The sequence below is a fragment of the Nocardioides jensenii JCM 1364 = NBRC 14755 genome (assembly GCF_001552535.1).
Classification (GTDB): Bacteria; Actinomycetota; Actinomycetes; order Propionibacteriales; family Nocardioidaceae; genus Nocardioides; species Nocardioides jensenii.
In genome coordinates, this window is record NZ_BCRJ01000069.1 from 1 (window position 1) to 49,788 (window position 49,788).

Sequence of the window (49,788 nt, forward strand, 5' to 3'; positions counted from 1 at the left end):
GACTGGCGGCCGCCGATGCCCGGCACCGAGGCCGATCTCGCCACCGTGGCCGCCGACCCGTTGCGCAAGGCGGCCAACGACCAGGCCCTGGCGGCGATGCTCGGGGTCCAGGCCCTGCTGGTCGACGTGGCGCCGGCCTCGGAGGTCCTCGACCTGCACCGCGGCGAGTTCCTGCACGCCGGGCCGCCGATCGGGTGGGAAACGGCCTCCGGTCCCCTGCGCGGTGGCCTGATGGCCGGCGCCGCGCTCGAGGGCCTGGTCGACGATCCCGAGGCGGCAGTGGCGCTCTTCGAGTCCGGTGCCGGGGTCTCGCTCGAGCCGTGCCACCACCGCGGCACCGTCGGGCCGATGGCGGGCGTGGTGACGCCGTCGATGTGGATGTTCGTCCTCGAGGACCCGGCCACCGGCAAGCGGGCCCACTGCTCACTCAACGAGGGCCTGGGCAAGGTGCTGCGCTACGGCGCCTACTCGCCCGAAGTCCTCGAGCGGTTGCGCTGGATGTCGGCGGTCCTGGGGCCGGTCCTGCAGAAGGCGGTGCGCAGCAGTGGTCCGGTCGACGCGACCGGCATCCTCACCCAGATGCTCCAGATGGGCGACGAGGCACACAACCGCAACCGCGCCGGCACGCTGATGCTGCTGCGCGACCTGGCCCCGGCGATGGTCGATGCCGGGTTCCCATCCGCAGACGTCGCCGCGGCCCTGCGCTTCATCGGCGGCAACGACCACTTCTTCCTCAACGTGGCGATGCCGACCTGCAAGCTCGCCCTCGACGCGGCGCGGGGCGTCAACGGATCCACGATGGTCGTGGCGATGGCCCGCAACGGCACCGAGTTCGGCATCCAGACCTCCGGCACCGGCGACCAGTGGTTCACCGGACCGGCCCAGGTGGCCGACGGGCTCTTCCTCGGTGACTACGGCCCCGACGACGCCAACCCCGACATCGGCGACTCCGCCATCACCGAGACCGCCGGCATCGGCGGCTTCGCGATGGCGACCGCACCGGCCATCGTGCGCCTGGTCGGCGGCAGCGTGCCCGACGCCCTCGCCACCACCCGCCGGATGCACGAGATCACCCTCGGGGAGAACCCGCGCTGGTCGATCCCGGTGCTCGAGTTCCGGGGCGTGCCCAGCGGCATCGACGTCAGCCTGGTCTGCCGCACCGGCATCCTGCCGCAGATCAACACAGGCATGGCCGGCAAGGTGGCCGGCATCGGACAGGTGGGCGCCGGACTCGTGACTCCCCCGGCCGAGATCTTCCCGCAGGCACTGGCCGAGCTCGCGGCCCGAGCCCGGGCTCGCAACCCCAGCTGACGTCGACCCGTCGCGAGTTCGGGCTGACCCGTCGCGAGTTCGGGCTGACCCGTCGCCAGTTCGGGGTGACCCGTCGCCAGTTCGTCGACGAACCTCGTCCGACAGGTCACGCGGGCTGCCAGAAGGCGGCCTTCAGGTCGACCTTCCCGGAGGGGCGCATCGGGGTGTTCTCCTCCAGGTAGCACTGCCGCGCCTCGTCCTGGTGGCTCGGCGGCAGGGACCCGTCGGCGCGGACCACCCGCCACCACGGCACCGGCCCGCCGTGCAGCGCCATCACGTTGCCGACCAGCCGCGGTCCACCGATGCCCAGGATCTCGCCGACGACGTCGGCCACCGCACCGTACGTCGTCACGCGTCCGCGCGGCACGCGCTCGACGTACTGCAGCACTGCCTCGACGTACTCCTCGTTCACGTGACCAAGACTAGGGCGATGGCATCCCTCAGCTGCGCACCCAGTGGTAGTCCCAGGACTCGGCGTCCTCGTCGATGTCGAAGACCGGGACCACGCGCTGACTTCCACCGGTGAAGGTGGTGATGGTCGGCCCCTGCAGGGTCGTGGAGGCGATCAGGCCTCCCTCGGGTGCGATCGTGATCGGATTCTGCTCGTCGACGGAGACAACCCTCCCAGTCGCCGCATCGGCGAGCGCAAGCTCGGTGAAGCCGTTCTCGGTGGGGAACGGTGCCGCCCGGTAGCGCCCGCCGACGTGCTCGGCACCGTCGGCGAGGGCCGCGAGCTGAGCCAGGTCTCCCACGACCGGGTGGGCCCCGCCGGTTGCAGGGTCGACGGCCACCAGCGGTGTGCGGCTCAGCGGAGCGGTCTGCCCGGCGGTGGAGAACCACCAACCGGACGAGTCGGCCAGCTCCAGGCCCATCCCGCGGACCGCGCGCAGCTCGATCAGGTGTGTTCCGGAGAGCCGGTACCAGACCGGAGCATCGTCCTCCCCACGACGCAGCAGGCCCGACGGGTCCTGGAGCTCCAGATCCTCGACCGCTCCCTGCACCGAGCGCGCACGGCCGTTCCGTCCCAGGAGGACCAGGCCGGCCCCCGGGTCGACCAGCGCGGAGCGACCCACGACACCGAGCACCGTGCCGTCCTCCCGGCCCACGGCGTCCAGCTCAGCCGAGGTGTCCCCGAGCCAGAGGCTCCCCTCCACGGACGTCGCGGCCGTGTGACCGTCCGCCGAGAAGCCGATCTCCTCGACGTCGTCGGTCGGCAGCTCGACCGGCGTCCCGATCGGCTTGTCGAGGCGGAGGGCGAGCAGCCCGCCGCTGCCCTCCCGTTCCAGCACCATCAGGTCACCGACCCGGGCGACCACCTCGGCCGGTCCGTCGAGCAGCGACTCGGCCGTCTCGACGTCGCCGGTGAGCACGTCCTGCACCGAGACGAACTTCTCGGGACCCGGTTGGTCGGACCCAACGGACCCGTCGGACGCATCGCCCTGGGTCTCGGTGTGCACGACCAGGCGCTGGCCGTCCTCCAGCCGTGACGGGTCCCCGTCCAGCCCATCGATCGTGTCGACGGTGCCCTCGCTGAGATCGAGGTTCCAGATCGTGTCGTCCCCGAAGAAGCTGACCGTCCCCGGCACCGCCTGCCGGATCACCGCGTGCTCGGGCAGCCTCACCTCGTCGACGACCGTGCTCTCCCGGTCGACGACGTACGCCGTCCGGCCGCCGTGCACCACGGCGTACGTCGTGTGGCCGGCGCCGACTCCCTGCCCGGCCCTCACCACGGGACGGCCGGGATCACCGCACGCGCAGGCGGGCTCATCACCCGTGCACGCGACGACGCCGAGCATCGCCCCCACCAGCACCAGTCGGGTCCCGAGAAGAGTCAGAGATCTCATGCGGGTACGACGTACGACGAACGGGGGCGGTTCCGTTGGCCGGACACGACACGGCCCCCACCCGGTGCTCGCCGGGCGGGGGCCGTGACGTGGGTCAGGAGGTCAGAGCACAGGCTCGAACGGCTCGGTGCCGGGGACCAGGCGCAGCCCCGGGATCCCGGAGTGCTGCTGCGCATAGGCAAGCTCGCGGGAGAGGTCGCCGATGTTGTTCGACAACGGCAGCGGCGCCAGGCCGAGCGTGGAGAGCGTGCCGACGGCCTTGCCCTCGGCGTCCAGGAACGCGCTGCCCGAGTCACCGGGGACGCCGGGGGTCAGCGTGTAGAGCGGGTGCGACCAGCCGCCGTCCGCAGCGTCGTCGCCGAGGCTGATCCCGGTCTTGGGCGAGAGCAGGGTGATGCCGCCACGCAGGCTGGAGTTGCCGTAGGAGTAGACCTTGTCGCCGGTTGCGGTGCCGGTGGTGTTGATGCCGACCGGGCCACCCCAGAACGGAACCGACGGGTTCACCTTGGCGACGTCGGAGGCGCTCACCTTGACCAGTGCCAGGTCGTTGTAGGCGCACGTGTTGGCGTCTGTCTCACCCACGGCATGCATGGTGTTCCAGCTGCTGTAGGCAAGGGTCCCGGACCCGACCTGGGTGCCCTCGGAGAGCAGGCTGCCGCCCTCGTTGAAGGTGACCTTGGTGCCGAGCGGCAGGGTCCCGGAGTCACACCCGTTGGTGTCGGTGGCCTCTCCGGTTCCCGAGCAGTGGGCCGCCTGGCCGAGGTAGACGTTGCCGGCGTCGTCGGTGAAGACGAAGTTGGCGGTGCACTGGCCGCCCGACGTGTAGGTCTGGACGCCGGGGTGGATCGCGGCGGTCTCCGCCGGGGCCCAAGTCTGGGGGGTGACCACCGAGGTGGCCGCAGAGGTGGCCGCCTGGGCAGGCATCACGGTGACCGCCATGGCGACGGTGCTGGCTGCTGCGACTGCGCCGACGATCAGGCGAGCCGGGGTGAACTTCGGGGTGAAACGCATGAGATGCGTCCTCCAGTCGGTGTGTGGGGATATCTCCACCAACGACCCCTGGCTCGAAATGGTTACGACCCCATGGCCCGATCGGGCCATGGGGTCGCTGGGGTCAGTCAGTCAGTACGACGGCTGGCTGGGGTCGACCTGGTTGACCCAGGCCACCACGCCGCCACCGACGTGCACGGCGTTCTCGTAGCCGGCGCCCTTGACGATCGCCAGGCACTCGGCCGAGCGGACGCCGGACTTGCAGTGCAGCACGATCTGCTTGTCGGAGGGCAGCTGCTCGAGCGCGTTGCCGTTGAGGAACTCGCCCTTCGGGATCAACACGGCACCGGGGATGTTGTTGATCTCGGCCTCGTTGGGCTCACGCACGTCGACGAGCAGGAAGTCGGCGCCGCCGCTCTCCTTCTCCTTGATCATGTGCTCGAGCTGGGTCACCGAGATCGTCGAACCGACCGCAGCGTCGGCCGCCTCCTCGGAGATCGCGCCGCAGAACGCGTCGTAGTCGATCAGCTCGGTCACGGTGGCGTTCTCGCCGCAGAGCGCGCAGTTGGGGTCCTTGCGGACCTTCAGCTTGCGGTACTCCATCTCGAGTGCGTCATAGATCATCAGCTTGCCGACCAGCGGGTCGCCGATGCCGGTGAGCAGCTTGATGCCCTCGTTGACCTGGATCGAGCCGATGGCCGCGCAGAGCACACCGAGCACGCCGCCCTCGGCGCACGACGGGACCATGCCCGGCGGCGGGGGCTCGGGGTAGAGGCAGCGGTAGCAGGGTGCCTCGGCCGACGTGCCGTCCTCGGTGACCGCGTGCGGCCAGAAGACGGACGCCTGGCCGTCGAAGCGGTAGATCGAGCCCCACACGTAGGGGATCTTCAGGAAGTAGGCCGCATCGTTGACCATGTAGCGGGTGGCGAAGTTGTCGGTGCCGTCGAGGATCAGGTCGTAGCCCTCGAAGACGCCCAGGACGTTGTCGTTGTCGAGGCGACCCTCGTGGATGACCACGTTGACGTGCGGGTTGATCTCCTTGATGGAGTCACGCGCCGACTCCGACTTCGGCCGGCCGATGTCGGACTGGCCGTGGATGACCTGGCGCTGGAGGTTCGACTCGTCGACCTCGTCGAACTCCGCGATGCCGATCGTGCCGACACCGGCGGCGGCCAGGTAGAGCATCGCCGGGGAGCCGAGGCCGCCGGCGCCGATGACGAGAACCTTGGCGTTCTTGAGCCGCTTCTGCCCGGACATGCCGACGTCGGGAATGATCAGGTGCCGGCTGTAGCGGCGGACCTCGTCGATGGTCAGCTCGGCGGCTGGCTCCACGAGCGCGGGATAGGACACGGGACTCTCCTCGGACGGCAATGTGTGCTGACACCGGTGCAACGCAACGTACGGCCTCCATGTTCCCCGCGGCCGGGTCGAACACCGGTCACGTCCCGTCATCCGGACGAGGTCGGAACCAACAAAATCTTCGTCAGCCTCTTGCCTTGACCGCAAGTTCAGGACAAAAGTCCTCTCAGGACCGTTCGGTCCCGTCCACACTGCCGTCCTCGGCAGGATCGGATCTCCTCTCGGAAAGGCAGACACGTGAAGAAGTTGGCACCCGGCCTCCTGGCCGGAACCGCCGCGCTGGCGTTGAGCATGACCATGCTCCCGTCCGGCACAGCTGCACCGAGCCCCACCCCACAGGCGTCGGACTCGATCGCGAAGACCAAGCACGACAACCACAAGGGCCCCAAGACCCGGGAGCAGCAGAAGCAGCGTCAGAAGGCGCTGGCCATGCTCAGCAACGGCACCGCCACTCTCCAGAAGCAGCCGGGCGGAGGCGCCACCGTCGACCTCGGCAACGGCGAGTACGTCGAGTTCCCGATCGAGAAGGAGGACAAGATCTTCACTGTCCTCGCCGAGTTCGGCACCGAGGGATCCGGACGCTTCGGCCGCACCCCCGGCCCGCTGCACAACGCGATCCCCGAGCCCGACCGGGCCGTCGACAACTCCACGATCTGGGCCCCGGACTTCAACCAGGCTCACTACGAAGAGATGTTCAACGGCGACGGTGAGTCGTTCAAGAACTTCTACTCCCAGCTCTCCAGCGGCCGCTACACCGCGGTCAACACCGTCAGCGACTGGGTGACGGTGCCGGGCAACGCGTCCTCCTACGGCGACAACGCGATCGAGGACGACGGCGGCTCGTGGGCCTTCATCCAGGACAGCCTCAACGCCTGGTACGCCGGGCAGGTGGCGGCAGGGAAGACCACGGCGGAGATCGACGCCTACCTCGCACAGTTCGACGAGTGGGACCGTTACGACTTCGACGGCGACGGTGACTTCAACGAGCCCGACGGCTACCTCGACCACTTCCAGGCGGTGCACGCCGGTGAGGGTGAGGAAGCCGGCGCCGACCCCGATGCGATCTGGTCGCACCGCTGGTTCGTCAACGCCACCGACTACGGCGTGACCGGTCCCGAGGTTGGTGGCACCCCCAACCTGTACGGCGGCGCGAAGATCGGCGACTCGAAGTACTTCGTCGGCGACTACACCGTCGAGCCGGAGAACGGCGGCCTCGGCGTGTTCGCCCACGAGTTCGGCCACGACCTGGGTCTGCCGGACTACTACGACACCGCGGGTGGCGAGAACGGCACCGCGTTCTGGACCCTGATGTCCTCGGGCTCGTGGCTGGGCCACGGCGGCGTCGCCGACGGCATCGGCGGCACGCCCGGCCTGATGGGGCCGGAGGAGAAGCTCTACCTCGGTTGGCTGGACTACTCCGAGGTGAACGCCGGCGAGTCCGGAACCTTCGACCTCGGTCCGTCGCAGCACACCTACGAGGGCCAGGACCAGGCGATCAAGGTCAACCTGCCGGACGCATCGGTGACCAACGCCTACACCACGCCGCCCGAAGGTGCGCACGCGTGGTGGTCCGGCCGCGGCGATCAGCTGAACAACACGCTGACGCGTGAGGTCCCGGCCGCATCACGGGTGTCCGTGTCGGCCAGCTCCTGGTACCAGATCGAGGACGGCTACGACTACCTCTACGCGGAGTACTCCCTCGACAACGGCGCGACCTGGACGCAGATCGGGCGGCCGTTCACCGGGAACTCGAAGGACTGGGCCAGCCTGAAGCTGGCCTACCAGGCCGGTGGGCAGCCCTCGCTGTTCCGGTTCCGCTACCAGACCGACGGCGGCGTCAACGAGGCCGGCGCGTTCATCGACGAGGTCTCGATCAAGGCCGGCCGGGACTACGCCTTCACCGACGGCGCCGAGGCCGGCGACAACGGCTGGACGGCCAAGGGCTGGTCGGTCTCGACGGGCACGGAGACCAAGACCTCCACCCGTTACTACCTGCTCGAGAACCGTGCCTATGTCGGCTACGACGCCACCCTGCAGGTCGGTCCCTACCAGTTCTCCGAGGGTGTCACCCGCCCGAACTGGGTCGAGCACTTCCCGTTCCAGGACGGCATGCTGGTGTGGCTGGTCGACAACCGGTTCACCGACAACAACGTCTCCGCCCACCCGGGCGAGGGCTACGCGTTGCCGGTCGATGCCCGGCCCGCACCGATGACCTTCGGTGACGGGACCATGCCCACCAACCGCCGCCAGCCGTTCGACGCCACGTTCGGCCTGCAGGCCACCGACGACGTCTGCCTGCACAAGCAGGGCGCCGACGGTACGACGTACGAGGCATGCGCGCCCTCGTCGCCGGGCATCGCGACGTTCGACGACAGCGACCCCGAGGCCTACTGGAGTGCGGCCAACCCGCAGAACTCCGTGAAGGTGGCCGGGGTCGGGGTCACTGCCACCGTGACGGCACGGCAGGGCGACGTGCTGACTGTCCAGGTCGACAACCCGTGACCTGAGCTCACCCACTGTGTCGGCCCCGTCCGCCCGGAACCCACCGGGCAGGCGGGGCCGACCAGTACCTACGGGTAGGCTTCCGTCGACGGGCAGGCGACGCCATCGCACCGGAACGAGGAGCATGCATTGAGCAGTGGGCACGACGACCTGGGTGAGGTTCGCCCCCGCGGCGGGCGCATGCCGCGCAAGGCACGCCGGGCGCAGCTGCTCGGTGCGGCGCTGGAGGTGTTCGTCGCCCAGGGCTACCACGCGGCCGCGATGGACGAGATCGCCGATCGCGCCGGCGTCTCCAAGCCCGTGCTCTACCAGCACTTCCCCGGCAAGCTCGACCTCTACCTCGCGCTCCTGGACACGTCGTGCGAGACCATCATCGCCAACTGCCGCGCCGCGCTCGAGTCCACCGAGGACAACAAGCTGCGCGTGGGCGCGACCATGGCGGCCTTCTTCGAGTACGTCTCCTCCGAGACCGGTGCATTCCGTCTGGTCTTCGAGTCCGACCTGACCAACGAGCCCGCCGTCCGCGACCAGGTCGAGCGGGTGACCCGTGAGTGCGCCGAGCTGATCGCGGACGTGATCCACGAGGACACCGCGCTCCCCGGCGAGGCGTCTCACCTGCTCGCAGTGTCCTTGGTCGGCATGGCCCAGGTCAGTGCCCGCTACTGGCTCACCGACTCCTCGAGCATCGACCGCGAAGACGCCGCCAGCCTGATCGCCGGGTTGGCCTGGCGCGGCATTCGCGGCTACCCCCTTCAAGACTGAAACACCCACACGAACAGAGAGGAAGGCCCCCGCCATGGAGGTCAAGATCGGCATCCAGCAGGCTCAGCGAGAGCTCGTCGTCGACGTCGAGCTCGAGGTCGACGAGGTCGAGAAGCTGGTCAGCGAAGCGGTCACCGCCGACGGAGTCGTGGCGCTCACCGACATCAAGGGACGCCGGGTGCTCGTGCCGGCCGCCCGACTCGCCTACGTCGAGATCGGCACCGGGGCCGCGGGCCAGGTCGGGTTCCGCTCCTGAACGGACCCCCTCGAGAGGACATCAGATGGTCATCGACATGCTGTGGGCGCTGATCGGGGGCACTGTCATCGGATTCCTGGGCAAGGCAGCGGCACCCGGAGACCGGGACAACATCCCCCTCTGGCTCACTGTCATCTGCGGCATCGGTGGTGTGCTGATCGGGACCTGGGCCTACACCCAGTTCTTCGACTCCAGCACCGGTGGCGTGGACTGGTGGCGCCACATCTGGCAGATCGTGACCGCCGCGATCCTGGTGATGATCGCGGCAGGCCTCACCGGCCGGCGACGCTGAGCCAGTCGCCGCGCCGTTTCGGCAGGGAGTCCGTCAGTCGATGGCCTGCTCCAGGCCGAGCGCGTCTTCCTTCTCCTCCTTGCGCACCGTGGTGCGCAACTCGGTGACCGGCATCATCCACACCGCCACCAGCGTGATCACCGCGATGACACCTGCCACCACGAAGATGTAGCCGGTGCTGTCGCCGTAGGCGTGCCGGATGATGGTCAGGAACGGCTCCGGAACCTTGTCGAGGTCGAGGTTGCCGCCACCGGTGGCGTCGTCAGGCACCGGGAGGCCCTTGGCCTGCAGCCCGGACGCGATGTGGTCGCCGACCCGGTTGGTCAGGATCGCGCCGAGCACGGCGATGCCGACGGTGCCGCCGAGCGAGCGGAAGAAGCTGACCACGCCACTGGCCGCGCCGATGTCGCGTACGTCGACCGTGTTCTGCACGACGAGCACCAGGTTCTGCATCAGCGTGCCCTGACCGACGCCCATCAGGATCATGTAGGCGCTGAGGTGCCACACCGGGGTCGTGTGGTCGGTGGGGCCCATCAACATCAGGCCGGCGATCAGGATCACGGTGCCGGCGAGCATGTAGGGCTTCCAGATCCCGGTGCGCGTGATCAGCTGGCCCGACACGGTCGCGCCGACCATGCTGCCGAGGATCAGCGGCAGCATCAGCAAGCCGGCCTCGGTGGGCGTGAAGCCCTGGGCCACCTGGAAGAACTGGCTGAGGAAGACCGACGTACCGAACTGCGCGATGCCGACCGCGATGCTGGCCACGATGGCGAGCATGGTCGTCTTCTCGAGCAGGATCTTCGGCGGGATCAGCGGCTCCGGGTGGCTGCGCTCCACGAAGACGAGCGCGATCACCGCGAGCACGGCGGGCACCAGGAGGTAGCCCGTCTCACGCGAGGCCCAGTCGAAGTTCTTGCCGGCGAACGAGACCCAGACCAGGGGAAGGCTGGCGGCGACGGCGATCAGGCCCGCGCCCCACCAGTCGATGTGCACGTCGCGACGCACGGTGTCGAGGTGGAGGAACTTCTGCAGCATGCCGAGTCCGACCAACGAGATCGGGACCGCCGCCCAGAAGCACCAGCGCCAGCCGAGCGTGTCGACCAAGAGGCCACCGAGCAACGGTCCCGAGACCGTGGCCACGGCCATCGTGGCGGCCATGTAGCCGCTGTAGCGGCCGCGCTCACGCGGCGGGATGATCGAACCGAGGATGGACTGTGCCAGTGCCATCAGGCCTCCGACGCCGAGCCCCTGGAGGCCACGGGCGCAGAGCAGCTGCGGCACGTTGTCGGCGAAGCCCGCGGCCAGCGATCCCAGCAGGAAGATCACGCCGGAGATCTGGACCAGCAGCTTCTTGTCGAACAGGTCGGACAGCTTCGACCAGATCGGGCTGGAGACCGTCATCATCAACAGCGTGATGGTCACGACCCAGGTGTACTGGGTCTGGTTGCCGTGCAGGTCGCCGATGATCGTCGGCAGCGCGGTGCTGACGATGGTCGAGCTGACCATGGCCACGAAGAGCATCGACAGCAGGCCCGCGAGGACCTCCATGATCTCCTTCTGGCTCAGGTTCGGCTCGTCGTAGACGGGCTGGTTGCTCATGGGTGTTCCTTGTCGTTGTTCACGTGCGTGGTGCGACCTGTGTCGCGCCCCAGGGCGGGCACGATGTGGTCGGAGATCTCGTCGAGCAGTGCCGCGGCGGCGTGGACCTTGGCCTCGTCCCAGTCGGTGAAGTGCTCCTGCATGCCGGCGACGTACGCCGTCCGCATGGCGGTCAGTCGGCTGCGACCGGCCTCGGTCAGCGCGATCAGCTCGGCGCGACCGTCCTCGGGGTCCCGACGGCGTACGACGAGCTGCTGCTCGTCGAGCGCGACCAGCTGGCGACTGATCACCGAGGGCCCGACCCCGAGCGACTCGGCGATGAAACCGGGTCGGCTCTCGCCGTGCTCGGCGAGCGTGCGCAAGATCGTGACGTCGGAGCGCTTGAGGGCTCCGGGGAGCTGCACCCACAGGTTCGCCGTCGACCGGATCGTGCGGGTGAACCGGAAGAGGCTGGAGGCGAACTCCTCGAAGGCGACGGCGTGCGCGGACCTCTCCACACCCACCGAGGATTGCTTGACCATGTCAAACATTATGCAACGATTGATTTCATCAACCAAATAACTGCAGGGGTGACGTCCGCCACCAGGCGATCAGCCCGTGGATCGTCCGGGTCAGCAGGCCGCGCTCAGCCGGCCCGACTCAACGGCGCGCTCTCAGTGGGCCAGGCCGAGCTCGGCCATCCGAGCCGCGTGGCGCTCGGTGAGCCGGTTGAACATCCGACCGATCGCCGCGAGGTCCAGCCCGGGGCGGTCGACACCCCCGGCCAGCAACGCCGAGAGGGCATCGCGGTCGGCAGCGACCCGCTGCGCCTGGGAGAGCGCCTCCCCCATCAGCCGTCGACCCCACAGGGCCAGCGGGCCGCCCACACGGTGATCGGCGACGATCCCCTCGCGCACCCGCTCGACCACGAACTCACTGTGCGTGGTTCGCTCCAGCGAGGTGAGGATCAGGTCGCGGGTGTCGACGTCGACGAAGGCTGCGATCTCGGCGTAGAAGTCCCGGGCCAGGCCGTCCCCGACGTACGCCTTGACCAGGCCCTCCAGCCACGTCGAGGGCGAGGTGTGGGCGTGGAAGGAGTCCACCGCCTGACGGAACGGCGCCATCGCCTCGAACGGGTCGGCACCCAGGGACTCCAGTCGCTCCCGGAACCTCAGCACGTTGTCGAACTCGGCACTGGCCATCGTGGCCAGGGCGACCTTGTCCTGGAGGGTGGGCGCCAGCTTGGCGTCCTCGGCAAGGCGCTCGAAGGCCGAGATCTCGCCGTACGCGATCACTCCCAGCAGGTCGACGACCGCGGCACGGTAGGTCGGGTCGGAGAAGGCAACACCGTCGCCGTCGGTCGGGGATTCAGTCATGTTCGCAGCGTACCGATAGACTTGAGGTCATTGCGTGGCGCGACCAAGTTCGCGCCCCCCTCTCGGCATCGCACCGGGACCCGCCCACCAGGGCCCGTCCAGCAGACGCAGGTGCCGGCGCATGTGCGCGGCGGATCCGCCTCCGGAGTCGGCCGCACAGACCTACACACGGAAATGAATACGCACTTGACCACCTTCAGAGAACTCGGCGTGCTGCCCGAAATCGCAGACGCCCTCGAACGCGCCGGCATCGTCGAGCCGTTCCCCATCCAGGAGATGACCCTCTCCGTCGCACTGCTGGGCACCGACATGATCGGCCAGGCCCGCACCGGCACCGGCAAGACGCTGGCCTTCGGCATCCCGATCCTGCAGCGCACCGTCGCGGCCCACGACCCCGACTACGCCGAGATGGCGCAGGGCAAGCCCCAGGCCCTCATCGTCGCCCCGACCCGCGAGCTCGCGCTCCAGGTCTCCAACGACCTCCACCTGGCCGGCACCGACCGAGGCATCCGCGTGCTCACCGTGTACGGCGGCGTGGGCTACGACCCGCAGCTCGACGCCCTCAAGTCCGGCGTCGACGTGGTGGTCGGCACCCCGGGCCGCCTGATCGACCTGGCCAACCGCAGGGCCCTCGACCTCTCCCACGTGAAGTCCGTCGTGCTCGACGAGGCCGACGAGATGCTGGACCTCGGCTTCCTGCCCGACGTCGAGCGCCTGCTCAGCATGACCCCCGAGACCCGGCAGACCATGCTGTTCTCGGCCACCATGCCGGCCGCGATCATCGCCCTGGCCCGCACGCACATGCGCCACCCGATGAACATCCGCGCGGAGTCCGCCTCGGACGACCAGATGGTGCCGGCCACGGCCCAGTTCATCTACCAGGCCCACGGCCTCGACAAGCCCGAGATCATCGGCCGCGTCCTCCAGGCCGACGACGCCGACAAGGTCATCGTCTTCACCCGCACCAAGCGCCAGTCGCAGCGCATCGCCGACGACCTGACCGAACGCGGCTTCAACGCCAGCCCGCTCCACGGCGACATGCAGCAGTCCTCACGCGAGAAGGCGATGACACGCTTCCGCGAGGACAAGATCAAGGTCCTGGTCGCCACCGACGTCGCCGCCCGAGGCATCGACGTGGCCGGCGTCTCCCACGTCATCAACTACACGTGCCCCGAGGACGACAAGACCTACGTGCACCGCATCGGCCGCACGGGTCGAGCGGGTGCCACCGGCACTGCGATCACGTTCGTGGACTGGGCCGACCTGACCCGCTGGAAGGTCATCAACAAGACCCTCGGTCTGCCCTTCGAGGAGCCGCAGGAGACCTACTCCACGTCCGAGCACCTCTACCACGACCAGGGCATCCCGGTCGGCACCAAGGGCCGCATCAAGGACCCCGCGCCGGTCGAGAAGAAGCCGTCCACCCGTGACGCGGACCGCAGCCGCCGTTCCGGTGGCCACGGGGGCCAGGGTCCCGCCTCGTCCGAGGGTGGCGAGAAGTCGAGCGCCCCGCGCAAGCGCAACCGCAACCGCCGTCGTACCCGCAGCGGCGAGTCGGTCGCCGCGAACACCACCCAGGCCGACTGACCGGTCGCCAGGACTCACACCGACCCGTCGCGAGTTCCTCGCGGCGGGTCGGTGTCATTTCAGGATCAGGGGACGTCCGGCACCACGGTCGCGGGAACAACCGCACCGCAGGAGGTCACGCCGGAGCCTCACGAGGGCGTTGCGGCGTCAGACGACGACGACCTCGGTGCCGATCGGGGCGAAGTCCCACAGGGCTCGGGCGTCGTCGGTGCGCTGGCGGATGCATCCGTGGGACAGCGGCGTGCCCAGCTGCTCGAGCGTCTGGACCGGTGCACCGTCATCGACCGGGATGTCGTGGAAGCCGATGGCCGCATTGGGACCGTGCGCGAAACGGACGAACCAGCGCATGGTGCCGGAGTCGTCGATGCCCCACGCCTGTTCGGAACGCGAGAACACGGCGTACGAACCGGGCTGCAGGTTGTCGTAGACACTGCCCGAGACGAGGTAGCTGCGCTCGACCTCGTCGTCGTCGGAGATCAGCCAGACCCGCTGATCGTTCTGGCTGAACACCACGCGCCTGCCCTCACCCGAGTCGGCCGGCGCGACGTCCGGGTCGACGTCGAGGACCGGGGCCCGCGACACCGACTTCATCGGCACCCGGGCGGTGCTGCGGTTGCTCGAGAGCTGATCGGTGACGGCGGACTGGTCCTGGGACGGCGAGCTCTGCGAGGACATCGCCGATCCGACCGAGGTGGTGAGCGCGGCCGCACCGGACCCACCGGTCGGCAGCACACCCAGGCCGCCGAGCACCGCGGTCATGGTCACCATGACCGAGGCCACCACGGCGACGATCCGGCCGTAGCGCGGCCGGATCGGCTCCATGCGGTGACGGCTCACGACAGACTCACTTGCCCGACCGCAGCTTCACCAGGTTCGCGGCCACCTCGCGGTAGGCCATCGCACCCTTGTTGCTGCGGTTCGTGGACAGGATCGAGCGCCCGGCCGCAGGGGCCTCGGCGAACTTGATCGTCTTCGGGATCGGCGGCTCGATGACGGCCAGGTCGTAGGTCTCGGAAATGGTCTCGAGCACCGTTCGGGAGTGGTTGGTGCGTCCGTCGAACAGGGTCGGGAGCACGCCCCACACCTTGAGCTTGCGGTTGGTGAACTTGCGGACGTCGTGCACCGTGTCCAGCAGCTGGCCGACGCCGCGGTGCGAGAGCGTCTCGCACTGCAGCGGGATCAGCACGCCCTGGGCGGCGGTGAGGGCGGCCACCGTGAGCACCCCGAGGGACGGAGGGCAGTCCAGGAGCACCCAGTCGTAGTGCACACCGGACTCCTCGAGGTCCTCGAGGGCACCTTTGATCACGTGCTCGCGACCCGTGCGGGTCAGCAGGTCGGCCTCGGCGCGGGCCAGCTCGATCGTGGCCGGCAGGAGGTCGACGCCGTCCTCGGTGGCGATGACGATCTCGCTCGCGTCGAGCCCCTTGGTCAGCACGTGGTGCACGGAGAGCTCGAGGTCCTCGGGGTCGATGCCGAGGGAGAAGGTGAGACAGGCCTGCGGGTCGAGATCGACGAGCAGGACTCGGTGGCCGAGTTCGGCGAGTGCGGCGCCCAGCGAGGCCACGGTCGTGGTCTTGGCGACGCCGCCCTTCTGGTTGGCGATCGCGAGCGTTGTGGTGGTCATCGTGCCCCATCATGCCTGACCGCGCCAGGCGTGCGGCACAGGCATGCCGCACCGGCGCCGGCGGGGTGACTCAGCCAACTGTGCTCACGGTCGCAGCAGCTCGGGGGCGGGCCGACCCGAGTCGGCTGCAGCGGTGGCAGCCAGCTCCATGAGGCGCTGGAACTGGGCAGGGTCGGTGGTGTTGCACCCCAGACCGTGGTTCTTCTTCCCGGCTCCGTGGTAGTCACTGGATCCGGTGCGCACGAGCCCGAGGTCCTCGGCGATGACGCGCAGCTCGGCCCGGGCTCGGCTGTCGTGGTCCTGGTGGTCGACCTCCACGCCGACCAGTCCGAGGGCGGCGAGCTCCGCGATGTCGTCGCGGGTCATCCCCGACGGGTCGTGACGCCCCCAGGGGTGGGCGATCACGGTGACACCGCCCGCCTCCCCGACCAACCGGATCATCTCCGTCAGCGGCGCGGCGTAGCGGTCGACGTACGCCGGGCGCCCCGGACTCAGCAGCTCGTCGAAGGCCTGCTCGCGGTCACGCACCGCACCCATCGCGATCAACGCGTCCGCGACGTGAGGGCGGCCGGTGGCCGCGGCTTCGCCGGCCACGCGGCGTACGTCGGCGGCGGTGATCTCGTAGCCCAGGGCGTTGAGCCGATCGATGATCGCGGGGATCCGTGAGTTGCGGCCGTCGAGGATCCTCTGGAGTGCCACGACCAGCGGCTGGTAGGTCGGGTCGGGCAGGTAGCCGAGGAGGTGGACGCCCTGCCCGTTGTGCCGGGTGCTGATCTCCATGCCCCGCACCAGGGTCAGACCCACCTTCGCCGCCGCCTCAGCGGCCTCCGGCCACCCCTCGCTGGTGTCGTGGTCGGTCAGCGCCACGACGTCGAGGCCCGCTGCCGCCGCCTCATGGACCACCTCCGCCGGAGTGCGGGTGCCGTCGCTGGCACGGGAATGCGTGTGGAGGTCGATGCGCACCCCGGCAGCCTAGGCCATCCTCCCGATGCCCGGCGGTCGCCAGGGTCGTCCTGCGGTGGACCTGACCGGCCGGTCACCACCCGGGCGGCGGTCCACCGAAGGGCACGTCGAGCAGGTGCGCCCCCATGCCGGAGACGTCGGCCAGGGGCCAGTCACCGGTCAACAGGAAGACCGCCGATGCGGGACGCAGCACCAGCCACAGCCACCGCCCACCCGCCTCCCCTGCCACGACACTGCGGTCCAGGGACAGGTCGTGCTCTGCGGTGGAGACAGGCCACAGTGGCACCGGCTGGGAATCGAGCCGCACCCGCGCCGTGGGCCGGCTGGCGATGATCTCCGCCCCCGGATCGGAGTGCACGGTGCCCGCGCACCGGGCACCGAGGCCGGTCCCCGGCTCCTCACTCACCACCAGGACCTCCACCGGACCGTCGGGCTCGGTGCTTCCGGCAACCGAGACCATCGTCGCCCGGGCGCGGGCGTTGCCGCGCACGACGCCGAAGTCGGTGACCCGCCACCCTCCGGCCAACGGCCAGGGGAGGTACGTCGGGAAGTCCTCGGCGCGGCGCAGGTGGTCACCGAAGCCGTCGTAGGACGCGGCGTCGGGCGACCAGAGCGGCGGGACGTAGCCGTGGTGCTCGCAGCGCCAACCGTCCGCCGACTCGTCGAGTCGGTTGGCACACCGTGGGCAGCCGGCGATCAACGACACGCCTCAACGGTGCGGTGCAGGTGGGCGCGACGTCAAGGCTCCACCCCCGAACGGACTCAGCCGGGCTCAGGCGTTCCAGCGCAGCACCACCGCGGTCTCCCGCTCGAAGCCGAGCACCGAGACCGTGGACGTGTCGAGGCGGAGCAGCCTGCCGTCGGTGGCCGGGAGCCCCAGCCAACGCGCCGCCAGCACTCGGAGGGAGTGACCATGGGCGAACACCAGCGTGCGTCCCCGGACGGCGAGCGCCCGGCCGACAACACGGTCCAACCGGGAGCCCACCTGGTCCGCCGTCTCCCCACCGGGCACGGGATGCGTCCAGACGGTCCATCCGGGGGACGTGCGCCGGATCTCCGCCGTGGTCACGCCCTCGTAGTCGCCGTACTCCCACTCGACGAGGTCGTCGTCGAGCTCTGCGTCGGGGAACCCGGCCAGCTCCGCGGTGCATCTGGCCCGCTTGCGTGGACTGGTCAGCACCTGGTCGAACCGGGTGCCGGCCAGTCGGCCGCCGAGCCCCCGGGCCACCTCGACGCCGTGTGCGGTCAGGTCGAGATCGGTCACCGACGTGTGCCGTCCGGAGCGACTCCACTCCGTCTCGCCGTGACGGACCAACCACACCTCGCGTGCCTCGGCACTCTCCTCGGTCATGGCCTTCCTCTGCCTCTGAACGTCGCGGTGTCCATGGCGTCACTGTGCCATGGGGTCGGTGGCGAACTCGCCCAAGATCCCTCGACGGCGCCCCGTCCCGTGCGATGCTCACCGCCATGAGCACAGGTCCGGAGCCGACGCTGGCGCGTCGTGCCGTGGCGGCTGCCTTCCTGGCGCAGGGACTGGTGTTCATCAGCCTCACCACCCGGCTGCCCACGCTGCAGGATCGTTGGGATCTCGGCGAAGCCGCACTCAGCGGCCTGCTGCTGATGATGGTGCTGCTGGCCGGGGCCGGCTCGGTGGCCGCCGAGGTGGCTGCCAAGAGACGCACCAGCGCGACCGTCCTCCGGGTCGGTCTCCTGCTCGTCGCCGTGGCCGCGCCCGTGGTCGCGGTGTCCCCAACCTTTCCCTGGTTCGTCGTCGCCCTGGCGGCGTACGGCGTCGGGCTGGGCATCGTCGACGCTGCCAGCAACATGCAGGCGGTGGCCGTCGAGCACGCCTACGGGCGCCCCATCCTTCCGTCGTTCCACGGCGCATGGACCTTCGGTGGGCTCCTCGGCGCCGGCATCACTCTGGCCGTGGCCGGGACCTGGCCGGTGGTCGTGGTCGCGATAGTGCCGCTGCTGGTCATCGCCACTCCCCTGCTGCCGCGCGTCGGCGACCCGATGCCTGTCGACATCGACGTTCCGTGGCGTCCGATCGTGCTGGTCGGGCTCGGGATGGTGCTCTTCTACATGGTCGACACCGCCTCGATGACCTGGGGGCCGACGTACCTCGACAACACCTTCACCACACCCGAGCGCCTCGTGGCACTGGCCACGTTCCCCTACCTGTTGGCCACGCTGATCATGCGCCTGGCCGGCGACCCCCTGGTCGCCCGGTTCGGGCCGGTGGTGCTGCTGCGGGTCGGTGGGGTGCTGGCGGCCGCCGCCCTGGCCGTGGTCGTCTCGGCCCCGACCTGGCAGGTCGCTGTCCTGGGCTTCACCCTGGTCGGCCTCGGGGTCGCGGTGATCGCTCCCTTGAGCTTCTCGGCGGCCGCTCGGATAGCCGGGGGCGACGACGTGCCGGTGCACCTGCGCCAGGCGAGGGTGGATGCGGTGATCGGCCGGTTCAACCAGTTCAACTACGTGGGCGCGCTGCTCGGCTCGGTGCTCACCGGGCTGGTCGGGGCCGACAACCTGCGGTTCGGCTTCGCGGTGCCGATGGTGCTGGTGCTGGCCATCGTGCCGCTGGCCCGCGCCTTCCGGTGATCCTGCCTCCCGCGAGCCGGCACTTCGGTGGGCGAACGGCTCAGCGAGGAACCAACGCCCAGTAGTCGAGGTCGAGCAGGACTCCCTCGGCATACTTGCCGGCCTCGTTGCGCAGCGTCATCGACTCGTCGCGATCCTTGGTGGCCACCAGACGCAGGCGCAGGGCCCCCACACCCGGGGCCGAGGTCTCGGCCTTCTCCAGCACCTCGGACCATGCGTAGACGGTGTCGCCGGCGAACGCGGGGGCAGCGTGCGCGCCGGCGTTGATCGCCGCGATCAGCTGGGCATTGGCCAGCCCGTTGAACGACAGGGCGCGGGCCATCGAGATCACGTGGCCGCCGTAGACCAGGCGGGCACCGTCGGGACGCGCCTGCGTGTTGAAGTGCACCTTCGCGGTGTTCTGCCACAGCCTCGTGGCCACCATGTGCTCGGAGTCGGTGAGCGTGACGCCGTCGACGTGGTCGATCTTCTCCCCCACCGCGTAGTCGTCCCAACGGTGCGCCTCACCAGCGGCCGCGAAGTCGTAGTCCGAGAAGTCGAGGCCCTCGGGGATGACGAGGTCGCCCGCGGCGACCGAGTCGGCCAGCTCGGGCAACACGGTCTCGGGGGCGGGGGCGTCGTGGTCGCGCTTGTGCACCATCACCCAGCGGGCCCAGTCGAGAGCGACCTCTCCGCGCTGGTTGGTGGCCGTGGAGCGGACGTAGACCACGCCGCTCTTCCCGTTCGAGTTCTGCTTGAGCCCGATCACCTCGGACGTCGTACTCAGCGTGTCACCGGGGACGACGGGGCGGTGGAACCGGCACTCGGCGTACCCGAGGTTGGCCACCGCGTTGAGCGAGATGTCGGGAACCGTCTTCCCGAATGCGATGTGGAAGGCGATCAGCTCCTCGACCGGCGCGGGGTCGAGGCCGGAGGCCTTGGCGAACTCTGCCGAGGAGGGCACCGCGAAGCGGGTCGGGTAGAGCGCTCCGTACAGCGCCCGGTCCCCCTCGGTCACGGTGCGCGGCGTGGCGTGCCGGATCACCTGGCCGATGGAGAAGTCCTCGAAGAAGTTGCCCGGGTTGGTCTTGGTCATGGCGTCATGGTGCCGCACGCCGTAGCCACCCGGGCAACCGATCCCACGTCCCGGTCAGTCGCTGACCCTCACCACCCGCGCTCCACGCTCGGAGCCGGACCAGGCTCAGGCACCGCCCCCGCCGGCCTTGCGGCGGTGCATCTTTGGCGCGCCACCTTCGACCTCGGAGCCGTGCACCTTCTCGCGGGAGTGGGCATGGCCGTCACCCTCGGTCGGGTGCTGGGCGTTGTTCTTGCGGTCCAAGGCCTCGCGCATCTTCTCCTTGATGTCGGCGTTGGGGCCACTGGCATCGGTCATGATGTCTCCTCGCGTCGGTCGGACCACCACCTTGGCATCGATCGACGTCGGGGGCCAAGGGATTAGCCGGGCCGTCGTCCGGGTACTTTCTGCGCATGATCCGCACGAGGGCCGTCGGTGCCCTGTTCCTGCTTGCGCCGGCGTTGCTCGTCGGCGGCTGCTCGGCCGGCGACACCGGCCGCGACCTGGTCATGGGTCCGGCGGCCTCGATCGACGACTCCTCGAACGCGGCCCAGGACACGGAGACGCAGGATCCGCCGGACCCGTTGGCCACGCCGGAGCCCCCGGCGACCTCCGCGGAGCCGGCCACCGGCCGGATCATGTCCGGGAAGGGATACCAGTACTCCGCGCCGAAGAGCTGGGTGGACATCACCAAGCAGATGCGGGAGAGCGGGCAGAAGGTCGACACCGCGGTCGGTGCCGACATCACCGTCAGCACCACCGTGCGGGAGAACCTGAACGTCGTGCTGACCGACGTCCCCGGCGTGACCCTGGAGACCTACGAGCAGATCGCCCCCGAGACGCTGGCGTTCATGGTCAAGGACCTCGAGGTCTACGACCGTGCCGTCATCGCCGGCGACGAGGCCGTCCACGTGGGTGGATCGGCGACCGTCGGCGGGGTGGACTTCTTCTTCGAGCAGTTCGTCGTGGTCCGGGACGACACGATGTACGCCGTCTCCTTCGCCATCAATCTGGAGCGGTCGGACGAAGAGCGTCGCGCCGTCGTCGACTCGGTGCTGGCGTCCTGGAAATGGCCGTCCTGACCCCACCGGAAGGACATGGCACCACGAGCCGCAGAGAAAGCCTGAGAGAATTCGGACATGCATTCCATGAAACGACCCGCAGCCGCACTCGCCGCTGCTGTCCTCACCGTCACCGTGCTGGCCGGTTGCGGGGACGACGGGAAGAACTCCTCCGACGACGCCTCGGAGACCTCCACGCCCAGCCAGACACCCGGAGAGACGCCCAGTGAGTCCTCCGAGACACCCACGGCCACCGACTTCGGCACCCCGGCCAAGGGCGCGCGGATCAAGGGCAAGAGCTACACGTTCCGCGCACCGCAGTCCTGGACCGACATCACCACCAGCGCCCGCGGGGTGGAGAAGTCGATCGACAGCGCGGCCGCCGAGCCCACCAAGGCCGACGGCTTCCTCGACAGCGTCAACGTGACGTTCGACAAGGCCGCTGCGGGCACCACCCTCGACGACCTCGCCGCCTCCGTCCCCGACCAGCTGAAGGGCGTGGTGAAGAAGCTGGACGTCGCACCACGGGTCCGCATCGGCGACGTGGAGTCGTTGCACCACCGTGGCCTGCTCAGCGACGGGTCCACGAAGTACTACCTCGACCAGTTCGTGACGATCGCCGAGGACGGCACCATCACCGTCATCTCGTTCAACTTCTCCCCCGGTCTGAAGAAGGGGCCTCGCGAGGACGTCGTCAACAGCGTCCTGGCGAGCTGGAAGTGGGCCTCCTGAGCGCCCACTGACGGCGTACGACGCACGACGGCCCGGTCTCCCCGTGAGGGGAGCCGGGCCGTTTCGCGCAGGAGCTGGGTCAGCCCTTGAGCTTGTAGTCCTTGAGCAGCGACCGACCGATGATCATCTTCTGGATGTCGGAGGTGCCCTCACCGATCAGCATGAACTTGACCTCGCGCATCAGACGCTCGATCTCGTACTCCTTGGAGTACCCGTAGCCACCGTGGATCCGGAAGGAGTCCTCGACGACCTCGTTGGCGAACTCCGAGGCGACCATCTTCGCCATCCCGGCCTCGACGTCCATCCGCTGACCGGTGTCCTTCAGACGGGCGGCGCGCACCATCATCGTGTGCGCCGTCTCCACCTTGGTGGCCATGTCGGCCAACCGGAACAGCACCGCCTGGTGGTCGGCGATGATCTTGCCGAACGTCTTGCGCTGCTGGGCGTAGGCGATGCCCAGCTCGAACCCGCGCCACGCCAGGCCGCACGCCCGCGCAGCCACGTTGACCCGGCCCACCTCGACGCCGTCCATCATCTGGAAGAAGCCCTTGCCGGGCTCACCGCCAAGGATCTGCTCAGCACCGATCTGGTGACCCTCGAGGATCATCTCGGTGGTCTCGACACCCTTGTAGCCCATCTTCTCGATCTTGCCCGGCACCGTGACGCCCTGGGCCGTCTCGCCGAAGCCCGGGGTCTTCTCCACCAAGAAGGTGGTCATGTTCTTGTAGACCGACTCGGCACCCTCGTCGGTCTTGGTCAGCACCGCCACCAACGTCGACGTACCACCGTTGGTCAGCCACATCTTCTGACCCGTGATGCTGTAGGAGCCGTCCTCCTGCTTGGTGGCCTTCGTCGAGACCGCCGAGACATCGGATCCCAGACCGGGCTCGGACATCGAGAACGCGCCGCGGACCTCGCCGGTGGCCATCTTCGGGAGGTACTTCTGCTTCTGCTCATCGGTGCCGTGCGTCATCAGCAGGTAGGCCACGATGAAGTGGGTGTTGATCACACCCGACACACTCATCCAGCCGCGGGCGATCTCCTCGACCACCAGCGCGTAGGTCAGCAGCGACTCACCCAACCCACCGAACTCCTCGGGGATCGTGAGCCCGAAGATGCCCAGCTCCTTGAGCCCCTCGATGATCTCGGTCGGGTACTCATCGGCGTGCTCCAGGTCATTGGCGACCGGGATGATCTTGGCGTCGACGAACTGCCGGACAGTCTTCAGGATCTCTTCCTGGATGTCGGTCAGACCCTCGGTCTCGCAGAGGCGTCCCATCTTGCTTCCTTTCAACGTGACTCCGGTCAGGGCCACAGCGTCGTGGCCCTGACCGGGTTCATTGGTGAGTTCGGGCGACTGGTCAGTACTCCCAGTCACTCGGCGGCGTCAGCTCGGGTTCCGGCTTGGCCGCGTTCCAGGCCGTGTCGGAGCGCAGCATCGTCGAGGCGCGGTAGGGGATGTACTTGGCGAGGTACGAGTGGCTGTACCAGATCGAGTCGAAGTTGCGGTTCCAGTCCTTGAACAGGCTCGACCCCATCAGGCGCACGATGATCTCGTCGCCACGCAGCCCGGCGTTGCCCCAGTTGCTGGAGCCGGTGAACACCGCGTTGGAGTTGTTGCGCCCCGCGTAGTTGCCCGAGACCAGCAACACCTTGTGGTGTCCGTAGAGGTCGATCTCACCGTCGTAGTCGGTGTCGTACCCGGCCACGTGGACGGGGATGTAGCCGCGCGCCGTCCTGGTGGCGAAGACGTTGCGCGTCTGCCGGTCGGCCCAGCTGTACCAGATGCGGATGTCGCATCCTTGGGCGAAGAGCTGGCGGGTCTTCTTGGCCAGCCAGACACCGCGCTTGCCGGAGATCGTGTGCATGGCCACGCGCACCTTGGTGCGGCCCCGGCCGTTGCCCGTGCTGCGGGAGGCGCCGGTGCACCTGATCTTGCGCATCTCCCGCATCTGCGGGTCGTTCTTGACGTTCCAGTTCGGCAGCGGCAGCACTTCGAGCTGCCACATGCCCGCCTGCTTGATGTAGTGCTGCTTGCGGGCCGGCAGCGCACGGTCGGCCTTCAGCTGGCGATAGAGACCGAGGAAGTCGCGGTACATGTTCGGCTTGTTCCACACGGTGTACAAGTCGTTGTGCTGGTTGACCGCGGCGTTGGCGGTGAAGTTGAAGGAGCCGGTCATGACGACGTTCTTGACCGTGCCGGTGTAGCCGAACAGAACCATCTTGGTGTGCAGGTTCTCAAAGGTGGCCCGGCAGCTGCCGACGCAGATGTGGTACCAGGACGGCTTGCGACGGTTGGTGCCCAGGGCGCTCTTGAGCTTGCGCATCGCGCCGTTGATCTGGTGGTTGTTCAGGATCACCTGCACGCGCACGCCGCGCTTCTTGGCCCGGATCAGGGCGTCGGTCAGCGGCATCCGGTCGAAGGAGAAGAGTGAGATCCGGATGTAGGAGCCCTTGTGGGCATGGTTGATGCCCTGAAGGATCTGGTTCTCGATGCGCCACATGTCTGCTTTGGTGGAGCGCGCGTGGTTGAAGGTGGCCCCGTAGACCGGCCGCCAGCCTGCCGCCCGCTGCTCTTGTGATGCTGTTACGTTCGTGGCTGCCCCCGCTGCCGGTGCTGACTGAGCCGGGGCGGCAACAGCGCCGCCGCCCAGCATCACGACCAGAATCGAGAGAGCTCCAATGATGGCTCTCAACGTCTTTCCCTTCTCCAAGTGGATCTGCGCATGAACTTCGGAACGCTAACACGTGGCTCCGGGTCCGGAGCGCTTCTCTCAAGAGCCTCGCGTGCCCTGGTGAGCGATCTCACCTCGGTCATCAGATTCGCGATCGTCTGGGCCGCGACGTCGAGGACCTCTCCGTCGCTGACCTCGCCCGGATGACGCAGGCCGCCCAGGTCGCCCGGTTCGAGGAGCTCGAGGTCGCCGACCACGTCGTACTCGCCCCGGCGCAGCAGATCGATCGAGTGCCGGGCACGTCGGTGCAGCTCGTCGAGCATGGCGTCGCCGGGACGGAAGCGCTCCCCGGTCGACGGCAGGACGGTGCCCATCGCCAGGTAGCCGCGGATCCAGCGGCCCCGGTTGCCGGCGGACGAGAAGTCGACCAGGCGGCCGTTGACCCGCCGGAGCAGCTCGGCCTCGACCAGGCCCAGGGAGCGGTTCGAGGGCTTCTCGAGGATCTCCATGCCCTCGGGGTCCACGCCGACGACGGCGGCGAAGCGGTGCCACAGCTCCCCCGGCTCGGCGCGACCGACGGCGACCGGCAGCACGTGCACACGGGCAGGATCCACCACGCCGCCCCACCGTTGCAGGACGTCGGCGAGGTCGAAGGCGCCCCACCCCCACTCGTCGTGCGGGTCGTAGTCCGGGTTCGGCGGCCAGTCGTCGATGGCCAGGTCGCCGCCGTTCTTGACCCATTCCTGCCAGTACGACGTACCGAGGGTGACGAGGTCGCGCGCGGTCAGGACGACGTGGAGCTCGGCGTCGGGGAAGGAGTCCACGGCCCGCTGCACGTGCTCGGGCGCGGCAGCCCCGAAGAACTCGTGACTGATGACCACGTCGCCCTCCCAGGCCTGCGCCTCGTCGACGAGGTCCTGCCAGGGCGCGGTGACGTCACCGGAGCGCCTGGCCAGCTTGGGGTCGTCGCGAAGGTCGAGGGAGGCGAGGAGGTGACGGCGCCGATGACGCCCCGGGAGCAGCAGCCCACGCGAACCGAGCAGCTCCTTGTTGGCCCACATGACGTCCTGCAGGTAGGTCGTGCCCGTCTTGGGCAGACCGATGTGCAGGAAGACCCGACGGGTCATTGCTCAGGGTCGCTCACACTGTCGTGGTAGCGCTGGAGCGCCTCGGCGACCCGGGCCTCGTCACGCTCGGAGAGTGGGACCAGCAACTCCATCACCACGTCGGTCAGCTCGGCCAGGCGGAGGTTGATCTGACGACACTCCTGGACCTCCGCCTCGAGGGCGGAGAGCCGCCGGGCCGTGCCGGTGCGGTCGCGGTAGCGACGCGCGACGTCCTTCAGCTTGTCCACGTGATCACCAATCTGCTGATGGGAGTTCCGGCGGCAGTGGATCCTGCCGCCGCGGTGCCGCCGTCGTCGAGCTCGACCAGGTCGGCACGCTCGATCACCCTGCCTCCGGTCGCGGCGACCTGTCGGAGCAGAGCGGTGAGGTCGAGCGGCGAGACCCCGAACCGGCGGTCACCGGTCGAGGGGCCGGTCTGGACCTGGAGGTGGAGGCGCCCGCTGCGGCCGGTCACCATGCGCGCCAGCCGGAGCAGGCTGAGTCGCCCGAAGTCGTCGGTCGTGTCGGCGACGTGGCGGGCCAGCACGACCCGCGGGCCGGGCTCCCGCGAGAGCTGGGCGCCCGTCGCGAGCACCGATCTGAGCTCGGTCAGGTTGGCCCACTGGAAGGTCACCGGCAGACCCGCCTCACGGGCGCGCCGGGCTTCGCGACGGAAGCCGCGGGCCGCGTAGTCGAGGCCCCAGGTGGTGACCCCGCGACCGGCCAACCAGGCGGCGTCGCGTCCCGTGCCGCACCCGATGTCGACGGCGGTCACCATGTCGGGCTCACGCTCGGCCACCCAGTGCACGAACGCGGACTCGTTCGGGTGCTCCTCGGCGACCTTGGCCGGTCGGCCGTAGTACCGGTCCCAGACCCGCTCGCGACCGACGCGGGTGCCGCGGAACCAGCCGTTGAGCCGGCGCACCGTCGAATGCGGCGTCTCGAACTTGTACGCCGGGTCCGGGACCCGCCAGCTCGGGCCGTACATCGCCTCGAGCAGGTGATCAGGCTGGGCCGGGGCCGGGAAGGGGCGCCCCTCGAACTCGATCTCCGTGGTCGGGAAGATCCAGTCAGCCCGGAAGGGATGACCCACCTCGCCCATGAGATAGAGGAGCCCGTCCCGCAGGAAGCCGCCGAAGACGTCGAGACCACGCACGGCGCCGTCCGACTCGGTGACCAGCACCTTGAACGCCAGACCGCTGTAGCGGGTGACCGGATAGCCCATCGCGGTCAGGGCACGTTGCAGCCGGAAGCTCTCCAGAATGGCGTCGGCCGGTTGGTCGTGACGACTCACGTAGCCCAGGTCGGCGTCGGAGTCGTGGCCGATCAGACCGCCCTGCCGCACCGCCCCCAGCAGGGTGCCGTAGGCCATGAAGGCCTCCACGCCGGCCTCGGCCAGGGCGTCGACCACGGAGCGCATGGAGTCGAGCAGCGGCTGGGTGTGCTCGGCGCTGCGGCTCTCGAAGAGGCGGGAGAGCCGGTTGCTCTTGTCGAGCCCGAGGGGGTGCCCGTCGGCGTCCTCGACCCGGATCCGGCCGGAGCCGGCGCCGAGGCGGATCTCGGCGGAGAAGAGCTCCTCGTCATTGACGTGGTCGACCAGCGCCAGCGTCGTCGTACCGTCGAGGAACCGGCGCAGCGCGTCGGGCCAGCGGGCCAACAGCTCGCGACCGTCGGCGACGGTGTCGCGGCGGGACCAGAAGGACCAGACCCGGCGGCCGTCGAACTTCACGTCGATGGCGCGGTCCTGGCGCCCGCGCATGCGGATTCCGTCGTCGGACACGGTGACGTCACGGATCACGGGAGCGGTCGCCTTCACCGGCACTCCTCCCTCGACGGGGTCGTCTCTGTGTGCCCGCCCATGCTACGCATCCCAGTCGTTGGCCCGGCGGAGTCCCTGAGCTGCCTGCGCGACGAGGTCGTCCAGCTTGGAGGCGCGAGGCCCGACGTCGACGCCCGCAGCGGACTCGAGGTGGTCGAGCACCGCCGTCGTCGCTCGGCGCACCTCGTCGTCGGGGACCGAGGCCGCCTTGCGCGGCTGGTCGGAGAAGGTGGTGGGCACGGGCAGGTCGTCGAGTCTGCCGTAGAGCTCGAAGCGGGAGTCGGACATCGCCTCACGCAGCTGCTGGTTGAGCGTGGCGGCGTACTCCGCGGCGCGCCGGTCCAGCGCCGGACGGCTCTCCTCGGCGCGCAGTGGAGCCAGCACGTCGCGGGCCAGGGCGCGCATGCCGACCCGGTACGTGCGCGGGGGCACGTCGGCCAGGTGCGAGTTCACCCGGCGCAGGAAGTCGCAGGAGCCGAAGCCCAGCGAGGTGTTGTCGTGGACGTCGTCGAGGTCGACTCCGCTGCCGTCGAACCCGGCGGCGGCGCAGAACCGGTCCCACAGCTCCTCCCGGGGCGCGTCCGGCGGCGGCACGGTGACGATGTGGGTGGTCGCGATGCCGTGGGCGGTGCTCCACCGCTCCAGCATCGGCGTGATGTCCTGCGCGCGGTGGAAGGTGCGGTGGGCCCGCGAACGGGTGACCCGCCGGCTGCGTGACGGTTCGATCCGGCGCAGGTAGTCGGGCCAGGGCTCGTCACCGAAGTTGCGGGTGTAGGTCTGCCACTGGGCAGGGATGACCCGCGACTGGTCGCGCACGGTCAGGATGACCTCGATCCTGGCGCCGGAGTTGCGCAGGGGGTTGAGGAAGGGGCCCATGTGCCGGTCGGAGGCGAAGCTGAGGAACTCCATCGAGACGACCGCGGTCTGGCCGGCCTCCATCCGCGCGACGGGTTGCACCAGGGAGCGCCACTTGCGCTTGTTGCGACCGGGCTGCTTGGGCAGGTTCAGCACGTCACGAACCGCGCGGGACTGCACCCCGAAGCTGCTGCCGAGGAAGATCGCACCTCGTTCGGCCAGCATCTCCTGGTTGTTGCCGAGCACGGACTGGACGAAGCTCGTTCCTGTCTTCATGGCACCGATGTGCAACACGATCCGGCCCGTCATCGCCACCCTTCCTCTGCTCGACCTGCACCCTCCGTGCGGGTCCGCGCGCAAGGTATCACCGGCCGAACCCGGGTGGACATCCGAGGCGACACGCCCCGCCGAGGTGTCGGGAACGCCCGCGAAGAGCCGTTTTGCCTGACATGCTGACGCCTACGTGCCCAGATGAAGTCGAACTGTAAGGAGGGCACGCATGCGGCTGGCCCGGCTCTCAACGTGGCGTACCCACCCTCGCATCCTTCTCGGAGCCGGCCTTGCGCTCGTGCTGATCGCGGTTGTGCTCCACGTCGCCTCACCCTTCGGAGGCGACGACAACGACGGCGAGGCCAGTCTGTCCCAGGCCGCCCGCACGCCGGTCTCGAACGGCGCCACCCAGTTCCGCATCGCTTCGTTCAACCTCCTCGGCGCCGGCCACACCAGACCGGGCGGCGACCGGCCAGGTTGGGCCTCCGGCGAACAGCGCATGGTCTGGTCGGTGCGACTCATCCGTGAGCAGAACCTCGACCTGATCGGGTTCCAGGAGATGCAGGACCCCCAGTTCAAGAAGTTCCGGGCCCTGACCGGCGACGAGTACGGCATCTATCCCGGTGACGAGCTCGGCCCCGCCGCCATGCACAACAGCATCGCCTGGCGCCGCGACACCTGGGAGGTCGTGCAGAAGAAGTGGGTGCACCTCCCCTACTTCGGCGGCGACCTGATCCGCATGCCCTACGTGCAGCTGCGCCACGTGAAGACCGGCCAGCTCGCGTGGTTCGCGAACTTCCACAACCCCGCCAACGCCCGCGGTGACGCCCGCAAGTGGCGGATCAAGGCCACCAACATCGAGATCGACCTGGCCAATCGACTGCGCGCGAACTATCCCGGCCAGCCGGTGCACTTCACCGGCGACATGAACGAGCGCGAACTGTACTTCTGCCCGGTCTACCGTCGTACCGCCCTGAGGTCCGCCAACGGTGGCTACTTCACCGGCTCCACCTGCCACCCGCCCAAGCCGATGCCGGTCGACTGGATCTTCGGCTCCGGACCGACCCGGTTCACCGGCTACGTGGCGCTGCGCAGTGCGCTGGTGCGCAAGACCACGGACCACCCGTTGGTGATCAGCGATGCCAGCATCCCGCCGGTGAACGCCCAGTCGAGCGGTGTCACCCGCGTCGTGGTGCTCAGCGTCCAGGGTCTGCGACCCGACATGCTCACCGAGCTGGCCCAGGCCAACGCACCGGGCATCCCCTACTTCATGCAGGGCGGCGCCTCGACACTCAACGCGCGCACCGTCTACACGCGCACCACCCAGCTGCCCAACGCCACCTCCATGATCACCGGCCGCTCGGTCACCGCGAAGTTCGGCGGCCATGGCGTGGGCGGCAACAACGACACCGGCGGCACCATCGCCCAGTCGGCGGGCCACTACGTCGACAGCGCCTTCGGAGTGGCCCACGACTTCGGCTACTCGACCGCGCTCTACGCCCAGGACCCCGACATGGCCATGATCCGCAGGTCGTACGACGACCGCCACGGCGGCCTCGACCGCGAGGCCAGGAGCAACGGCCGCGACAAGATCTCCACCTACGAGCGAAGCAGGAGCAGCGCTCTCCTGGTGCGTGACCTGACCCGCAAGCTGGCCACCTCGCCTGCCCGGTTCTCCTATCTCCAGCTGAGCGACCTCTACACCGTGGGCCACAAGTACGGCTTCATGTCGGCGCGCTACAAGACGTCGGCGCGGCGGGTCGACGAACTCGTGCGCCGGATCCGGGTGGCGATCAACAGGTCCTCCACGCTCAAGGGACGCACCCTGGTCGTGCTCACCTCCGAGCACGCCGGCTATCGACGCACGAACACCAACCCGGCCGCCCTGCGCAACCACCAGGTCCCGTTCGTGGTGTGGGGCCCGTCGGTGCCTCGCGGTGCCGACCTCTACGCGATCAACCCCGCGTTGGCCGACCCGGGCCGGACCCGACCCGGCTACAACCAGACGCAGCCGGTGCGCAACAGCGACGCCGCCAACCTGGTGATGACCGCGCTGCGTCTCCCGTCGATCCCGGGCAGCAACCTGAACCGTGGCCAGACTCTGAACGTGTTCGGCGGTCCGTGAGCCCGATTCGGGCTCTCGGCCGATACGGTGGGGTCTCGTGAGCACCACCCCCTCCCGCGTCTTCGTCGCCCGCCTGGTCGGGCTGCCGATCTTCGACCCCCAGGGCGACCAGGTCGGCAAGGTGCGCGACCTGGTGGTGGCCCTGCGCACCGAGGCGAACCAGCCGCGCGTCCTCGGTCTGGTCGCCGAGGTCTTCGGCCGTCGGCGCATCTTCGTCCCGATGACCCGCGTGACCAACATCGATGCCGGGCAGGTCTACACCACCGGGCTGCTGAACATGCGCCGCTTCCAGCAGCGCCCCACCGAGACCCTGGTGATCGGGCAGATGCTGGATCGCACCGTGCGGGTGGTCGGCTCCGAGGTCACCGGCGAGGTCTACGACGTCGCGATGGAGCAGGCCCGCAACCGCGACTGGGTGCTCAGTCGCATCGCACTCCAGGAGCCCGGCCGAGGGTTCCGGCGCAAGGGCCAGACCCACGTGCTGGAGTGGAGTGAGGTCAGCGGGCTGACCCGCACCGAGGACTCCCAGGGCGCCACGCAGCTGCTGGCCACGCTGAACGAGATGCGCCCGGCCGACGCGGCCAGTGTCATCCACGACCTTCCCAAGGAGCGGCGCAGCGCGGTCATCGCCGAGCTCGACGACGAACGCCTCGCCGACGTCCTCGAGGAGCTCCCGGAGGAGGACCAGGTCGAGATCCTGGAGCACCTCGACTCCGAGCGGGCCGCCGACGTCCTCGAGGAGATGTCCCCCGACGACGCCGCCGACCTGATCGCCGATCTCCCCCCGGAGACCGCCGCCCAGCTGCTCGAGCTGATGGAGCCCTCCGACGCCGAGGACGTCAAGCGGCTGATGTCCTACGCCGAGCACACCGCCGGCGGCATGATGACCGTCGAACCGGTGATCCTCCCGCCCGACGCGACCATCGCCGAGGCTCTTGCCCACGTGCGCAACCCCGACCTGACCACCTCGTTGGCCGCGCTGATCTACGTGTGCCGCTCTCCTCTCGAGCCGCCCACCGGCCGACTTCTCGGTGTCGCGCACATCCAACGACTGCTCCGCGAACCCCCCTCGACCCTGGTCGCCGCCGCACTGGACAAGACCCTCGACCCGTTGCGACCCGAGATGGGCATCGACGCGGTGGCCGCTCATCTGGCCGCCTACAACCTCGTGGCCGCTCCCGTGGTCGACGAGGACGGGCGGCTGCTCGGCGCGGTCACCGTCGACGACCTGCTCGACCACATGCTCCCGGAGAACTGGCGGGAGCAGGCACCACGCACGGGGGTGAGGCATGGCTGAGCGCAGGACCCGTCTCGACACGCCCCGCGAACTACGCCGACCGCTGGTCCGGCGGCCGTCGTACGACTCGGAGGTGTTCGGCGTCTTCGCCGAGCAGTTCGCCCGGTTCATGGGCACCGCCCGCTTCCTGATCTACATGACCCTGTTCGTGGTGGTGTGGATCGGCTGGAACGCCCTGGCGCCCTCATCGGTGCGGTGGGACGACTACCCCTACATCTTTCTGACCCTGATGCTCAGCCTGCAGGCGTCGTACGCCGCTCCCCTGATCCTGCTCGCGCAGAACCGGCAGGAGACCCGTGACAAGGTGATCGCCGAGCAGGACCGCCAGGCCAACGCCCGCGCCCACGCCGACATGGAGTTCTTGGCCCGCGAGGTCGCGTCGTTGCGCATGGCCGTCGGCGAGGTCGCCACGCGCGACTTCCTGCGATCCGAGCTGCGCAACCTCGTGACCGACCTGGAAGAGCTCGCCAGCGGTGGCCCGGAGGAGGAATCCCCCGATCCCGAGGACGGGACCGAAATCGTTGAACCTCGGAGCACCACGTAGTCTTGGGGATCATGAGCACCCCCACGATCGAACAGGTCAATGCCGCCCTGGCAACCGTCAACGACCCGGAGATCAAGCGCCCGATCACCGAGTTGAACATGGTCGACCGTGTCGAGATCGGTGACGACGGCAACGTCTCGGTGACCGTGCTGCTGACCGTGGCCGGCTGCCCCCTCAAGGACACCATCACCCGCGACGTGACCGCCGCTGTGACCCGGGTGTCGGGCGTCACCGGCGTCGACCTCGAGCTGGGCGTGATGACCGCTGATCAGCGTGCGGGCCTGCAGGAGGTCCTCCGCGGTGGCCAGGCGCAGCGCGAGATCCCGTTCGCGCAGCCCGGCTCGCTGACGAAGGTCTACGCGATCGCCTCCGGCAAGGGCGGGGTCGGCAAGTCGTCCGTCACCGTGAACCTCGCCCTCTCACTGGCCAAGCAGGGCCTGAAGGTCGGCGTCCTCGATGCCGACATCTACGGCCACTCGGTGCCGGCCATGCTGGGGGTGGGCGACGCCCGCCCCACCCAGGTCGAAGACCTGATCATGCCGGTGCCCACGCCCTCCGGCGTCTCGGTCATCTCGATCGGCATGCTCAAGCCCAAGCGCGAGCAGGTGGTGGCCTGGCGCGGCCCCATGCTCGACCGGGCCCTGGTGCAGATGCTCTCCGACGTCTACTGGGGCGATCTCGACGCGCTCCTCCTCGACCTGCCCCCCGGCACGGGCGACGTGGCCATCTCGCTGGGCCAGCACCTCCCCAACGCGGAGGTGATCGTGGTGACCACCCCGCAGGAGGCCGCCGCCGAGGTCGCCGAGCGGGCCGGGACGATGGCCTCGATGATGCACCAGCGCGTCGTCGGCGTGATCGAGAACATGAGCTACCTCGCCTGCCCGCACTGCGCCGAGGAGGGCAAGGACCACCGGCTCGAGATCTTCGGCTCCGGAGGTGGCGACCGCGTCGCCGCGACCCTCTCGGCGCGCTTCGGGTACGACGTCCGCGTGCTGGGCCGGATCCCGCTCGACGTGTCCCTGCGTGAGGGCGGCGACTCGGGCAAGCCCATCGTCGAGGCCGACCCGACCGCACTGGCCGCGCAGGAGCTGACCCGCATCGCCGAGGATCTCTCCGGCCGGGGTCGCGGACTGGCCGGCATGCAGCTCGGACTGACGCCCTCCAGTCGGTTCTGACCCGTGTTCGACATCGGCCTCGCCGAGATGGCGGTCATCGCCCTGGTGGCGGTGCTGGTGTTCGGACCCGACAAGCTGCCCGATCTCGCCCGGCAGGCCGGTCGCTTCATCCGGCAGATGCGCACCTATGCGAACGCGGCCCGTGATGACCTGCGCAACGAGCTCGGGCCTGAGTTCGCCGACCTCGAACTGCGTGACCTCGACCCGCGCACCATCGTGCGCAAACACCTCGCCGAGGCCATGGCCGACGACGCCGAGGTCGAGACACCAGCTGGGCAGCGCGCTCTGGCGATCGGCGAGCTTCCGCCGTACGACGTCGACGCGACCTGACCGCTGTCCGCGCCCTCCGAGGGCGTGTGTGGGGGCCAGCAGCCGACCCCGTGCCCAGTCAGGCCCGCGTGTGCACGGCCGCGATGCTCTCGAAGGCGCACAGCAGGACCTCGCGTCGCTCGCCGGTGACGGCTTCGACGAAGTCCCTGCCCACCCGGACCGGCACCGCGTCGTACTGACTGCCGTCGACCAGACGCACGCAGCAGCGCTCCTGTGACTCACTGATCCGGCGCAGGGCCGACCCGAAGCCGAGTCGTGCGGTCACCGGCCAGGCGTCACGTGGCACCGAGCGGGGCGAGACGCCCTGCGCGGTGAGGAGCGCCGGCAGACGGATGATCCACTCCTGGCTGCCCGACTCGAGCAGGCACCAGTCGGCGGCGACTCGCACCAGGCGCCCCCGGACTGCGCCGAGACCGGCCACCCGGAGAGTGAGCGCGGAGCCGATGCTGGCCATGAGCCGGCCGGCCGCCTCGACCCCGGCGTACTCGGCCCGGGCCCGGTCGGCGACCTCCAGCTGACGCTCGGCGTCGAAGGCCGCGACGGCCTCGCCCTCGAGGTCGTCGAAATAGGCGAAGAGGTCTGCCTCCCAGGTCATGGCCTCGACCCTTCCGGGCCGGTCTCGGCCTGTCAACAATCGTCACCTGTGGAGAAACAGTTGACAGGACATTCCAACAGACGTTCACTGAAGCAAACGCAAGCAAACGAAAGCTTCAGAGATGACTCGGGTTCTCTACGCAGCGCCGTCAGCCGCTCGTTGCCTGCTGGTCTGGGCAGCGGTGACCGCCGCTGCGGTCGGCGCGCTCGCCTTCCTCGCCCCCGACCTGGGCCGGGTCACGGCCCTGACCGACCCGGCCGAGCTGGCAGCGGTCCCGTTCGACGACGCGCTGGTGGTGCTGGCCGTGGTCGCCCTGGCCGCCTGCGTCGTCTGGTGGTGGGCGACGGCCTCCCTCGCCGTGCTCGAGGCCGCCACCAGCATCCGCTGCTCGGGGTGCCCTCGCCTCCTGCGCCGTGCCGTGCTGCTGGCCTGTGGCGTCACCCTCGCGTCGGGGCTCTCCCCCGCCGTCGCCGAGCAGACCGCCGGTCAACCACCCCTCCCCGACCCCGGGCACTCGCTCATCGCCGGGCTCCAGGTGCCTGACCGGGCACCCACGGTCGCGACCCAGGTGCCGGGTGCACGGCCCGCGACCGCCCGGGTGAGGTCTGGGGACTCGCTGTGGCTGATCGCTGCACGCACCCTGCCTGCCCGGGCCCCGATTTCCCGGATCGACGCCCAGTGGCGCCGGATCTGGCACAGCAACCGGGTCACGGTCGGCGACGACCCCGACCTGATCCATCCGGGCACACGCCTGCGCCTGCCACCGCCCACCCCCACCCGACCGTCCAAGGAGAAGTGATGTCGACAACCCCCAACAATGTCCGGCCCCTGGTCAGTCCGCGTCAACCCGTGGAGGCGGCCGGTGTGAGCTTCCAGGGCACCCTCGCCCTCGACCTGGACCGCGACCTGGAGCCGCCGTGGGCGCCGGACCAGCCGACCCGACGCGGGGCGGACGTGGTCGCCGTCTCCGCGCCGACCCGTCACGATCTCCATCGATGGATCGTCACGTTCGCCCAGGCGTGCGTGGAGGTGATCGGCGGGGACCGCCCCGCCTCACAGCTGATCCGCTGGACCTCGCCCCAGGTGCACACCGAGGTCGCCTATCGCGCGGGCGTCGTGGCCCGTGCCGGGGTGCACGCCGCAGGTCACGGGCGTGGTCGCCGCCCCACCGTGCGATCCCAGGTCCAGACAGTGCACACCTGCTTCCTCGCCGAGGACATCGTCGAGTTCTGTGTGCGGGTCAAACACGGCGAACGCAGTCGTTGCCTGGCCGGCCGTCTCGACGTCGTCGCCGCGCGCTGGCAGTGCACCGCCCTGGAGTTCGGTTGATCACGCAGCTCGACAGACACGTCCGTGGATTGCCGTCACCTGGTGACGGCAATCCACGGAACAAGCACGCTGCAACCCGTCTCAGCCGTTGACGCGCGTGGTCAGGCCGGTCGGCCCGCCCGGTGCACCGTGGCACTTCTTGTACTTCTTGCCCGAGCCACAGGGGCAGTCGGCGTTGCGGCCGATGTTGGCGAACGGATCGTCGACGTCGGTGGTGACCGTGCCGCCCGAGACCTCTGCCTCGCCGTCCTCGGAGGGGCCGGTGTAGGACAGGTTCGTCGGTGACTTCGGCGCCTCGAGCCCCTTCGCGATGATGCGTGGGACCTCGTGCACGTGGGTCGGCTCCTCGACGTCGGCCTCGACCGTGTCGGCCTCGACGATCTCGTCGGGCTCGACGTCCTCCTCGACCTCGACCTCGAGGTTGAACAGGAAGCCGACGGACTCCTCCTTGATGCCGTCCATCATGGCCTGGAACATGTCGAAGCCCTCGCGCTGGTACTCGACCAGCGGGTCGCGCTGGGAGTAGGCCCGCAGGTAGATGCCCTCGCGCAGGTAGTCCATCTCGTAGAGGTGGTCACGCCACTTCCGGTCGAGCACCGAGAGGACCACGCGACGCTCGAGCTCGCGCATGTTCTCCTCGCCGACCAGCGCCTCGCGTTCGTCGTACGCCTTCTGCGCGTCCTTCTGCAGCATCGTGGTGAGCTCGGCGCGAGACATGGCGGCACGACCGCCCGCCCCGTCCTCGATGTCGGAGAGCTTGAGGCTGACCGGGTAGAGCTGCTTGAGGGCGGTCCAGAGCGCGTCGAGGTCCCACTCCTCGGCAAAGCCTTCGGTGGCACCTGCGACGTACGCCTCGATGACGTCGTCGACGAACGTGCGCATCTGCTCTTCGAGGTCGGCGCCCTCGAGGACCTCGCGACGCTCTCCGTAGATCACGTGGCGCTGGCGGTCCATCACGTCGTCGTACTTGAGGACGTTCTTGCGGGACTCGAAGTTCTGCGACTCGATCTGGCCCTGGGCGTTGGCGATGGCGCCGGTGACCCGCTTGTTCTCGATCGGCACGTCGTCGGGCACCTTGAGCATGGTGAGCACCCGGTCGACCCAGTCTGACTTGAACAGGCGCATCAGCTCGTCCTGGAGCGACAGGTAGAAGCGGGACTCACCCGGGTCACCCTGACGGCCGGAACGACCACGCAGCTGGTTGTCGATGCGGCGGGACTCGTGGCGCTCGGTGCCGACGACGTAGAGCCCGCCGGTCGCCTTGACCTCGTCGTGCTCGGCCTTGACCTGCTCCTTGATGCGGGCCAGAGTCGGCTCCCACTCGGCCTCGTACTCGGCCGAGGTCTCTCCCTGGGGCTCGAGGCCCTTCTTGCGCAGCTCCTCGTCGGCGAGGAACTCCACCGAGCCGCCGAGCATGATGTCGGTGCCTCGACCGGCCATGTTGGTGGCCACCGTGACCGCACCCTTGTGACCGGCCATGGCCACGATGCGCGCCTCGTCGGCGTGTGCCTTGGCGTTCAGCACGCTGTGCGGGACGTTCTTCTTCTTCAACAGCCCCGAGAGCAGCTCGGACTTCTCGACGGAGACGGTGCCGACCAGCACCGGCTGGCCGTTGTTGTGGCGTTCGACGATGTCGTCGCACACCGCGAGGTACTTGGCCTCCTCGGTGCGGTAGACGAGGTCGGCCTGGTCCGCACGGAGCATCGGCTTGTTGGTCGGGATCGGCACCACGCCGAGGTTGTAGATCTTGTCGAACTCGCTGGCCTCGGTCATCGCCGTACCGGTCATGCCGGAGAGCTTCTTGTAGAGACGGAAGTAGTTCTGCAGGGTGACCGTGGCGAGCGTCTGGTACTCCTCGCGGACGGTCACGCCCTCCTTGGCCTCGATCGCCTGGTGCAGGCCGTCGTTGTAGCGACGGCCGGCCAGCATGCGCCCGGTGTGCTCGTCGACGATGAGCACCTCGCCGTCCATGACGACGTACTCCTTGTCCTTGCGGAACAGCTCCTTGGCCTTGATGGAGTTGTTCATGAAGGAGATCAGCGGGGTGTTGACCGAGTCGTAGAGGTTGTCGATGCCGAGGTGGTCCTCGACCTTGGTGATGCCGGGCTCGAGCACGGAGATGGTGCGCTTCTTCTCGTCGACCTCGTAGTCGACGTCGAGCGTCATCGTCCGCGCGATCTTGGCGAACTCGGCGTACCAGCGGACCTCGTCCTGCGTGGGGCCGGAGATGATCAACGGGGTCCGGGCCTCGTCGATGAGGATCGAGTCGACCTCGTCCACGATCGCGTAGCCGTGGCCGCGCTGGACGCAGTCCGCGATGTCGGAGGCCATGTTGTCGCGCAGGTAGTCGAACCCGAGCTCGTTGTTCGTGCCGTAGGTGATGTCGCAGTTGTAGGCCTCGCGACGCTCGGCGGGACGCATCGACGGGAGGATCACGCCGGTGGTCAGGCCGAGGAAGTGGTGGATGCGGCCCATCATCTCGGACTGGAACTTGGCCAGGTAGTCGTTGACCGTGACGATGTGGACGCCCTGGCCGGCCAGCGCGTTGAGGTACGCCGGCAGGGTGGCGACCAGGGTCTTGCCCTCACCGGTCTTCATCTCGGCGATGTTGCCCTGGTGCAGCGCCGCGCCACCCATGATCTGCACGTCGTAGTGACGCTGGCCGATCACCCGGTTGGCCGCCTCGCGCACGGTGGCGAAGGCCTCCGGCATGATGTCGTCGAGGGTCTCGCCCTTCTCCAGGCGCTCCTTGAACTCCGCGGTCATGCCACGCAGCTCGTCGTCGCTCATCTTGACGAAGTCGTCCTCGATCGCGTTGACGGCCTTGGCCACCGCTTCGAGCTGACGAACGATCTTGCCCTCGCCGATGCGGAGGATCTTGTCGAGGATGACAGGCACGAGGAGGAGCTCCCTGGGTAGATGGTCGAGCCGGCACCGGGCCTAGCCGCCCCGCGCCGCAGGCAATGCTACCCACGGCTCCAACAATTTCCCCACCGAACCCCGAGCCCGGTGCACGGACCTCATCGGCCGTGGATCCCGGCTCACAGCTCCAGTGTGGTGCGGCGCCTACCGAGTTCGGCGGCAAGTGCCGGGGCCAGATCGCCGCGCGGCTCGACGACGATGTCGTCGAGAGCCAACCAGGTCGCCATCTGCCGCAGTTCGGCGGCCAACTCCCCAGCGGTCTCAGGTGGCGCCGACTCCTCGGCGTACGCCGCCTTCACCAGCAGGCGCCCGGCCTGACGGTCGGCCTTGAGATCGACGCGGCCGACCACCCGGTCGCCGAGCAGGAACGGCAGCACGTAGTAGCCGTGCACCCGTTGCGCCGCGGGCACGTAGATCTCGATGCGGTAGTGGAAGTCGAAGAGTCGCTCGGTTCGTTCCCGCTCCCAGACCAGCGGGTCGAACGGGCTGAGCAGCGCCCGCGCCCTCACCTTGCGGGGCAGCCGGGCCCCGGTGTGGAGGTACGCCGGCCGCTTCCACCCCTGCACCTGCACCGGCTGCAGCTCGCCGGCCTCGACCAGGGTCCCGATCGCGGTGCGGGCATCGGATCCGTCGCCAGCGGGTTGCAGGCGCATGCGGTAGTAGTCGGCCAGGCAGCGCGCGCTGGCCACCCCGTGTGACCTCGCCGCGCGCCGGACGAGCTCGACCCCGGCCTCCGCCGGTGTGGGCGTGGGGGCATCGAGCACGTCAGCCGGCAGAACTCGCTCGGGAACGTCGTAGAGCACCTCGAACGAGCCGTTGCGGCCGGCGATCGCCACGTCCCCGACGAGGTAGAGGTAGTCGAGAACCTTGCGCGCCTCGGACCAGTTCCAGCCCCAGTGCTGCTTGACCCGTGGCCCGCTGGCGAAGTCGGCCTCCAGGTCGCGCGCGGTCACCGGGCCCCGGTCACGGACCGCCGCCAGGACACCGGACTCGAGCGCCTGCTCCGTGTCGGGCAGGCTCCACCACTTGCCCCGGCGCTGGCGGTAGGCCGCCATCCGGTGCCGCATGAACGGCCACAGCTCCACGGGCATCAGCGCCTGGACGTGAGCCCAGTACTCGACCAGCTGACGCGGCTGCCGACCGCTGCCGCCACTGGCCCGATGCAGGAGGTCGACGTCGTAGGGCCCCATCCGCGAGTAGAGCGGCATGTAGTGGGCACGCTGCAGCACGTTGACCGAGTCGACCTGCAGCACCCCCGTGCGTGCGACCGTACGACGAAGCGTGCGCAGAGTGGGACGGGCATGGCGCGGGTCGAGGAACCCCTGGGCGGCCAGGGCGATCCGACGGGCCTGACCGACCGAGAGCGACTCCACGATCAGGGGATGTCGAGCAGCTTCTCGCGGACGGCGTACATGACGGCCTCCATGCGCGAGTGCAGCTGCAGCTTCTCCAGGATGTTGCGGACGTGGTTCTTGACGGTGTTCTCGCTGATGAACAGCTGGCGAGCAATCTCACGGTTGTTCATGCCACGGGCAACCAGGCGGAGGACCTCGAGCTCACGCTCGGTCAGGCGCAGCCCGGTCGGCTGTTCGCGCTCGGGCCGCGACATCTGCTTGAACTCGTCGATCAGCTTGACCGCCATCGACGGGCTGATCAGTGACTGGCCGTCGGCGACCACACGCACGGCCTGCGCCACCTCGTCGATCGAGGAGTCCTTGAGCAGGTAGCCCGAGGCACCGCTCTTCACCGCCTCGTAGAGGTCGGCCTCTTCGTCGGAGACGGTGAGCATGATGATCTTCGCCGAGGGCACGGTCTCCTTGATCGCCACGCAGGCCTCGATGCCCGACCGCTTGGGCATGCGCACGTCGAGCAGCACCACGTCGGGGGCGACGCTCGCCGCCAGGTCGGTGCCCTCGATGCCGTCGCCGGCCTCGCCGACCACCTCGATGCCCGGCTCGACGCCGAGCAGCATGGTCAGACCTCTTCGGAACAGCTCCTGGTCGTCGACGACCAGGACGCGGATCGGCTCGGAATCACCCAATTGGTTGCTCTCGCTCACAAGGGCATCATGGCACGACCGGGTGACAGCCTGCTCATTTCCACACCCGGTCGTACCAGATGCCCGCCATCCGAACGAGTCAGTCGGACAGTTCCAACGAGATCACGCCGTAGTCATAGCCACGGCGCCGGTAGACGACGGCAGGACGTTCGTTGTCCTTGTCGACGTAGAGGTAGAAGTCGTGGCCCACCAGCTCCATCTCGTAGAGCGCCTGGTCCAGGGTCATCGGCACCGCAGGGTGCGACTTCTCCCGCACCACGAGCGGGCCGTCACCGGTGACGGTGATGGGCCCTACCTGACGCTCGGTCGTCACGACACCGTCGCCCTCGGCGACCGACGGCTCCACGGGCTCCGCAGCAGCCAGTGCCTCGCCGACGGAGACCGGGGTGTGCCGACCTCGATGCACCCGCCGTCGGTCCGCGGCGCGCCTCATCTGGGCGGCCATCTTGTCGAGGGCCAGATCGAGCGCTCCCATCTTGTCCTCGGCGGCGGCCTCGGCCCGGATCACCGGTCCCTTGGAGTGCGCGGTCAGTTCCACGCGGACGGCACGGTCGTGCTGACGGGGGTTGCGCTCCTGTTCCACCTCGACCAGCACCCGCATGATGCGGTGGTCGTGCTTCTCGAGTCGGGCCAGCTTCTCCTCGACATGACCGCGGAACCGATCCGACACCTCACAGTGCCTCGCGTTCACCACAACATCCATGTAGACCTCCCGTGCATCAGTTGGTTACTTGAACATGCCGCGAGACCGCCCGAAGGGCGGCCCCCGGACGCGCAGGTGGAGTCCGTCCGGCCGACCTGGTCTTCGACCCCACAATCGCCTGCTGCAGCTCTCGCGGCTTGGTGCCACTACCCACCGTCTCCCGACGCTTCGTCGTATATGACGACGAGGCCGGGGCAGGACTTACCTCTAAGCCGCACCGTGATCGTCCGAGCTCAAGGGACGGATCCGTGTGCCCCTGCGCGGGGCACACGGGGACTGTTCCCCCGTGCGTGGACTTACGTGGACCGTTTCGCCTGCGACTGGCTTCGGCTTGCCGCCAGGGCTCCATGAGCCTGCTGACGACGCAACCACGGACCCGAACGGACTCCATGCACAGACGCTAGTCGCTTCCCGCTGACAAGGCCAGCGATCCGCCTGAAAGTTCGCTGTGCGCAGCACCGAGCGGAGGCGCCGCCCACATGCCGGCGTCTCCGGCTCATCCAGTACCCAACCCGGGCAGTCTCTTGCGCGTCGCCGCCACCGTGGCCACGCCGAGCACGCCGATGCCGCTGGCGCCGAGCGCCCGTTGGGCCTCCCGGGCCGTCGCCCCTGTGGTGAGCACGTCGTCGCAGACCACGGCCCAGCCCTGCCGGTGCCGGCTCGCCAGCCGTTGCAGCCGCTCCGAGGGCACCGACATCGACCCGGCCAGGTTGGCCTGTCGACCGGCGAAGTCCAGGTCGCCCTGGTCGAGCACCCGGCCGACCCGGAGCAGCCGGACGCAGTACGCCGGGGTGCCGCGCCGGCGCAGTCCCGCTGCCGCCACCCGGGTCAGCAGGTACGTCGGGTCATGGCCACGGGCCCGCACCGACGCCGGCTGGGAGGGCACCGGCACCAACAGGAGCGGCGTGCGCGCGTGAACGCCTCCGCTGGCTGCCACCCGCTCGACAGTCGCTGCCAGCAGATCGCCCAACGGTCGTCGGAGGCCGAACTGGTGGTGCTCCTTGTGCCCCAGGATCAGCGTGCGGAGAAGGCCGTCGTACTCCCCGGCGGCCCAGGGGCGGATCAGGCCGGGCGGCGGCGGAGTCGGCATCGCCTCCCGTGCGAATCCCTGCAGCGTGGCCAGGCAGGTCGGGCACACCAGCACTCCGGCCCGACCGCATCCGGGGCAGGCGGCCCCGGTGACCAGGTCGACGAGGGAGGAGAGCACCGCACCATCCCAGCCTGCCCAGGGCGCCCGGACAAGGAGTGATTCGCAGGCTGTGGATCAACCGACGTAGGTGAGCTCCTTGAGCCCCTCGCCGGGCGGCGTCGGATCGGACTCGGCGCTGAGGTCGTGCGGCTCACCCGACGCGGCCACCGCCCAGGTGACCAGGTTCTCGGCCGGGGAGCTGACCAGCGCGACGATGTCGTCGCGGACCAGCTCGATCGGCACCTCGAGGGGTTGCACGAAACGGGATCCGTCGACCGAGAAGGTGGTCACTTGGGAGAGCTCGTCGGTGATCGGCCGGACCAGGGCCACCGCGGTCGGCGAGAACCAGGCGATGTCGGCGATGCGCACCTTCTCGCCGTCGTCGACATGGATCACCTCGGCCCTGGTCCCGCGTAGACGGGATCCGATGAGAGCCAGGCGACTCTGGACGACGACGTCACGACGGGCACCGCGCACTACGGCCACCAACCGGGTGCCGTCACGCGAGACCAGGAAGCGGCTCACTGCCTTGCCGGAGACACCGGGCACCGTCACCTCACGCACCCGTCCCTTCCACCAGTACCGGATGACCGCACCCTGCGGCGTACGGTCCAGCATCCACAGCCGTCCGGCCACGTCCCAGGCGGGCTTGAGCAGGTCGGTCCGTCCGGAGTCGAGTGCCACCGGCTGCTCGTCCTTGTCGACCGAGGCCAGGACGACCGACGAGCGGTCCCCGGTCACCCCGGCTACCCGACTCGCGTCCAGGTCGACCGCGAAGGTGGCGAGGTCGTAGTCATGCGCGCCGAAGGGGCCGCTCACCCGGGTCGCGCTGGCACCGACCGAGGAGACCATCCGCCCGTCGCGCAACGCGAAGAGGCCCTGCCAGGACCCGTCGCCGACGGGGTTGTACTCCTCGCCCATGTCGACGTCGAAGTCCGAGGACGTCCCCGACACGGTGACCGGTGTCTCGTTGATGGTGAGGCGGATTCGACGTACGGACGGGTCCTGACGCAGGGTCCAGGCGATCTGCACGCTCATCAGCTCGGCGCTCTCGGCGTCGAGGGGCGCGGTCTCCCCACGCAGGGACACCTCCGCGACACCGTCCGCGGAGACCGGGGCAGTCAGGTCGAGGCTCAGGTCGTCGGGGATGTAGGACCGGGTCACGCCCTGGAGCCTTCTGCCCGGGCCGAGCAGCAGCGAGCGCATCAGGACTGCCGAGAGCTGCCCACCACGGGGCACGAAGACCGGCTCGGGAACCACGACGCGTGCCGTGGGGTCGAGGAAGTAGAGCGAGGCCTGACGGTAGCGGGCCGCGAAGAACTCGTCGGACACGATCATCGCGTCGGGCGGGTCCTCGATGCGCCACTCGCCGTTCTCGACGGTCATCGCGAACTTCAAGGTGCGCTGGTCGGCGGGCAGCGTTCCCTGCCACACCCCTCGACCGTCGAGGTGGTGTGCGTTGAGCACCGTCACCGACACCTCCTCGTTGCCGGTCGGGGTGAGGATCCCGTCATAGGTGATCAGCTGCCGATCGGGGTGCCAGCTCTCGCGCGCCTCCTCGGAGAGGAACTGCTTGGCCACCGAGGTGGTCGTGGGGTTGGCCATCATCGCGTCGAGGAAGTGCCCGACGATCTCGGTGGCCTCCTCCCCCGCCTGTGGGGGACGCGGGTCATAGGGGAAGCCCGAGTCCTGGCTCGAGGTGGGCCGGTCGTCACCGACCTGGACGTCGCCACTGTCCGGCAGCCCGACGCACGCCGAGCACATGGTCAGGCACAGGGCCAGGATCATCAGGAGGCGTGGGTGCGTCATGGCGTCAGCTCCTCAGCGTCCTCGGGCACCAGCGGCAGTGGGCTCTGCCGGAGGGCGGCCCCGGCACGGCGTGGCAGCGTCAGCCGGAACTGTGCACCTCGCCCGGGCTGGCCCCAGGCCTGCAACCAGCCCCCGTGGAGGTGCGTGTCCTCCAGGGAGATGGACAGGCCCAGACCGGTGCCGCCGCTCGTGCGGGCCCGGGCCGGGTCGGCCCGCCAGAACCGGTTGAAGACCAGCGATGCCTCGCCGGGAGCGAGCCCCACGCCGTGGTCGCGTACGGCGATGGCGGCCGCGTGGTCGTCGCCGTTGACCAGGATCTCGATGCCGCGGCTCTCGGCATGATCGATCGCGTTGCTGACCAGGTTGCGCACGATGCGCTCGACCCGGCGGGTGTCCGCCTCGGCCAGACAGGGTTCGGAGAGGGCCCGCACCGTCACCGTGGTGTTGCGTTGTTCGGCGACTGCCCGGGTCATGTCGACCACCCGGTGGGCGACGTCGATCAGGTTCACGTCGTCGAGGTCGAGCGCGGCGGCCCCGGCATCGAACCGGCTGATCTCCAGGAGGTCGGTGAGCAGGCCCTCGAACCGGTCCAGCTCGGTCTGGAGGAGCTCCGCGGCCCGGGCGGTGACCGGGTCGAACTCCTCGCGCGCGTCGTGGAGCACGTCTCCGGCCATGCGCACCGTGGTGAGCGGCGTCCGGAGCTCGTGGGAGACATCGGAGGTGAACCTGCGCTGGACCCGCGAGAGCTCCTCGAGCTGCCGGATCTGACGCTGCAGGCTGGAGGCCATCTGGTTGAAGGAGGTGGCGAGTCGCGCGATGTCGTCGTCGCCTCGCACCCGCATCCGCTCCTCGAGCTCCCCGGCAGCCAGTCGCTCGGCCACCCGTCGCGCCATCCGGATCGGGGTCACCACCTGGCGGGTGACCAGCCACGTGAGGCCGGCGACCAGCACCAGTAGCAGGGCTCCTGCGGTGACCAGTGCCCGGGTGACGAGGTCGAGTGTCTCTCGTTCCTGCTGCATCGGGTAGAGGTAGTAGATCGTGTAGAACTCGGCGTCTGCCGGCAGCTGGATGGTGGAGCCGACCACGATGCCGGCAGTGTCGGACTTTCCGCTGCCGGGCAGGTAGCGGATCCGGGAGAAGGCCCAGGCCGTCGAGCCTCCGTCATCGAGGTGCTTGACGAGATCCGCCGGCACACTGTCGAGATCCAGGCCCTCGGAATAGCGCGGACCGCTCCCCGAGAGGTCGGTCGGCTGGTCGCCGATCGGCCCGTTGAGCACGACCAGGAACCCGCGCGAGCGGCCTCGGGCGATGATGGGGTCGACGAGCTGCTGCAGCTGCAGGCTGGCCTCGTCGTCGGTGCCGGGAACGGTGGCCAGCCGGGCGCGGGCGTCCGCGGTCTCGTTCGCGGCCTCGGCGACCACTCGATCGACGCGGGCATCGACCAGTCCGTCGCGGGTCTGCTGCAACAGGAACCACCCCACGACCCCGACCACCAGCGCTGAGAGCAGCACCGTGCTCGCGACGACGCGGGCCTGGATGGAACGCCGCCAGAACGTGAGTCCGCGCCGGATCGCCTCGGTCGGGGTCCGGGAGGGCATCTAGGCCTGGTCTCTCGGAGGGGCAGGCGACCGCCGTTCGAGGAGCAGGGCCCGGGGCGTGTCTCTCATGGCCCGGGCCTACTGGGTTCCGGCCTTGTATCCCACACCGCGCACCGTCACGACGATCTCGGGGTTCTCCGGGTCGTGCTCGACCTTGGAACGGAGCCGTTGGACGTGCACGTTGACGAGCCGGGTGTCCGCGGCGTGACGGTAGCCCCACACCTGCTCGAGCAGCACCTCGCGGGTGAAGACCTGCCAGGGCTTGCGAGCCAACGCCACGAGCAGGTCGAACTCCAGCGGGGTCAGGTTGATCGGGGTGCCGTCGCGGGTGACCGAGTGACCGGCGACGTCGATGGAGAGGTCACCGATGGTGAGGCTCTCCTGCACCGCCTGCTCGGTACGGCGGACCCGGGCCCGGATCCGGGCGACCAGCTCCTTGGGCTTGAACGGCTTGACGACGTAGTCGTCGGCCCCGGACTCGAGGCCGACGACCACGTCGACGGTGTCGCCCTTGGCGGTGAGCATGACGATGGGTACGCCGGACTCGGCGCGGATCTCCTTGCACACGTCGATGCCGTCCTTGCCGGGCAGCATCAGGTCGAGCAGAAGCACATCGGGACGGAACTCGCGGAAGTCCGCCAGCGCCCGGTCACCGCGCGAGCAGACCCGCGCCTCGAACCCCTCCTGTCGGAGGACGATGGTGAGCATCTCGGCAAGGGACGCGTCGTCGTCGACGACGAGGACGCGTCCCTTGGTGCCGTAGTCGCTGGCTGCGCTCATGTGAGTCGTACCCGCTCAGTAGCGGTACTGCTCCGACTTGTAGGGGCCCTCGACGGGAACACCGAGGTAGTCGGCCTGCTCCTGGGTGAGCTCGGTGAGCTCGACGCCGAGGGCATCGAGGTGCAGCCGGGCGACCTCTTCATCGAGGTGCTTGGGCAGCACGTAGACGCCGACCGGGTAGTCCTCGGTCTTGGTGAAGAGCTCGATCTGCGCCAGCACCTGGTTGGTGAAGGAGTTGGACATCACGAAGGACGGGTGACCGGTCGCGTTGCCGAGGTTGAGCAAGCGGCCCTCGGAGAGCACGATGACCTTCTTGCCGTCGGGGAAGATCCACTGGTGGACCTGCGGCTTGATCTCGTCCTTGACGATGCCGTCGATCTTGGCCAGGCCGGCCATGTTGATCTCGTTGTCGAAGTGGCCGATGTTGCCGACGATGGCCTGGTGCTTCATCTTCTCGAAGTGCTCGACGCGGATGATGTTGAAGTTGCCGGTCGTGGTGATGAAGATGTCAGCTGTCTCGACGACCGACTCGAGGCGCTTGACCTCGAAGCCGTCCATCGCCGCCTGCAGCGCGCAGATCGGGTCGATCTCGGTGATGATGACGCGCGCACCCTGGCCGCGGAGGGACTCGGCCGAGCCCTTGCCGACGTCGCCGTACCCGCAGACGACCGCGACCTTGCCGCCGATCATGACGTCGGTGCCGCGGTTGATGCCGTCGATCAGGGAGTGGCGGCAGCCGTACTTGTTGTCGAACTTCGACTTGGTGACCGAGTCGTTGACGTTGATCGCCGGGAAGAGGAGCGAGCCCTCCTTGAAGCGGTCGTAGAGGCGCAGAACACCGGTGGTGGTCTCCTCGGAGACACCCTGGATGTCGTTGGCGATGTCGGTCCAGCGCGTCGTGCTGGTCTCGAGCGAACGGGCCAGGACGCGCAGCACCTCCTTGAACTCCTCGTTGTCGGTGGAGTCCTGGCCGGGAACCTGGCCGGCCTTCTCGAACTCGACGCCGAGGTGGACGAGCATGGTGATGTCGCCACCGTCGTCGAGAAGCATGTTCGGACCGACCGGGTTGCCGGCCTCGTCCTTGAAGTCGAAGACCTTCTCGGCCTCGTCCCAGTACTCGCCGAGGCTCTCGCCCTTCCAGGCGAAGACCGGGGTGCCCTGCGGGTCCTCGACGGTTCCGTTGCCGACGACCACCGCGGCAGCGGCGTGGTCCTGGGTGGAGAAGATGTTGCAGGTGGCCCAACGGACGTCGGCACCGAGGGCGACGAGGGTCTCGATCAGCACACCGGTCTGGATGGTCATGTGAAGGGAGCCGGCGATGCGGGCGCCCTTCAACGGCTGGGCGTCGCCGTACGTCGTACGCAGCGAGACGAGGCCGGGCATCTCGTGCTCGGCCAGGGTGAGCTCCTTGCGGCCGAACTCGGCCAGGCTCAGGTCAGCAACCTTGTAGTCCATCGAATAGTCCTCAACGTTTTCGACTGGGTTCCGCGGTGCATCTGCATCTATTCGGGATCTCCCGCGCGGACTCTCGTCCAGCCTACAAGCGTGTGCCGTCGCCCACGGAATTCTCGCCCGGCCTGCGCGTCCGTCCGGTTGCGGGTCAGTGCGAGTTCTCGGCCGCGTGCCCGAACGGCAGGAAATGCATGATCACCACGACCACGGCTCCCACGATCAGGCCGATGACGGCCGAGGCGATGGTGTTGACCAGCCAGCCGAGCGCTGCGCCGATGCCGGAGACCGCCTCGTGGACCTCGTGCTCCAGGTGGTGCACGAACTCGTAGGGCGGGTGCCAGCCGAGGTCGTCGACCCCGACCAGGAGGATGTGCCCACCGACCCACAGCATGGCCGCGGTGCCGACCACGGAGATGACGCCCAGCAGTGCAGGCATCCCCTTGACCATCGCGTGGCCCACCTTCTGGGCGAGTCCCGAACGGAACCTGGTCATCGCGACACCGATGTCGTCCATCTTCACGATGATCCCGACCACACCGTAGACCAGTGCGGTGATGCCGAGTGCCACCACGACGAGGATCGCCGCCCGGGCCAGGAACGACTGGTCGGCGACCTCGTTGAGCGAGATGACCATGATCTCGGCGGAGAGGATCAGGTCGGTGCGGATGGCACCGGCGACCATGGTCTTCTCCTCGTCGGGGCTGATCTCGGCCTTGACGTCATCGGTCGTGATCTCGTGCCCACTGAGCTTCTCCCAGATCTTCTCGGCCCCCTCGTAGCAGAGGAACGTGCCACCGCACATCAGGATCGGGGTGAGCAGCCACGGGAGGAACTGACTCAGCAGCAGTGCCAGCGGCAGGATGATCAGGAGCTTGTTCTTGATCGACCCGATCGCGATCTTCTTGATGATCGGCAGCTCACGCTTGGCGGCCACACCGGAGACGTACTGCGGCGTGACTGCGGTGTCGTCGACCACCACTCCTGCGGCCTTCGCGCTGGCGCGGCCGGCGGCGGCACCCACGTCGTCGATCGAGGCCGCGGCCACCTTGGCCAGCGCCGCGACGTCATCGAGGAGCGCGAAGAGGCCGGCGCTCATCGGCGGGTCACCACGGCGTCGTCGGCTGGGGCATTGGCGCACGGGTGTGTCATCACGCGCTCAGTCTAGGGGGCCGTCCCCGCTCGCCAACTCTTCGATAGTCCCTGACGTTCGGCCCCTCACCCATGGATAGTCCCTGACGTTCGGCCCCTCAAGGGGGCCGAACGT

General features: G+C 69.0%; 47 protein-coding genes. 16 read left to right on the plus strand and 31 right to left on the minus strand.

What is annotated here, in order from left to right:
• The coding region (locus tag NJ4_RS14990) for a YlbE family protein (protein ID WP_067436787.1) at positions 1-1,311 on the plus strand (1,311 nt) is incomplete at its 5' end.
• A gap of 106 nt (positions 1,312-1,417) precedes the next feature.
• Here the strand turns inward: NJ4_RS14990 and NJ4_RS14995 are convergent.
• From NJ4_RS14995 to moeZ, 4 genes are all read right to left on the minus strand, one after another.
• On the minus strand, positions 1,418-1,723 hold the full coding sequence (locus NJ4_RS14995) for an MGMT family protein (RefSeq protein ID WP_067436790.1): 306 nt from the start codon (positions 1,721-1,723) through the stop codon (positions 1,418-1,420).
• Positions 1,724-1,751: 28 nt separating this feature from the next.
• Positions 1,752-3,155 carry a hypothetical protein gene (locus NJ4_RS15000; RefSeq protein ID WP_157551150.1) on the minus strand — a complete coding sequence of 468 codons (1,404 nt, stop codon included), beginning with the start codon at positions 3,153-3,155 and terminating at the stop codon, positions 1,752-1,754.
• Positions 3,156-3,257: 102 nt separating this feature from the next.
• Positions 3,258-4,166 carry a serine protease family protein gene (locus NJ4_RS15005; RefSeq protein ID WP_245644583.1) on the minus strand — a complete coding sequence of 303 codons (909 nt, stop codon included), beginning with the start codon at positions 4,164-4,166 and terminating at the stop codon, positions 3,258-3,260.
• 111 nt (positions 4,167-4,277) lie between these two features.
• On the minus strand, positions 4,278-5,495 hold the full coding sequence (gene moeZ / locus NJ4_RS15010) for an adenylyltransferase/sulfurtransferase MoeZ (protein WP_067436797.1): 1,218 nt from the start codon (positions 5,493-5,495) through the stop codon (positions 4,278-4,280).
• A 246-nt stretch (positions 5,496-5,741) separates the two neighbouring features.
• Between moeZ and NJ4_RS15015 the strand changes: the two genes are divergently transcribed.
• From NJ4_RS15015 to NJ4_RS15030, 4 genes are all read left to right on the plus strand, one after another.
• Positions 5,742-8,006: an immune inhibitor A domain-containing protein gene (locus NJ4_RS15015; protein WP_067436800.1), complete on the plus strand. Its 2,265-nt coding sequence runs from the start codon at positions 5,742-5,744 to the stop codon at positions 8,004-8,006.
• A gap of 180 nt (positions 8,007-8,186) precedes the next feature.
• On the plus strand, positions 8,187-8,768 hold the full coding sequence (locus NJ4_RS15020) for a TetR/AcrR family transcriptional regulator (protein WP_067436803.1): 582 nt from the start codon (positions 8,187-8,189) through the stop codon (positions 8,766-8,768).
• A gap of 34 nt (positions 8,769-8,802) precedes the next feature.
• Positions 8,803-9,024 (plus strand): DUF3107 domain-containing protein, encoded by a 222-nt coding sequence (locus tag NJ4_RS15025; protein WP_067436806.1) that lies wholly within the window; start codon positions 8,803-8,805, stop codon positions 9,022-9,024.
• Positions 9,025-9,049: 25 nt separating this feature from the next.
• A complete protein-coding gene (locus tag NJ4_RS15030; RefSeq protein WP_067436809.1) occupies positions 9,050-9,316 on the plus strand; it encodes a GlsB/YeaQ/YmgE family stress response membrane protein in 267 nt (88 codons plus the stop codon).
• Between the two features lie 33 nt (positions 9,317-9,349).
• Here the strand turns inward: NJ4_RS15030 and NJ4_RS15035 are convergent, their stop codons facing one another.
• The 3 genes from NJ4_RS15035 to NJ4_RS15045 all read right to left on the minus strand — a co-directional run bounded on the left by NJ4_RS15035 (position 9,350) and on the right by NJ4_RS15045 (position 12,270).
• Entirely contained in the window at positions 9,350-10,915 is a 1,566-nt protein-coding gene (locus NJ4_RS15035) for an MDR family MFS transporter (RefSeq protein ID WP_082748685.1), read from the minus strand.
• A complete protein-coding gene (locus tag NJ4_RS15040) occupies positions 10,912-11,436 on the minus strand; it encodes a MarR family winged helix-turn-helix transcriptional regulator (protein ID WP_067436813.1) in 525 nt (174 codons plus the stop codon). The genes NJ4_RS15035 and NJ4_RS15040 overlap by 4 nt, the downstream gene beginning before the upstream one ends.
• Positions 11,437-11,568: 132 nt before the next feature.
• Entirely contained in the window at positions 11,569-12,270 is a 702-nt protein-coding gene (locus NJ4_RS15045; RefSeq protein ID WP_067436816.1) for a ferritin-like fold-containing protein, read from the minus strand.
• A gap of 174 nt (positions 12,271-12,444) precedes the next feature.
• Here NJ4_RS15045 and NJ4_RS15050 point away from each other — a divergent pair, with 174 nt between their 5' ends.
• Positions 12,445-13,857, plus strand: a complete 1,413-nt coding sequence (locus NJ4_RS15050; RefSeq protein ID WP_067436819.1) for a DEAD/DEAH box helicase — start codon at positions 12,445-12,447, stop codon at positions 13,855-13,857.
• A gap of 147 nt (positions 13,858-14,004) precedes the next feature.
• Here the strand turns inward: NJ4_RS15050 and NJ4_RS15055 are convergent, their stop codons facing one another.
• From NJ4_RS15055 to NJ4_RS15075, 5 genes are all read right to left on the minus strand, one after another.
• Positions 14,005-14,694: a L,D-transpeptidase gene (locus tag NJ4_RS15055; protein WP_157551151.1), complete on the minus strand. Its 690-nt coding sequence runs from the start codon at positions 14,692-14,694 to the stop codon at positions 14,005-14,007.
• Between the two features lie 7 nt (positions 14,695-14,701).
• Positions 14,702-15,481 (minus strand): ParA family protein, encoded by a 780-nt coding sequence (locus tag NJ4_RS15060; protein WP_067436825.1) that lies wholly within the window; start codon positions 15,479-15,481, stop codon positions 14,702-14,704.
• An 84-nt stretch (positions 15,482-15,565) separates the two neighbouring features.
• Positions 15,566-16,444, minus strand: coding sequence for a PHP domain-containing protein (locus tag NJ4_RS15065; RefSeq protein WP_067436828.1), 879 nt, complete (start codon positions 16,442-16,444; stop codon positions 15,566-15,568).
• 73 nt (positions 16,445-16,517) lie between these two features.
• Positions 16,518-17,150 (minus strand): DUF6758 family protein, encoded by a 633-nt coding sequence (locus NJ4_RS15070; protein ID WP_067436837.1) that lies wholly within the window; start codon positions 17,148-17,150, stop codon positions 16,518-16,520.
• A 66-nt stretch (positions 17,151-17,216) separates the two neighbouring features.
• Positions 17,217-17,795, minus strand: coding sequence for a histidine phosphatase family protein (locus NJ4_RS15075; RefSeq protein ID WP_067436841.1), 579 nt, complete (start codon positions 17,793-17,795; stop codon positions 17,217-17,219).
• 44 nt (positions 17,796-17,839) lie between these two features.
• Between NJ4_RS15075 and NJ4_RS15080 the strand changes: the two genes are divergently transcribed.
• Complete coding sequence (locus NJ4_RS15080) at positions 17,840-19,045, plus strand: MFS transporter (RefSeq protein ID WP_245644584.1); 1,206 nt, start codon at positions 17,840-17,842, stop codon at positions 19,043-19,045.
• Positions 19,046-19,085: 40 nt separating this feature from the next.
• Here the strand turns inward: NJ4_RS15080 and NJ4_RS15085 are convergent, their stop codons facing one another.
• Complete coding sequence (locus NJ4_RS15085) at positions 19,086-20,120, minus strand: MaoC family dehydratase (protein WP_067436845.1); 1,035 nt, start codon at positions 20,118-20,120, stop codon at positions 19,086-19,088.
• 105 nt (positions 20,121-20,225) lie between these two features.
• Positions 20,226-20,417 carry a DUF5302 domain-containing protein gene (locus NJ4_RS15090; RefSeq protein WP_067436848.1) on the minus strand — a complete coding sequence of 64 codons (192 nt, stop codon included), beginning with the start codon at positions 20,415-20,417 and terminating at the stop codon, positions 20,226-20,228.
• Positions 20,418-20,512: 95 nt separating this feature from the next.
• Here NJ4_RS15090 and NJ4_RS15095 point away from each other — a divergent pair, with 95 nt between their 5' ends.
• Positions 20,513-21,181: a hypothetical protein gene (locus NJ4_RS15095; protein ID WP_067436852.1), complete on the plus strand. Its 669-nt coding sequence runs from the start codon at positions 20,513-20,515 to the stop codon at positions 21,179-21,181.
• 57 nt (positions 21,182-21,238) lie between these two features.
• Positions 21,239-21,892: a hypothetical protein gene (locus tag NJ4_RS15100; RefSeq protein WP_157551152.1), complete on the plus strand. Its 654-nt coding sequence runs from the start codon at positions 21,239-21,241 to the stop codon at positions 21,890-21,892.
• Positions 21,893-21,971: 79 nt separating this feature from the next.
• Here NJ4_RS15100 and NJ4_RS15105 read toward each other — a convergent pair whose 3' ends face one another.
• From NJ4_RS15105 to NJ4_RS15130, 6 genes are all read right to left on the minus strand, one after another.
• On the minus strand, positions 21,972-23,171 hold the full coding sequence (locus NJ4_RS15105) for an acyl-CoA dehydrogenase family protein (protein ID WP_067436858.1): 1,200 nt from the start codon (positions 23,169-23,171) through the stop codon (positions 21,972-21,974).
• A gap of 82 nt (positions 23,172-23,253) precedes the next feature.
• Positions 23,254-24,396 carry a phospholipase D-like domain-containing protein gene (locus NJ4_RS15110; RefSeq protein WP_067436861.1) on the minus strand — a complete coding sequence of 381 codons (1,143 nt, stop codon included), beginning with the start codon at positions 24,394-24,396 and terminating at the stop codon, positions 23,254-23,256.
• 188 nt (positions 24,397-24,584) lie between these two features.
• The gene (locus NJ4_RS15115; RefSeq protein ID WP_067436864.1) at positions 24,585-25,694 is read right to left on the minus strand and encodes a hypothetical protein; all 1,110 of its coding nucleotides are present in this window, start codon (positions 25,692-25,694) and stop codon (positions 24,585-24,587) included.
• The gene (locus tag NJ4_RS15120; protein WP_067436867.1) at positions 25,691-25,921 is read right to left on the minus strand and encodes a DUF6752 domain-containing protein; all 231 of its coding nucleotides are present in this window, start codon (positions 25,919-25,921) and stop codon (positions 25,691-25,693) included. Before NJ4_RS15120 ends, NJ4_RS15115 begins: the two co-directional genes overlap by 4 nt.
• On the minus strand, positions 25,909-27,489 hold the full coding sequence (locus NJ4_RS15125) for a LicD family protein (RefSeq protein ID WP_067436870.1): 1,581 nt from the start codon (positions 27,487-27,489) through the stop codon (positions 25,909-25,911). The genes NJ4_RS15120 and NJ4_RS15125 overlap by 13 nt, the downstream gene beginning before the upstream one ends.
• A 45-nt stretch (positions 27,490-27,534) precedes the next feature.
• The gene (locus NJ4_RS15130; RefSeq protein WP_067436873.1) at positions 27,535-28,656 is read right to left on the minus strand and encodes a hypothetical protein; all 1,122 of its coding nucleotides are present in this window, start codon (positions 28,654-28,656) and stop codon (positions 27,535-27,537) included.
• A gap of 190 nt (positions 28,657-28,846) precedes the next feature.
• Between NJ4_RS15130 and NJ4_RS15135 the strand changes: the two genes are divergently transcribed.
• From NJ4_RS15135 to NJ4_RS15155, 5 genes are read left to right on the plus strand one after another with little or no spacing between them, the layout of a single operon-like run.
• Entirely contained in the window at positions 28,847-30,742 is a 1,896-nt protein-coding gene (locus NJ4_RS15135; RefSeq protein WP_067436876.1) for an alkaline phosphatase family protein, read from the plus strand.
• A 37-nt stretch (positions 30,743-30,779) separates the two neighbouring features.
• A complete protein-coding gene (locus NJ4_RS15140) occupies positions 30,780-32,039 on the plus strand; it encodes a magnesium transporter MgtE N-terminal domain-containing protein (RefSeq protein ID WP_067436879.1) in 1,260 nt (419 codons plus the stop codon).
• Positions 32,032-32,583: a DUF1003 domain-containing protein gene (locus tag NJ4_RS15145; RefSeq protein WP_067436882.1), complete on the plus strand. Its 552-nt coding sequence runs from the start codon at positions 32,032-32,034 to the stop codon at positions 32,581-32,583. Before NJ4_RS15140 ends, NJ4_RS15145 begins: the two co-directional genes overlap by 8 nt.
• Positions 32,584-32,594: 11 nt before the next feature.
• Entirely contained in the window at positions 32,595-33,758 is a 1,164-nt protein-coding gene (locus tag NJ4_RS15150) for an Mrp/NBP35 family ATP-binding protein (RefSeq protein ID WP_067436886.1), read from the plus strand.
• A gap of 3 nt (positions 33,759-33,761) precedes the next feature.
• On the plus strand, positions 33,762-34,088 hold the full coding sequence (locus tag NJ4_RS15155) for a sec-independent translocase (protein WP_067436889.1): 327 nt from the start codon (positions 33,762-33,764) through the stop codon (positions 34,086-34,088).
• Between the two features lie 58 nt (positions 34,089-34,146).
• Here NJ4_RS15155 and NJ4_RS15160 read toward each other — a convergent pair whose 3' ends face one another.
• Positions 34,147-34,683: a hypothetical protein gene (locus NJ4_RS15160; RefSeq protein WP_067436891.1), complete on the minus strand. Its 537-nt coding sequence runs from the start codon at positions 34,681-34,683 to the stop codon at positions 34,147-34,149.
• A gap of 121 nt (positions 34,684-34,804) precedes the next feature.
• Here NJ4_RS15160 and NJ4_RS15165 point away from each other — a divergent pair, with 121 nt between their 5' ends.
• Complete coding sequence (locus NJ4_RS15165; RefSeq protein ID WP_157551154.1) at positions 34,805-35,482, plus strand: LysM peptidoglycan-binding domain-containing protein; 678 nt, start codon at positions 34,805-34,807, stop codon at positions 35,480-35,482.
• Positions 35,482-36,012 carry an Rv3235 family protein gene (locus NJ4_RS15170; protein WP_157551155.1) on the plus strand — a complete coding sequence of 177 codons (531 nt, stop codon included), beginning with the start codon at positions 35,482-35,484 and terminating at the stop codon, positions 36,010-36,012. The genes NJ4_RS15165 and NJ4_RS15170 overlap by 1 nt, the downstream gene beginning before the upstream one ends.
• An 81-nt stretch (positions 36,013-36,093) precedes the next feature.
• On the opposite strand, the gene secA is transcribed toward NJ4_RS15170, so the two are convergent.
• From secA to NJ4_RS15220, 10 genes are all read right to left on the minus strand, one after another.
• Positions 36,094-38,910: a preprotein translocase subunit SecA gene (gene secA / locus NJ4_RS15175; protein ID WP_067436899.1), complete on the minus strand. Its 2,817-nt coding sequence runs from the start codon at positions 38,908-38,910 to the stop codon at positions 36,094-36,096.
• Between the two features lie 143 nt (positions 38,911-39,053).
• A complete protein-coding gene (locus NJ4_RS15180; RefSeq protein WP_067436902.1) occupies positions 39,054-40,307 on the minus strand; it encodes a winged helix-turn-helix domain-containing protein in 1,254 nt (417 codons plus the stop codon).
• 2 nt (positions 40,308-40,309) lie between these two features.
• Positions 40,310-40,993 (minus strand): response regulator, encoded by a 684-nt coding sequence (locus NJ4_RS15185; RefSeq protein WP_067436905.1) that lies wholly within the window; start codon positions 40,991-40,993, stop codon positions 40,310-40,312.
• Positions 40,994-41,072: 79 nt separating this feature from the next.
• Positions 41,073-41,696, minus strand: a complete 624-nt coding sequence (hpf, locus tag NJ4_RS15190; RefSeq protein ID WP_067436908.1) for a ribosome hibernation-promoting factor, HPF/YfiA family — start codon at positions 41,694-41,696, stop codon at positions 41,073-41,075.
• A gap of 496 nt (positions 41,697-42,192) precedes the next feature.
• Positions 42,193-42,903, minus strand: coding sequence for a ComF family protein (locus NJ4_RS15195; RefSeq protein ID WP_067436911.1), 711 nt, complete (start codon positions 42,901-42,903; stop codon positions 42,193-42,195).
• Between the two features lie 57 nt (positions 42,904-42,960).
• Positions 42,961-44,694: an LpqB family beta-propeller domain-containing protein gene (locus tag NJ4_RS15200; RefSeq protein ID WP_067436914.1), complete on the minus strand. Its 1,734-nt coding sequence runs from the start codon at positions 44,692-44,694 to the stop codon at positions 42,961-42,963.
• Positions 44,691-46,292 (minus strand): MtrAB system histidine kinase MtrB, encoded by a 1,602-nt coding sequence (gene mtrB, locus NJ4_RS15205; RefSeq protein WP_067436917.1) that lies wholly within the window; start codon positions 46,290-46,292, stop codon positions 44,691-44,693. Before mtrB ends, NJ4_RS15200 begins: the two co-directional genes overlap by 4 nt.
• A gap of 78 nt (positions 46,293-46,370) precedes the next feature.
• Positions 46,371-47,072 carry an MtrAB system response regulator MtrA gene (gene mtrA / locus NJ4_RS15210; protein ID WP_067436921.1) on the minus strand — a complete coding sequence of 234 codons (702 nt, stop codon included), beginning with the start codon at positions 47,070-47,072 and terminating at the stop codon, positions 46,371-46,373.
• Positions 47,073-47,087: 15 nt separating this feature from the next.
• Positions 47,088-48,527 (minus strand): adenosylhomocysteinase, encoded by a 1,440-nt coding sequence (gene ahcY, locus NJ4_RS15215; protein WP_067436924.1) that lies wholly within the window; start codon positions 48,525-48,527, stop codon positions 47,088-47,090.
• A gap of 145 nt (positions 48,528-48,672) precedes the next feature.
• A complete protein-coding gene (locus NJ4_RS15220) occupies positions 48,673-49,620 on the minus strand; it encodes a DUF808 domain-containing protein (RefSeq protein ID WP_067436927.1) in 948 nt (315 codons plus the stop codon).
• Positions 49,621-49,788: the final 168 nt, after the last annotated feature.

Coding starts and splice junctions, on each gene's coding strand:
- NJ4_RS15150 (WP_067436886.1), top strand. CDS start 32,595: ATGAGCACCCCCACGATCGAACAGGTCAATGCCGCCCTGGCAACCGTC.
- mtrA (WP_067436921.1), bottom strand. CDS start 47,072: ATGAGCGCAGCCAGCGACTACGGCACCAAGGGACGCGTCCTCGTCGTC.
- mtrB (WP_067436917.1), bottom strand. CDS start 46,292: ATGCCCTCCCGGACCCCGACCGAGGCGATCCGGCGCGGACTCACGTTC.
- NJ4_RS15020 (WP_067436803.1), top strand. CDS start 8,187: ATGCCGCGCAAGGCACGCCGGGCGCAGCTGCTCGGTGCGGCGCTGGAG.
- NJ4_RS15160 (WP_067436891.1), bottom strand. CDS start 34,683: ATGACCTGGGAGGCAGACCTCTTCGCCTATTTCGACGACCTCGAGGGC.
- NJ4_RS15130 (WP_067436873.1), bottom strand. CDS start 28,656: ATGACGGGCCGGATCGTGTTGCACATCGGTGCCATGAAGACAGGAACG.
- NJ4_RS15005 (WP_245644583.1), bottom strand. CDS start 4,166: ATGCGTTTCACCCCGAAGTTCACCCCGGCTCGCCTGATCGTCGGCGCA.
- NJ4_RS15200 (WP_067436914.1), bottom strand. CDS start 44,694: ATGACGCACCCACGCCTCCTGATGATCCTGGCCCTGTGCCTGACCATG.
- ahcY (WP_067436924.1), bottom strand. CDS start 48,527: ATGGACTACAAGGTTGCTGACCTGAGCCTGGCCGAGTTCGGCCGCAAG.
- NJ4_RS15090 (WP_067436848.1), bottom strand. CDS start 20,417: ATGACCGATGCCAGTGGCCCCAACGCCGACATCAAGGAGAAGATGCGC.
- NJ4_RS15085 (WP_067436845.1), bottom strand. CDS start 20,120: ATGACCAAGACCAACCCGGGCAACTTCTTCGAGGACTTCTCCATCGGC.
- NJ4_RS15000 (WP_157551150.1), bottom strand. CDS start 3,155: ATGAGATCTCTGACTCTTCTCGGGACCCGACTGGTGCTGGTGGGGGCG.
- hpf (WP_067436908.1), bottom strand. CDS start 41,696: ATGGATGTTGTGGTGAACGCGAGGCACTGTGAGGTGTCGGATCGGTTC.
- NJ4_RS15110 (WP_067436861.1), bottom strand. CDS start 24,396: ATGTGGCGCATCGAGAACCAGATCCTTCAGGGCATCAACCATGCCCAC.
- NJ4_RS15040 (WP_067436813.1), bottom strand. CDS start 11,436: ATGGTCAAGCAATCCTCGGTGGGTGTGGAGAGGTCCGCGCACGCCGTC.
- NJ4_RS15050 (WP_067436819.1), top strand. CDS start 12,445: ATGAATACGCACTTGACCACCTTCAGAGAACTCGGCGTGCTGCCCGAA.
- NJ4_RS15030 (WP_067436809.1), top strand. CDS start 9,050: ATGGTCATCGACATGCTGTGGGCGCTGATCGGGGGCACTGTCATCGGA.
- NJ4_RS15025 (WP_067436806.1), top strand. CDS start 8,803: ATGGAGGTCAAGATCGGCATCCAGCAGGCTCAGCGAGAGCTCGTCGTC.
- NJ4_RS15105 (WP_067436858.1), bottom strand. CDS start 23,171: ATGGGACGCCTCTGCGAGACCGAGGGTCTGACCGACATCCAGGAAGAG.
- NJ4_RS15060 (WP_067436825.1), bottom strand. CDS start 15,481: ATGACCACCACAACGCTCGCGATCGCCAACCAGAAGGGCGGCGTCGCC.
- NJ4_RS15075 (WP_067436841.1), bottom strand. CDS start 17,795: ATGACCGAGGAGAGTGCCGAGGCACGCGAGGTGTGGTTGGTCCGTCAC.
- NJ4_RS15045 (WP_067436816.1), bottom strand. CDS start 12,270: ATGACTGAATCCCCGACCGACGGCGACGGTGTTGCCTTCTCCGACCCG.
- NJ4_RS15135 (WP_067436876.1), top strand. CDS start 28,847: ATGCGGCTGGCCCGGCTCTCAACGTGGCGTACCCACCCTCGCATCCTT.
- NJ4_RS15095 (WP_067436852.1), top strand. CDS start 20,513: ATGATCCGCACGAGGGCCGTCGGTGCCCTGTTCCTGCTTGCGCCGGCG.
- NJ4_RS15170 (WP_157551155.1), top strand. CDS start 35,482: ATGTCGACAACCCCCAACAATGTCCGGCCCCTGGTCAGTCCGCGTCAA.
- NJ4_RS15035 (WP_082748685.1), bottom strand. CDS start 10,915: ATGAGCAACCAGCCCGTCTACGACGAGCCGAACCTGAGCCAGAAGGAG.
- NJ4_RS15145 (WP_067436882.1), top strand. CDS start 32,032: ATGGCTGAGCGCAGGACCCGTCTCGACACGCCCCGCGAACTACGCCGA.
- NJ4_RS15165 (WP_157551154.1), top strand. CDS start 34,805: ATGACTCGGGTTCTCTACGCAGCGCCGTCAGCCGCTCGTTGCCTGCTG.
- NJ4_RS15220 (WP_067436927.1), bottom strand. CDS start 49,620: ATGAGCGCCGGCCTCTTCGCGCTCCTCGATGACGTCGCGGCGCTGGCC.
- NJ4_RS15115 (WP_067436864.1), bottom strand. CDS start 25,694: ATGACCCGTCGGGTCTTCCTGCACATCGGTCTGCCCAAGACGGGCACG.
- NJ4_RS15100 (WP_157551152.1), top strand. CDS start 21,239: ATGCATTCCATGAAACGACCCGCAGCCGCACTCGCCGCTGCTGTCCTC.